We start from the raw sequence: 56,477 nt of genomic DNA, 5'->3' as shown, positions 1-56,477 counted from the left end.
CCCGTCGGGCCAGCTACCGTCGAAGCCCGTGCCGACCGCGATCGCCGGGCGACCCTCGAATGTCGTGACGCCCAGCGCGTAGGGGTAGTGGACCGGGCTGGTGGCGGCCACCGCAAGGACTGCCGGCGGCAGGACAACCAGCAGCCGGACCAGCCGAGCCGTCCGGTGCCGCACCGGCCGCACCCGGGCCCGCGTCCAACTCCACCACGCCAGGCCGAGCGCCGGCAGCGTGAACAGGTCGGTCCAGTCGGCCCGGACCAGCGACGGCCCCGCCAGCGCGGTCCAGGCCGAGGAGGCCAACTCAGCGGCGTACCCACTGGATTTGACCACCGCGAACCCGGCACCCACCGCGACCAGGCCGGCCACGGCGGCGATCCGGGCCGGCATTCGCGGCACCACCAGCGTCAGCAACACCGCGACCAGCGGCGGAGCGAGCACCAGGCCCGCCACGTCACTCAACTTGCCCGTCACCAGGCCCGGAAACGCCGCCTTCCACACGTGGTCGTTGACCACCAACACCACCAGGGCTAGCAGAGTGGCCGGGTGGCAGAGCCACGACAGCGTGGTCGGTGCGCCGTCACGTGCTTTCTCGGACCCCGTCATCCCCTCAGGGTCCGGTCGACCCGTCTCGATCCGGACACGGGCCGGTCAGTGTCCGGTACCGACGGTCAGCCGGCGTCGGAGGAGTGCCCGGGGAACAGGTGTGCGCTCGGATCGATGACCACCGCCGCGTTGTTCACGGCCGTGGCGGCCTCGCCGAAGCCGGTGGCGATCAGGCGTACCTTGCCCGGGTACTCGGTGATGTCGCCGGCCGCGAAGACCCGGGGCAGGTTCGTGGCCATGGCGCTGTCCACCAGGATGTGTCGGCGGTCCAGCCGCAGCCCCCACTCGGCGAGCGGACCCAGGTCGGCGGTGAAACCGAGGGCGGCGACCACCGTGTCCACCGGCAGCGTCTCGGCCGCGCCACCACGCACGGTCACCTCGGCGCCGGTCACCGTGCCGTCCCCGAGCAGCCGGGTGACCTCGGCGTTGACCACCACCCGCACCGGCAGCGACAGCACCCGGGCGACCGTCGACGCGTGCGCCCGGAACTTCTCCCGCCGGTGCACCAGGGTCACCGAACGGGCCAACGGTTGCAGGGCCAACGCCCAGTCGAAGGCGGAGTCGCCGCCACCGACGATCAGCACGTCCCGGTCGGCCAGCTCGGCCGGGTCGGTGACGAAGTAGACGATTCCGGTGCCGGGCGCACCGTCGGCGCAGGGCAACGGCCGTGGGCTGAAGCTGCCCAGCCCGCCGGTGACCACGACCGCGCCGCAGGCGAGCTGGTCGCCGCCGGCCAGGCCGAGCACCGGCCGGCCATCGACGTACGAGAGCTTCTCGGCCCTGGTGCCGAGCAGGTACCGCGGGCCGAACGGGGCCGCCTGGGCGACCAGGTTGGACACCAGGTCGCGGCCCTTGACGGCGGGGAAGCCGGCCACGTCGAGGATCAGCTTCTCCGGGTACATGGCGGTGACCTGACCGCCCGGCTCCGGCAGCGCGTCGATCACCGCCACCGACAACCCGCGAAACCCGGCGTAGTACGCGGCGAAGAGCCCGGCCGGGCCGGCCCCGATCACGGCTACATCGACCTCATGCATGGCGTACCGTCGCTTTCCGCTCACGGATCAACGCTTGCTGATCCAGACGGTAAGCGGGTGGCACCGGTCGGGCAAGCATGTCCCGGCGCGCCGACGAGCAGGTCAGGGCAGGCTGAGGGTGGACCCCGAGTAGTCCGAGCCGTCCACGGTGGGCCGACGGCGGCGGAACAGGATCGCCGCCACCACGCCACCGAGCAACCCGAACAGGTGCCCCTGCCAGGAGATCCGCTCGTCGGTGGGGAGGATGCCGACGAGCTGCCACCCGTAGAGCAGGCCGACCAGCAGGAAGACGGCGAAGTTCCACCAGCTGCGCTCGAAGATGCCCCGGGTCAGCAGGATGCCCAGGTAGCCGAAGATCACCCCGCTGGCGCCGACCACCACCGAGTTGGGCGAGCCGGTGAACCACACGCCGAGCCCGCTGACCAGGATGATGATCAGGGTCGACCAGAGGAACCGCCGGGCACCGGCGGCCAGCACGAAGGTGCCGAGCAGGATCAGCGGGATGCTGTTGCTGTAGAGGTGGTCGAAGCCGTGGTGCAGGAACGGGGAGAAGAAGACCCCGTCAAGGCCGTCGATGCGGTGCGGGATGATGCCGGCCGTGGCATCCAGGCCGAAGTCGAGGCCCTGGTCGAAGGCCTCGATGAAGAAGAGGAACGGGACCACCGCGCACATCGCGACGAAGGCCCGGCCGAGCGCGGCGTAGAACGCCTCGGTGCCGAACCGGTGGGGGTCGCCGCTTGACGGGTGCAGTGTCACCCCCCAACTGCTATCAGCAAAAGCGGCCAACCGCCACTCGCGTCCCGCCCGTACGTCCGGTGTACGGACGACGGCGGGGCGGGTGGTCGCCCACCCGCCCCGCCGTGGAGATCGTCAGTACGTGTTGTTGTTCTGGAAGTACGTCCAGGCACCGCAGGGCGTCTTGTACCTGCCCTTGACGTAGCCCAGCCCCCACTTGATCTGCGTGGCCGGGTTGGTCTGCCAGTCGGCGCCAGCGGAAACCATCTTGCTGCCCGGGTACGCCTGGGGGATGCCGTACGCGCCGGACGAAGAGTTGCGGGCCTTGTGGTTCCAGCCGCTCTCCTTGGTCCAGAGCTTCTCCAGGCAGGGGAACTCGGAGATGCCGAAGCCCGCGTCGATCATCAACGCGCAGCCGATCTTGCGGTTGCCGCTGTACTCGGCGCAGGACGCCGGGATGGGCCCGTCGTACGGCTTGGCGGCCTGGTCGGCGGCCTTCCGCTCGGCCTTGCGGGCGGCTGCGGCGGCCTCGGCCTTACGGGCCCGCTCGGCGGCCTCCTTGGCGGCCTGCGCGGCCCGCAGCTTGGCCTGGTACTCGGCGGCCCGCTGCTTGGCGAACGCGACCTGGTGTGCGGCCTGCCGATCACGCTGGTAGGCGAAATCGGCCCGGTCGACCTCGAGGCTGACCTGCTCGGTCAGGCCCTGTTGCTGAGTTTCGCGGTCTTCGCCCAGGTAGAAGCCACCGGCAACGCCCACGGAGAGCAGCGCGACAGCAGCCGTACGGGCGCCCAACCGGCTCCACAGCCGACTCACGAAGTGGTCCCTTCGTCGGGGGCAAGGACACGGCGCGGCCCAGGCCACGCGGGCCGTCAGCCGTGCCGCGAGCGCCCCGACCGGTCTGCCGGTCGCGCCGACGCACCGACCGTCACCGATGGTCGCCATCTCTGGGCAACCGATCACCAACGATCCCCGTGGTGCGTGGGCGCTCGTTGGACACCATCGCGCACAGTGAGGCTGATGGGAAACCAACACGGCCGTTTGTGATCTGCACCACACTGAAAATGTGGACGAAAGCCTACAAAAGCCCCATCAGAGCGGGATGTCCTCCAGAAGATCGGTCACCATCGCGGCGATCGGCGAACGCTCCGAACGGCTGAGCGTGACATGGGCGAAGAGGGGATGGCCCTTCAGTGCCTCGATGACAGCGGTCACGCCGTCGTGTCGGCCGACCCGCAGATTGTCCCGCTGGGCCACGTCATGGGTGAGCACCACCCGGGAGCCCTGCCCGATCCGGGACAGCACGGTCAACAGCACACCGCGCTCCAGCGACTGCGCCTCGTCCACGATCACGAAGGCGTCGTGCAGGCTGCGCCCTCGGATGTGGGTCAGCGGGAGCACCTCGAGAATGCCCCGCGAGGTGACCTCCTCCAGCACGTTCTCGTGCACCACCGCGCCGAGCGTGTCGAAGACCGCCTGGGCCCACGGCGACATCTTCTCCGACTCCGACCCCGGCAGGTAGCCCAACTCCTGGCCACCCACGGCGTACAGCGGGCGGAACACGATCACCTTCTTGTGCCGACGGCGCTCCATCACCGCCTCCAGCCCGGCGCAGAGCGCCAACGCCGACTTGCCGGTGCCGGCCCGGCCACCCAACGAGACGATCCCGATCGACTCGTCGAGCAGCAGGTCGAGCGCGACCCGCTGCTCCGCCGAGCGGCCGTGCAGGCCGAACGCCTCCCGGTCGCCCCGGACCAACCGGACGGACTTGTCCGGCAGCACCCGGCCGAGCGCGGAGCCGCGCGTCGAGTGCAGCACCAGGCCGGTGTGGCAGGGCAGGCCAGCCGCCTCGTCGACGTCGAGCGTCTCGCCGGCGTACAGCTGACCGATCTGCTCCTCACCCAGCTCCAGCTCGGACATGCCGGTCCAGGTCGGGTCGCTGGCCTGGCCGTGCCGGTACTCGTCGGCGCGCAGACCCACCGAGGCGGCCTTGACCCGCAGCGGCATGTCCTTGCTGACCAGGGTGACGTCCCGTCCCTCGGCGGCGAGGTTGAGCGCCACGGAGAGAATCCGGGCGTCGTTGCTCTCGGTGCGGAACCCGGGCGGCAGCACGCCGTCGTCGGTGTGGTTCAGCTCCACCCGCAGCGTGCCGCCGACGTCGTTGGCGGGCACCGGCCGGTCCAGCCGGCCGTGCCGGATCCGCAGCTCGTCGAGCATGCGCAGCGACTGCCGGGCGAACCAGCCCAGCTCCGGATGGTGCCGCTTGCCCTCCAACTCGGTGATGACCACCAGTGGCAGCACCACCTCGTGCTCGGCGAACCGGTGGAACGCCGCCGGGTCGGACAGCAGCACGGAGGTGTCCAGAACGAACGCCTGCCCGGCTGGTCGCGGCTCCTCGGGGTCGACCGGCACGACGGCCGGCGCACGGCGGCTCCGGGTGGCGCGGCGGGTCGTGGCAGTCGCGGCCGGGGTCTGGTCGGCACCGGCGGTGATACGGCGAGTCGTCACAGGCCTGCTCCGACGGATGGGCACCCGGCCACCCGTGTTCCGCCTCGTCCGGTGCCCGGGGACACGGGGTCGGATGCGGAACCCCGTGTGCGAGGTCGCAGATCCGGGCGGACCGGCTGGCTCGGGAGAACCCCGTGCCATGCCTAGACGCTAGCGGCGGCGGACCGTCCCGGCTAGTGCACGATCGTGGATCTTCGGAGACAGCCCTGTTGACACCCCGCCGACGCCGGACGCGGCCGGGCCGGCAGGGGTATGCGGCGAGCCGGCCGGGATGCATGCCCCCTGCGCGCATCCCGGCCGGCGGAGCCACCGTCACCGGTCTGACGTGACCCCGACGGTGCGTGTCCGCCGCGGACGACGCACCGCGTTCGTGGCGCCGGTCGGCGGGACCGCTCGCGGCGGCCCGCCGGCCGGCTCAACCGGTCCGTCGAACGAGCGTGCCGGTCGGGTGCCGCCCCGTGATCGGGGCGGCCGGCGCGGTGAACGACGAGCCGGTGTAGGTGGTGCCGGGGCGGGCCACGGTGCCGGCGGAACGGACCGCGCCCGCCGAGGAGACCGACAGGGCGGAGGCGATCGCCGCCTGGGCGTCGCGCCGCCGCCGGTTCCAGGCGCCCCGGTCGCCGTCGAAGTAGCCCTGCCGGTAACCGAAGCGGTACCCGATGCGGTAACTCAACTGCCCGTGCAGCCGACCGGCCGCGTAGCTGGTGGCAGCGAGCACCAGGACGAGGAAGACCACGAGGAAGGGGCTCATCGGGCGGCCCCAGCCCGGCCCGGACGCCGGGTCATCGCTCCTCCGGCTCGACCTGGGTCGGGTCGGCGACGAGAAGCCGGTCCAGATCGTCGGTGCTGACCTCCTCGACCAGCTCGACGCTGATCCGGCAGCCGTCCAGCACGACCTCGGCCACGGAGGAGCGGCGGATCTCCCCACCGGCGTCGTAGACCCGGACGCTCAGCTCGGGGCAGCCGAGGTGGGTGCGCCAGGCATTCCACTCGGTGCGGTCGCTGACGCTCAGCGACAGGTATCGACAGCCTCGGGCTAGGTAGAGGCGCCACGGGGCACTCAGCCCCGCAGCCACTCCGTCGGCGATCAGCCCGAAGGCCTGGGCTCGGGTGGCGAGCTCGGTCACCACACCCCCCTGGCACCGGGGGCGTGACGCATGCGAGCACTAATCGTCTCATGCACGTGACACACCGTAGGTTGTCCCATGAGCGTGACAGTATCAGCTTTTCGTCTGTTTACCTCGACCACTATGGGCATCTATTCTGCCCGGGTGACACCCCTCAAGAGTGACTCTGGATCGTTTACCTGGAACCCGAGGCCACCGTCACGTCCGCGTGACAGCAGCGTGCCTGAACACACACAGGCCTCCCCTTGGCCGTACCGTCACGGGGTGACTGAGACGGCCAATGCGCGAAAGATCGCCTTCGCCACCTTCGTCCGGCGTGCCCTCGACGAGGCGCGAGCCACCCGGGCCTGGAGCGGCACCGAGGTGTCCCGACGTACCGGCGTCTCCCGCCAGACCATCAACCGGTGGGTCCGTGGCGACTGGGCCAGCGACCCCGAGGCCGAACGGGTGGTCGCCTTCTGCGAGGGCCTCGGGCTGAACCCCGCCACCGCCTTCGCCGCGCTGGGCTGGGACCGCACCGCCTCCGGCCCGCGGGTCAGCCAGCCCGCCCCGCCGATGGACCCGGACGTGGAGGCTCTGCTGCGTCGCCTGGTCGACCCCGACGTGTCGGACGCGGAGAAGTTCCACATCCGCGAAACCATCAGATATCTCGCATACCGCCCAACGCTGCCGGTCGATGTCCGAAAAAGAGGGAATCAGGCAGGGTAGTTCCTCAGATGGCGAAAGAACGCCTGGTCAGGTTCATTCGTTTCCCTCCGGGGCCGGAACGGGCACGCTAGCGTCCCTATTCGTACTGCTTGGGCTCGTCATCGGCGGGGGACGGGACAAGGCCGAACTCAGCCCTGCGGGACAGAAGGAGGGGTCTGTCCATGACCCTGAAGTGGGTGGCAGTCGTGGTCGCCGCGGTGTCGATGACATTGTGGGCGACCGGCAATGCGGTGACCCTCGCGGTCAACGGCGGGCAGCTTCCGCTGTTCGTCAACCTCCTCGCGCTCGTCAGCGCCGGCACGGCGGTCGTCCTGGCCGTCCTCGCAGAGCTGCACGAGCGCCTGAACGACCGGTTGAGCGCACTCACCGACTTCCTGGTGGCCCGGCTCAACGAGATCGAGAAGCGCACCGGGGATCGCAACACCGGTTTCGTGGAGGGCTACCTGTTGAACCACGGCCAGGAGGCGGCGGTGGTGCCGATCGGCCGGCGCGGACGAGGAGCCGCCGAACGCTGACCGCGCCCCCAGCCGAGCGGGGTGCGCTCGGCCAGGAATAGGCCCGCATCGCCGGGGTACGCTGACGCGCGTGCCACCGTTGAATCTGGGCAACCACCAGCCGAAGACCCCGTTGAACGCCGACCAGGCCTGGCAGGTCACCGCCGGCCGGGCCGCCGGGACGGTGCTCTTCTTCGACTTCGACGGCACACTCGCGCCCGTCGACGATGACCCGACCGCAGTGCGGCCCGCCCCCAAGGCGCTGGCCGCGATCGAGGCGTTGGCCCCGGTGGTCAGGCGAGTCGCAATCGTCTCCGCGAGACCTGTCGAGTTCCTCCGCGACCGCCTCGGCGAGCTCAGCGGTGTGGACCTCTACGGCCTCTACGGGCTGGAGCACAGCCACTCCGGCGGCGAGACGGTCACCGAACCCGCCGCCCTGCCCTGGGTGCCGACCATGGCGGAGCTGGCCGACCTGGCCCGGGCTGAACTGCCGCCCGGCACGCTTGTCGAGTTCAAGCGGCTCTCCGTCGCGCTGCACTGGCGGACCGCTCCGCAACTCGGCCCGACCGTGCAGGAGTGGGGGCAGGCGCAGGCCGACCGGCTGGGGCTGCGGGTGCAGGCCGGGCGGATGGTGCTGGAGCTCAAGCCGCCCGTCGACCGGGACAAGGGCATGGTGATCGGCGAGGTGGTTCAGGAAGCCACCGGCGCCTGGTATTTCGGCGACGACGTCTCGGACATCAAGGCGTTCGCGGCGCTGCGAGCCCGCGCCGCAGCGGACCCGGACTTCTTCGGCGTGTGCGTGGCCGTCGCCAACTCGGAGACCGGTCAGGAGGTGGCCGACGCCGCCGACCTGACCATCGAGTCCCCGGCCGCTCTGGGCGACTTCCTCACCCGGGCGCTGACCTACCTGCCCTGAGCTGCGGCTGGCGCCAGCCGCTCAGACGCCGTAACGACGTTGGCGGGTGGCGTACGAGCGCAGCGCACGCAGGAAGTCGATGTGCCGGAAATCCGGCCAGTTGAGTTCGCAGAAGTAGAACTCCGAGTGTGCGGACTGCCAGAGCATGAAACCGGACAGCCGCTGCTCCCCGCTGGTGCGGATGACCAGGTCGGGGTCGGGTTGGCCGCGGGTGTAGAGATGCTCGGAGATGTGCTCGACGTCCAGTACCTCGGCCAGTTCCTCGAGGGTCCCGCCGGAGGCGGCGTGCTCCAGCAGCAACGAGCGGACCGCGTCGGTGATCTCCCGTCGGCCGCCGTAGCCCACCGCGATGTTGACCTCAGCCCCGTCGCTGCGGTCCCGGGTGCGCTCCTCGGCACCCTTGAGCGCCGCCGCCGTTTGGGCCGGCAACAGGTCCAGAGCACCGACGATGCGCAGCCGCCAGGGATTGCCCTCCTCGGCCAGCTCCACCACCAGGTCTTCGATGATCTGAAGCAGCGGGTCCAGCTCGCTGGCCGGGCGGCGCAGGTTGTCGGTGGCCAGCAGGTAGAGGGTGACGTGCCCGATACCGGCCTGGTCACACCAGCCGAGCACGTGTTTGATCTTTGCCGCGCCGACGCGGTGCCCGTCATTCGGGTCGACGAAGCCCATCTCCCGCGCCCACCGGCGGTTGCCGTCGCACATCACCCCGACGTGCCGTGGCACCGGTTTGCCCGCGAGCTTCGCCGTGAGCCGGCGCTCGTAGACGGAGTAGATAAGGTTCCGCAGCGTCATCACCTAGCAGCGTAGCGACCCGCCGGCCGGCTCACCGCCTCGGAGCCCGATCACCGGGGGACAATTCGATGCCGATCATGCCCAGCGTACGGGCAGTGAGCCGGCCGTCGCCGAGCCCCAACTCGACCACGTCGTCGAACACCCGGTCGTCGCGACGGGCCGCCCGGACCGCCGCGTCGACCACCCGCCGACGCCGAGCCAGCCAGGCCGCCACCGAACTGTGCCGCAGGTGGGTGCCGAGGCGGCGGCGAAGCCCGTCGGCGTACCGGCGGGCGGCACCCTCCGGCTCGCGGGCCGCGGCGGCCCCAGCCAGCGCACCGGAGAGCAGCGCGTAGAAGATGCCCTCACCGGTGAACGGGTTGATCAGCGACAGCGCGTCCCCGGCCAGCAGGGCGCGACCCCGCCCCGGCGCCGGCCGATGCGTGGACAGCGGCAGGTGGTGTGCCCGCAGCGCGGTCACCGTCGACAAATCGGTGCCGGGCAGCAGTGCGACCAGCCGGTCCAGCAGGTACGAGCGGCTCAGCGCCTCGCCGCGCAGCACCTCCCCGTACCCGACGTTCGCCCGCCCGTCGCCGATCGGAAACGACCAGGCGTACGCCGGCCAGCGCGCTTTTGACGTCACGATGAGCTGTTCGGGCGGGCCGGGCAGCGCCGGAGCGTACCCCCGGATGGCCAGTGCCAGGTGCCGGTCCGGGTTGACCGGGTGGCCGAGCGCCCGGCGCACCACCGACCCGGCCCCATCCGCGCCCACCACCACCCGACCGGACAGCTCCCCGTCGAGCACCACCCGATCCGCCCGCGTCTCGACGCGGCGGACAGTGTGCCGACGCAGCTGCGCGCCGGCGGCCACCGCCGCCGCGACCAGCCGGGCGTCGAAAACCTCCCGGGGCACGGTGTACGCCGGCCGGGGCAGCGCCCGGGCCACCGCCCCGCCACCCGGGGCGACCATGCGCAGCGCTGGCAGCGGGGCGTAGCCGTCCACCGCCTCGGTCACCCCAAGCTCGGCAAGTACGTCCACCGCGTGCGCGGCGATCCCGTCACCGCACGCCTTGTCGCGGGGAAAGTCGGCCCGGTCCAGCAGCAGCACACTGGCGCCCGCCCGGCGGGCCGTCAGTGCGGCAGCCGCCCCGGCTGGCCCTGCTCCCACCACCACCACATCGAACTCGTCGCCCACCCGGCCTCCTCCCCTCCACCACCCCACCCACTGTGACCCCCGCCACTCAATTCTCCCCCACCCCACCCACCCCACGGCTATCGCCGTGCGGCAGCGCGCCTGCCCCCACCCCCGCGATCTTGCACTTTGTGTCGCCGCTTCGTACCTTTCACGCCTTTCGCCCGGACCGAAAGTGCAAGATCGGCGCGCGGGAGGGCCGGGCGCAGCTCGCGACGCAGGGGCGCGCGGGGCATGGCGCACGGGGGCGCGACGCGGGCACGGGGCGCGACGCGGGCACGGGACACGGGGCACGGCGCGGACGCGGGGTATGCGGTGCGGGGCGCAGGCGCGCCTGGGCGCAGGGCGCGACTCAGCCGCCGCTCATCCCCGCGATCTTGCACTTTCTGTCGCCGCTTTGCGGCTTTTGCAGCCTTACATACCGACAGAAAGTGCAAGATCGACGGGCAGTGGGCGGCAGAGGGGGCGGCGGACGGGGTGACGGTGGGCAGGATCGGGGGCAGCGGGGGCAGCGGGCGGGGGCGGGGTCAGGGTGGGGCGGGGTCAGGGTGGGGCGGGGTCAGGGTGGGGCGGGGTCAGGGTGGGGGTGGGTTCGGGGCTCGGGCTGCTCGGTGGAGGCCGTAGAGGGTGAGCGCGGCGGCGGCGACCAGCGGGGCGCCATCACGGACCAGGCCGTCGACCCCCAGCAGCCACCAGCACAGCGGCAGGTCCACCGCCAGGACGACCACCGTGACGACGACCAGCAGGCCGCGTGCCCAGTGCTTGCCGCGCATCAGGAAGGCGGTACAGAACAGCACCGCGTAGCTGGCCGAGATGCCCGCGCCGAACCAGAGGAGCACGGCAGGGACGGCGCTCAACCGACCGTCCAGGATGGACCCGCCGGCCGCCAGTGCCGGTACGAGCATCAGTGGGCTGTAGGTGAAGGCCGCCACCCGACTGGTCAACAGCCAGCCGCTCGCCTCTGGCCGGCGTGGTGGGATTTCCCGCCAGGAGATGCCGGCCCGGTCGATGACCAGCCGTGGCCGGTACCGCACGAGGTGCCCGGCCAGTGCCGACGAGCGGTAGAGCAGCCAGACCACCGCCACACAGAGCGCGGCGAGTACGGCGAAACCGAGCAACCCGGGCAGCGGCGGCACCCCCTGCCGGGGCACGATCAGCCGGCCGACAGCGAAGATCGTGGTGACGGCGAGGATCAGCCCGAACGGGCGGGCCACGGTCCGGCCCCGGCGCACGTGCCCGATCAGCAGCAGGAACCCGAACGAGCGCAACATCGCCCAGCCGGTGCGTACGGCCAGACCGAAGCCCTGCTCCGGGGCGTACCACCAGTTGAGCAGCTCGACCACGACGGTGGCCGCCGCCGTCGTCGCCAGCAGGATGGTGAGCACCCGGACGGCGGACGGCCGCCGGACCTCGGTCTCGGCGGCCGTCCTCATGGAATCTGATGATGCCCGTGGCGGGCGATGTTCACACCTACCGTTGTGGCTGCGCGGCGTCCAGACGGGCCCGCAGCGCGTCCAGCTCGGCCCAGAGCACGCCGGGCAGCTTGTCACCGAACTTCTCGAACCACTCGGTGATCAGCGGCAGCTCGTTGCGCCACTCGTCCGGGTCGACCTTGAGCGCGATCCGAACGTCCTCCGGGGTCATGTCCAGGCCCTCGACGTCCAACGCGTCGGGTGCCGGAACCATCCCCACCGGGGTCTCCACCGCGTCGGCAGTCCCCTCGATCCGCTCCACGACCCACTTGAGCACCCGGGAGTTCTCCCCGAAGCCCGGCCAGAGGAACGAGCCGTCCTGGTCCTTGCGGAACCAGTTGACGTAGTAGATCTTCGGCAGCTTGGCCTCGTCGCCGTCGGCGCCCTTGCCCATCTCGATCCAGTGCCGGAAGTAGTCCCCGGCGTTGTAGCCGATGAACGGCAGCATCGCCATCGGGTCCCGCCGGACCACGCCGACCGCGCCGGACGCGGCGGCGGTCGTCTCCGAGGAGAGCGTGGCGCCCATGTAGACGCCGTGCACCCAGTCGCGGGCCTCGGTCACCAGCGGGATGGTGTCCTTGCGGCGACCACCGAAGAGGATCGCGTCGATCGGGACGCCGTTGGGGTCGAAGTACTCGTCGGCGAGGATCGGGCACTGGGTGATCGGGGTGCAGAACCGGCTGTTCGCGTGCGAGGAGAGGCTGTCGCTCTCCGGCGTCCAGTCGTTGCCCTTCCAGTCGATCAGGTGCGCCGGCGGCTCGCCCATGCCCTCCCACCAGACGTCCCCGTCGTCGGTGAGGCCGACGTTGGTGAAGACGGAGTTGCCCCGGTCCAGGGTCCGCATGGCGTTGGCGTTGGTCTTCCAGTCGGTGCCGGGCGCGACGCCGAACAGGCCGTACTCCGGGTTTACCGCGTAGAGCCGGCCGTCCGGGCCGAACCGCATCCAGGCGATGTCGTCGCCGATGGTCTCGACCTTCCAACCGGGGATGGTCGGCTCCACCATGGCCAGGTTGGTCTTGCCGCAGGCCGACGGGAAGGCGCCGGCGATGTGGTGGACCTTGCCCTCCGGCGAGGTGATCTTGAGGATGAGCATGTGCTCGGCGAGCCAGCCCTCGTCGCGCCCCATCACGCTGGCGATACGCAGCGAGTAGCACTTCTTGCCCAGCAGCGAGTTGCCGCCGTAGCCGGAGCCGTACGACCAGATCTCCCGGGTCTCCGGGAAGTGCGAGATGTACTTGGTCTCGTTGCACGGCCACGCCACGTCCTGCTGACCCGGGGCGAGCGGGGCGCCGATCGAGTGCAGCGCGTGCACGAAGTCCGCGTCGTCCCCCATGGCCTCGAGGACCTTCGCGCCCATCCGGGTCATGATCCGCATGGACGCCACCACGTACGGGCTGTCGGTGATCTCGACACCGAACATCGGGCTCTCGGCCTCGACCGGACCCATGACAAACGGGATGACGTACATGGTGCGACCGCGCATCGAGCCGCGGTACAGATCGGTCATCGTGCGCTTCATCTCGGCCGGCGCCATCCAGTTGTTGGTGGGGCCGGCGTCCGCCTCATCGACGGAACAGATGTAGGTGCGCTCCTCGACCCGGGCGACGTCCGTCGGGTCGGTACGCGCGTAGAACGAGTTCGGCTTCTTTTCCGGATTCAGCCGGATCAGCGTGCCGGCCTCGACCAGCTCATCGGTGAGGCGGCGCCATTCCTCGTCGGACCCGTCCACCCACACGACCCGGTCGGGGGTGGTCAGTTCCGCGACCTCACGGACCCAGGCGAGCAGTTTCGGATGGGACGTCGGGGCCTGATCGATACCCCGCACAACAGCCGGAGCAACCATGACACATCTCCTTGTGGTCGACGCTGACCGATCTATGGGATGCACGAGACTCGGCGGCGCCGAATGCGTCGCCTTCGTGGAAACCTGGGATTGGCCTCAGCGTAAACCGGGCAGCCTTCCGAGTCAGTGGGACTGGTTGTGAAGAACTGCACAAGGTGCGGCTTCGCTGCGGTATCACGAGCTGATACCCGCTTTCCTGCGCAGTTTCACGCAAATCTTGTCGTGCACCCCGGCCGACGCGCGTTGCGGTCGGGCCGTGAACCCGCATCGCCGACCGGTTCGGGGATTCCCGTTCCAGGCCGCCTCAGTCCTGCGAATTGGTTACGCTGCGTTCAACGGCACGCACCCGGCGACAGGGCCGCATCAAGCGACGACGGCCGCTCGCGTTGCTACCCCTCCGACTGGTCCGCAGCCGGTAGGCTCGGCCCGTGGCCGCCACGATGACCGGGGAGCAACCGGGTCCCCGGCAGACCAGACCGGGTCTGGTCCGCGCACTGCTCGACCGTTTCGGTCACCTCGTCCGCGAGCTGAGCAAGTTCGCCACGGTCGGCGGGATCGCGTTCCTCATCGACTTCGCGCTGTTCAACTACCTGACGACCGCGCGTGGTGTCGAGCAGGTGACCGCGAAGACGATCTCCACGGTGATCGCGGCGACCTTCGCCTTCGTCGGCAACCGGTTCTGGACCTGGCGGCACCGCCAGCGCAGCAACCCGGCCCGCGAGTACGCGCTGTTCTTCTTCTTCAACGCGGTCGGCCTCGGCATCGCGGTGGCCTGCCTCGCGATCAGCCGCTACGGGCTCGGCAGCATCTGGCCGGCCGTCTTCCAGACACAACTGGCCGACAACCTCGCCAGTTTCGTGGTCGGCACGGGCCTCGGGACGCTGTTCCGATTCTGGTCCTACCGGCGGTTCGTCTTCGTCGAAGCGGGAACTCGGCCCGTTCCGCAGGCGGAGCACGACCGCGACCACGGGGCGTGACCTGCCGCCCACCTCGTCCGGCCGGTGACCGCCGGCTTCACCGACTGCCCTAAGGTGTTTCGCATGCGTCTTGTCCGTCTGCTGCCTGAGCGCTGGCAGAAGTTCATCAACGAGGCGCTCAAATTCGGCATCGTCGGTGGCATCAACACTGTCATCAATTACGCGGTGTTCAATGCCCTTGCACTTACCGTCTTTGCCGACGGTCAGCTGAAGGCGACCGTGATCGCGACCATCGTGGCGACGATCACGTCATATCTGATGAATCGCCATTGGACGTACCGGGATCGCCCGAAATCTGCGCTTCGGCGCGAGTACGTCCTGTTTTTCCTGTTCAACGCGACAGGCCTGCTCATCGAGCTGGGGGTGCTGGCTGCCGCCAAGTACGGCCTCGGCATGAACAGCCTGCTGGCGCTGAATCTGGCCAAGACCGTCGGTGTCCTGCTGGCCACGCTGTTCCGCTTCTGGTCGTACCGGACCTTCGTCTTCCAGCCCATCGCACCGGCCGAGGCCGACGAGAAGACCGCACCTACCTGGCACAGCATCCCGCGCGACGAGTGGGACACGATGGCCGAGATGGACCCGGTCGCCGAACTGGCCGAATCCGTCTCCGAACTGGAAGAGGCGCAGTCCAGTGACCGCCCGGAGGCCGCATCCGGCCCGAACGGCGCCACTCCCACCCAGGGACGGCACACACCGATGACCGCGAGCCTCCCCGCAGACCTGTCCGCGGAACTCGCCGCGGATCTGCACGCCGGCACCCGCCGCGCGCCCCGCCGGTGACCACTCCCCACACCCGCTCCGGCACCGGGGCGCCCGCCGAGCTGTTCTTCGAGGACCTCGTTCCGGGGCTCACCGTCGATCTCGGTGTGGTGACCGTGGACGGCGACGAGATGGTGGCCTTCGCCCGTCGCTTCGACCCGCAGTGGTACCACGTCGACCCGGAGCTGGCCGGGGCGAGCCGGCACGGCGGGATGATCGCCAGCGGCTTCTACACGGTCAGCCTGTTCATGCGGGCGTACGTCGATCACCTGCTGTCCCGCGCGGCGGCCGACGCCTCCCCCGGCCTGGAGGAGCTGCGGTGGCTCGCCCCGGTACGCGCCGGGGACCGTCTCGCCGTCCGGGTGGACGTGATGGGCGCCCGGCCGTCGACGGCCCGCCCGGGGCTCGGCACCGTCAGCCTCACCGGCACCATGCTCCGCCTCGGCCCGGACGACCGGCCGGAGCAGGAGGTGCTGCGGACCCGCTTCCGTGGCTGGTTCGCCCTGCGCCCGGCCGAGGCCGAACGCCCCGAATCCGGACCGGCGCCTGTCGCACGGCCCGAAAACGGACCCCGCGCGGCCGAACAGCCCGGAAACGGACCGGTGCCTGTCGCGCGGTCCGGGGCCGGAACCCACGAGGCCGGCCCGGCGCAGGTCGAAGGCTCCGACGCCGACCGGTCCGGGGCGGACCTGCCCCACTGACCGACCCGCCCCGGCACGATGGCCGGGGCGGTCGGGATCAGCTGGTGGGGTCGCGCAGCGGCTTGCCCTCGCGCATGTCGGCGAGGATGTCGCGCATCTCGCCGTCACCCAGCGAGTGCTTGTCGTGCTGCGCCTCGATCAGCTCGTACAGGGTGGTCTGCACCCGGCTGACCCCGGGCACGTCGACGAGCACCGACTGGCCGCGCTCGCCGGCGGACTCGATGGTGAGCGTGCCGCAACCGACCAGGCGCTCGATGAAGCGCTGGCTCATCGAGTGGTCGTTGACCCGGGTGAGCGGGAGGTCCCGCCGATCGCGGGAGAAGACACCGTGCTGCAACAGCACCCGCTCGTTGGTGAACAGGTAGTGCGTGGTGCGCCAGACCAGGAACGGCCACAGCCCGAGCCAGAGCACCGCGACCAGTGCGATCGCACCGATCACGGCCAGCACGATCGAACCACCACCGCTCTGGGGCAGCCGGAGCACACCGACCACCACCGCGGCGATGGCCAGCACCAGCACCGCGATCGGCCGGATCAACGCCTTCCAGTGCGGGTGCAGGTGCAGCACGACATGCTCGTCCTCGGTGAGCACGTCTTCAGGAAACGCCACGGGAACCTCCAACGCCTTTTACTGACGCGCAGACCGTAAACCCCCCAAGGCCCACCACAACATCCGCCACGCGGCCCACCCCGAGTCTTCGCGATCTTGCAGTTGCTGCCCGGGCGGAACGGGCGAAAGCCGCAGAACGGCGACCGGAACTGCAAGATCGCGGAGGTGGGGGTTAGCGCAGGTGGAGGACGTCGCCGGCGGCCAGGGCGCGGTCGCCGGTCGAGGTGGTTATCAGGAGCTGGCCAGTGGGGTCCACCCCGGTCGCGGTGCCGGTCAACTCGTCGCCGTTGGGGAGCAGGACGCGCACCTCGCGGCCGACCGTGGAGCAGGCCGCCACGTAGGCGTCGCGCAGGCCGCTGGCCACGGCGTCCCCGCCGGAGGATCGCCAGCGGTCGTACCAGTCGGCGAGGGAGCGCAGCAGGGCCCGCAGCAGCGGGTCCCGGTCGGTGGCCGCCGCGCCGGACAGTTGCAGCGAGGTCGCCGGCAATCCGGTCGGGTTCACCGGCAGCTCGTCGGCGCGCAGCGTCACGTTGAGGCCGATGCCGAGCACGATGGCCGGCGGCTGGGCCGGCGAACGCCCCGGCACCGCCTCGGCCAGCACCCCGGCGCACTTCGCGTCATTGATCAGCAGGTCGTTGGGCCACTTCAGGACGGCCTCCAGCTCGGCCAGCCGGGCCACCGCCTCGACCAGCGCGACGCCGGCCAGCAGCGGCAGCCACCCGTACCCCGTGGTGGGCACCGCCGGCCACCCACGCTCCGGCACGGCGTCGCCGGGCCGCAGCAGCACGCTGGTGGCGATCCCGGCCCGCGCCGGGGACTGCCAGATTCGGCCGCGCCGACCGCGCCCGGCGGTCTGCCGCTCGGCGACCACGACCAAGCCCTCCGGCTCGCCGGCCGCCGCTGCCTCGGCCACGTCCGCGTTGGTGGAGCCCGTCTCGGTGCGCAGCTCCAGCCGGGCCCACGGACCGTGCGGGGCGACCAGTGCGCGCCGCAGGCGGGCCGCCGACAGCGGCGGGCGGTCCAGATCGGTGTACGGGGAGCCCGGCATCCCGCCAGCCTACGGCGGTGGCCAACCCGGCAGTGAGGCGTACTGCACAGCCGCAAAGGCCTTAACCATCGTTATATTCCCTGGGTGACTACCGAGACCGGGACCAACATCCACAGCACTGCGGGCAAGCTGGCGGACCTGGAGCGCAGGGTCGACGAGGCGGTGCACGCCGGTTCGGCTCGCGCGGTCGAGAAGCAGCACGCACGCGGTAAGAAGACCGCCCGCGAGCGGATCGAGATGCTGCTCGACGAGGGCTCGTTCGTCGAGCTGGACGAGCTGGCCCGGCACCGGTCCACCGCCTTCGGGCTGGAGAGGAACCGCCCGTACGGCGACGGGGTGGTCACCGGCTACGGCACGGTCGACGGCCGGCAGGTGTGCGTCTTCGCCCAGGACTTCACGGTCTTCGGTGGCTCGCTCGGCGAAGTCTTCGGCGAGAAGATCGTCAAGGTGATGGACCTCGCCATGAAGATCGGCTGCCCGGTGGTCGGCATCAACGACTCCGGTGGGGCGCGCATCCAGGAGGGCGTGGTCTCGCTCGGCCTCTACGGTGAGATCTTCTTCCGCAACGTCCGGGCCTCCGGCGTCATCCCGCAGATCTCGTTGGTGATGGGGCCCTGCGCCGGCGGTGCGGTCTACTCCCCCGCGGTCACCGACTTCACCGTGATGGTCGACCAGACCTCGCACATGTTCATCACCGGCCCGGACGTGATCAAGACGGTGACCGGCGAGGACGTCGGCATGGAGGAGCTGGGTGGGGCTCGCACCCACAACTCGCGCAGCGGCAACGCGCACTACCTCGCCACCGACGAGGAGGACGCGGTCGACTACGTCAAGGCCCTGCTGTCGTACCTGCCGTCGAACAACCTCGACGAGCCGGTGGTCGTCGAGAGCCCCGCCGAGCTGGAGATCAGCGACGAGGACCGCGAGCTGGACACGCTCATCCCGGACTCGGCCAACCAGCCGTACGACATCCAGACGGTGATCGAGCACGTCCTCGACGACGGGGAGTTCCTGGAGGTCCAGCCGCTCTACGCGCAGAACATCGTGGTCGGCTACGGGCGCGTCGAGGGGCGGCCCGTGGGCGTGGTGGCCAACCAGCCGATGCACTTCGCCGGCACCCTGGACATCGCCGCCTCCGAGAAGGCCGCCCGGTTTGTCCGCACCTGCGACGCGTTCAACATCCCGGTGCTGACCTTTGTGGACGTGCCCGGTTTCCTGCCCGGCACCGGCCAGGAGTGGGACGGCATCATCCGCCGGGGCGCCAAGCTCATCTACGCGTACGCCGAGGCGACCGTTCCCAAGGTCACCGTGATCACCCGCAAGGCGTACGGCGGGGCGTACGACGTGATGGGCTCCAAGCACCTCGGCGCGGACCTGAACTTCGCCTGGCCGACCGCGCAGATCGCGGTGATGGGCGCACAGGGCGCGGTGAACATCCTCTACCGCTCGGACCTGGCCGGCGCCGATGACCCGGCGGCCGTCCGGGCCGAGAAGATCGCCGAGTACGAGGACACGCTGGCCAACCCGTACGTGGCCGCCGAGCGCGGGTACATCGACGCGGTGATCCCGCCGCACGAGACGCGCACGCAGATCGTCCGGGCGCTGCGCGTCCTGCGCACCAAGCGCGAGACCCTCCCGCCGAAGAAGCACGGCAACATCCCCCTCTGACCGCGCCCTGGGCCGGCTCGCGGTCAGCAGGAGGGGATGGCGGCGGCGCACATTCGCTGGGCCGCCGCTCGGCCGAGCGCCTCGAATTCCGCGTCGCTGAGGGTCAGGTCGGAGCCGGGCACCAGCACCGTGACCAGGTCACCCACCCGGACCACGAGGGTCATGTCGACCCGTCCGGTGGGCCGGAGCTTGATCCCGGCGGGCGGGCCGAGCGGGGCGTACGGCACGTGTCGCACCAGGATCGAGTCGTCGCCGGCGAAATCGCTCGCCGCCATCTCCCAGGCGTGCGCGATCTCGGCCGACGTCGTCTCGCCGTCGACCACGATGGACCCGGAGTACCGCCACTCGCGGCAGGCGCTCAGCAGGCTTCTCAACTGGGCGAAGAGCTGCCCACTCGCCCCCGGATCGAGCCGGTAGACGTCCTGGCTGAGCTCGGCCCGCACCGGCCCGCCGCCGTCCCTCGTCGGCGACAGGAGGGTCTGCGACCGCGAGTAGCGGGAGTACGCGCGCACCTCCGGCAGGCCGCGGTCGTCACCGCACCTCTGCAGCACCGGGTCCAACCGTACGAGCTCACCGAGGCCGGCATCGCCCAGCTGCACGCCGGTAACGACGGGGACCTCGCTCGGCGTCAGCAGCGACTCCTGCGGGATGTCCGCGGTGGCCATGGTCCCGACTGGTTTCGGCACAGCCGTCTCGGGCGGAGTCGCCGCTCGCTCCGTCAGGGCGTACGCCGGACCGGTCACCGCCGCGAGCACCGCGACCGCCGCCAGCGCGGCCGTACGCCTGCTGCGTCGCCGGGCCCTGGCCCGGATCTCCTGCGGCTCCGGCCACCGCACGTCGCTCAGGTCCCGGTGGACCCGTTCGACGAATGTCGGGTCGTCACGCATCGGTTGCCTCCTCCAGGTCAGAGACGGCGAGCAGACCGGCGAGCGCGGCGCGCCCCCGGGAGAGACGGGCCTTGACCGTGCCCACCGGGGCCTCGGTCTCTCGGGCCACGTCGGCGACGGGCATGCCGACCAGGTAGTACAGGGCGATGGCGGTGCGTTGCTCCTCGGGCAGCCGACGCAGCGCGGCGACCACCTCGACGGTGTCGGTGCCCGGCCCGGGGACGGCTTCGACGGCACCGTGCCGCAGGTACGCGCGGGCGCGACTGCGCAGGCTGCGCCACCGGCTGACCGCGATCCGGCTGGCCACCACCCGCACCCACGCCTCGGGGTCGTCGTATCGACTGACCGTCGACCAGCGCTGCCAGGCCCGGATGTACGCCTCCTGCACGGCGTCCTGCGCCTCGACCCGATCGCCGGTCAGCGCGTAGACGAAACCGAGCAGCCGCTGCCGGCTCCCGCGGTAGAACTCGTCGAACCCGTCGACGTCCGGCACCCGCTACCTCCCCGTGTCGGTCGCAGGGAACACGCGCCGGGACGGTCCCTCGGTTGCCCCGGTAACCCGCTCATCTTGGCCAGGGCCGGCCTCCCTCTGCCCGCCGGGCGGCCCCGCGCCCTTCCGGCGGACGGCGTCAGATGGTCAGGCCGGCGTCGGTGAGGATGGGGCCGGCCAGCAGGAGCGCACCGGCGAGCAGCGCGGCAAGGTTGACCAGGGCGAAGAGGGCCACCCAGAAGAACGCCGGGAACGGGGTCAGCCCGGCGAGCTGGTCGGCGTCGGAGGCGGGCATCCGGCCACGCGAGCGCAGCCGTTGCAGCTCGACCACCGGCCGCAGCCCGCCGAGCAGCAGGAACCACACCCCGGTGTACGCGAACGCGGCCTGTACCTGCGGCGTGGCGTACCACGAGACGGCGAGCACCAGTGCGCCGGTGACCAGCAGCGACACCACCCCGAAGACGTTGCGGATCATGATCAGCATGGCGAGCAGCAGCGCCACCGCGACCCAGAGCAGCAGGGTGATCCGGTTGCCGCCGAGCAGCCAGGCGCCGGCCAGCCCCACCAGCGGTGGGGCGACGTAACCGGCGAGCAGGGTGAGGATCATGCCCGGTCCGGTGGGTCGGCCGGCGGAGAGCGTCAGACCCGAGGTGTCCGAGTGCAACCGGATACCGCGCAACTTACGGCCGGTGAGCAGGGCGACCAGCGCGTGCCCGCCCTCGTGCGCGATGGTGATCGCGTTGCGGGCGATCCGCCACGGCAGCCGGGTGGACACCACCACCAGCGCGACGGCGGCGGTGATCAGCACCAGCAGTGGGGGCGGGTCCGGCTGTGCGCCGAACAGCGTGTCCCACAGGTCGCCCAGCCCGTCGATCGACATCATGGGGCGCGAGCCTACCGGCGGCTTCCGTGTCGCTTCCGAGGCACCGGCTCGTATCCTGTGAGACTGAGCAGGTGAGTTCCGAAGCGGAAGGCGGACGCCGATGAGCGCGGCACCCCTTGAACCACATGTCGGGTTGTGGACCGAGGACGATTACTTTGCCCTCGGGGAGACCGCGGACCGGATCGAGCTGCTCGACGGGAGCCTGATCGTGAGCCCTGCTCCAAGCAAGCGGCACCAGTTGGTGTCGCGCCGTCTGGCCAACCACATCGAGGTCGCAACAGACAACCTCATCGTCTTCGAGGCGGTCAACGTACGACTCGGGGTGGACCGGATCGCCATCCCGGACGTGGTCGTCGCGGACACCGACGACGAGGGCACGGTGGTGGAGGCCGCTGAGGTGGCGCTGGTCTGCGAGATCGTCTCGCCGGGCAACGCCGCCGCGGACCGGCTGGTCAAGATGCAGCTCTACGCCATCGCGCGAATCCCGTGGTACCTGCTGGTCGAGCAGGACGGCGACGGTCACTCGCTGCGGCTGTACCGGCTGGACGGCGAGCACTATGTCGAGGACCAGGTGGCCAAGCCCGGCGAGACGCTGACCCTCGTGGAGCCGTTCCGCTGGCAGCTCGACCCGGCCGCTCTGCGCTGATCCGTCCCACCGCAGTTTCCGGGGGCCACCGACACCCGTCGATGAAAGTTTCTTCTATGGGTCTTGTGATCTAGGGCATTTAACTCCAAAGATGGGCGTCAATAGCCCGTCCTTGGAGGCACCCATGGCCCGTACCAGATCACCGCTGCGCCGCGTGCTCGCGGCCGGCCTCACCGTCCTCGCCACCGCGGCGGCGGCCCTGGTCGCGACCGCCGGACCGGCGGCCGCGGCAACCACGCCCGGCATCGACGTGTCCCGCTACCAGGGCTCCATCAACTGGACAAGCGTCCGCAACGCCGGCATCCAGTTCGCCTTCATCAAGGCGACCGAGGGCACCAGCTACAAGGACCCGAACTTCAACGCGAACTACGTCAACGCGTACAACGCCGGTGTGATCCGCGGCGCGTACCACTTCGCCCGCCCGAACATCTCCGCCGGCTCGACCCAGGCCAACTACCTGGCCTCCAACGGCGGCGCGTGGTCGGCGGACAGCCGCACCCTGCCGGCGGCGCTGGACATCGAGGGCAACCCGTACAGCGGCGGCTACTGCTACGGCCTCAGCACGACCGCGATGCGCAACTGGGTGCAGGACTTCCTGAACACCTACCGCTCCCGCACCGGCCGGTACGCGGTCATCTACACCACCACGAGCTGGTGGAACCAGTGCACCGGCAGTTGGACCGGCCCGTGGGCCAACCACCCGCTGTGGCTGGCCCGCTGGGCGAGCGCACCGGGCACGCTGCCGGCCGGCGCACCGGTGTGGAGCTTCTGGCAGTACACCAGCACCGGCGCCGTCTCCGGGATCAGCGGCAACGTGGACCGCAACTACTGGAACGGGGACCGGAGCCGGCTGATCGCGTTGGCCAACAACACGGCCTGACCCGGCCACCCCGCCTGACTTTCCTGGGGGAGGCGGTTGGCGGCAGCGGGATCGACTGTCACCGTACGGTCGACAATCGGTCCTGCTGCCGCCACCTCGCCGGTACGGGGTCAGGCTCGCCGCCGGCTCATCGCCGGCGCCACCACCGGAGCGTCCTCACGGGCCAGGGCTGGCCGCCGGCTCAACCGCCAGGCGGCCACCCCGCAGACGGCCACGGTCACGACGCTGAGCAGGGCGACGAACGCCGGCATTCCCACGCTGACCAGCAGCAGGACCACATCGCCGAGCGCGACGAGCATCCACAGTGCCAGCCGGGGCCGAGCGTCCCTCCGTCGGTAACCCATGTCGCACCTCCTTCCGTCGTCGGAGGTCAGATACCCCGAACGACGCAAGGTCATGCGAAACCATTTCGCCCTGGCGCGAATCCCGTAGGTCAGTCCTTGCGGTCGGGCACGAAGCCCGTGGCGATCCGGTCGAAGTTCGGCAGGTTGGCCTGCCAGTCCTTCTCCGCGATCTCCCACCGCAGGGCGTAACCCCGGTTGCTGGCCGTCACGAACCCGCGGTTACGGACGTGGATGCGTTGCCCGTCGCGGGTCTCCAGCCACTCCCAGTCCGCGCAGGTCTTCCAGAAGTCGCACCGCTTGATGCCGAGATTCTGATAGTTGTTCACGAGCTTCCGGCGGTCCGGTTCGATGCTCTGCCAGTCCGCGTAGGCGTCCTTCTTCGGCGTCGGCGTCCACTGGACCAGCAGCTCACCCGGCCCGTTGGCCTCCTCGAAGACGACCGTGTTGCCGTCGGGCTGGCTGCGCACCCATCCGTCCGGTATCGGCAGGGCGAAGCCGGTCGGGTCCCTGTGTAGCTTCCAACCCGCCGGCAGCGCGTTCGGGTCGACCGACGGCGTGGCCGACGGCGTCGGACTGGGCGCGCCCGTGGTCGGCGGAGGCACGGCGGGAGCGGACGTCGGCGCCGGCTCGGACGCCGCGGCAGCCCCGGTCGGCTCGGCCTGCGGAGTGTCCTCGTCCTTACCACCGAGCTGCGGCACGATCACCGCGAGACCGATCAGCAGCAGGGCCACCACGGCCCCGATCAGCAGGTTGCGTCGGGTGTTGTTCGGCTTCGTGCCGTCCGGCGGCGGCACCGCCGCCCGCCCCGCCGGACCGGCCGGGGGCATCAGCGACGTCGGCGTCGACGGCTTGCGCTGCTCCGGCGCCACCGGCGGACCGTCCACGACCGTCGGCTCGTCGTCGCCGTTCGTCGTACCGTCACCGGTGTTGTCGCTCGCGGCCGCGAGCTTCGCAGTCGGGTCGGCGTCGGACGCGGCCGGACCGTCGATCGTCGCGGTCGGCTCGGACGGCACCAGGGCGGTCGGGTCGGCGTCCGCACCGGACGCGACGACAGCCGTCGGCGTGGCATCGGCGGCAGGGGTCGCGGCGGCGGGCGGCGCAGCGGCGGCGAGCGGCGGCGGCGGCACCGATCGGTCGGCGGTCTCCTCGGCGGGTCGCGGCACCGGCACGTGCGGCGGGCGCGGCTCGCGCGGACCGTTCGGCCCCGGCCGGCGTACGCCATCCAGCAGCGAGATGCCGCGCGAACGCCGACCACCGGCGCGGCGCAGCATCCGCTCCGCCACCTCGGCGGTGATCCGCTCGTTCGGGTCCTTGCGCAGCAGCCCGTTGAGCACCGGCTTGAGCGGGCCGGCGTTCTTCGGCGGCGGCATCGGCTCGGTGGCCAAGGCAGCCAGCGTGGAGATGGCCGACGGCCGCGCGTACGGCGACTTGCCCTCCACCGCCGCGTACAGCGTCGCGCCCAGCGACCACAGGTCGGCCTCCGGCCCGGCGGTGCCCTCCCGGGCCCGCTCCGGCGAGATGTACGCCGGCGAACCGAGCACCATGCCGGTGCGGGTGACGTTGGGATCGCCCGGGATGGTGGCGAGGCCGAAATCGGTCAACACGACCCGGCCGTCGTCGCCGAGCAGCACGTTGCCGGGCTTGACGTCGCGGTGCATGACGCCCGCCTTGTGGGCCGCGTTGAGCGCACCCAGCACGCCGAGCCCGATCTCGACCGCGCGGGCCGGCGAGACAGGCCCGTCCTCGGCGAGAGTGTCCTGCAACGACTTCGACGCCACGTACTCCATGACGATCCACGGGTCGCCGTCCGTGCGCAGCACGTCGAAGATGCGTACCACGTTGATGTGGTTGAGCCGGGCGATGGCCCGCGCCTCACGCAGCGAACGCTCCCGCATCTCGCGGCGTTCCTCGTCGGTGAGGCCGGGCGGCGGCACCAACTCCTTGATGGCGACGTCCCGGTGCAGCACCTCGTCGCGCGCCTTCCACACCCGGCCCATGCCGCCCTGGCCGAGCGGCGACAGAAGCCGGTATCGGTCAGCGACGAGTTGGGGAAGCGCGTTCGACATCGCTGAGACGGTACCCGGACCCGCCGACGGTCACACCGCCGGCACGCCACTGTGCGCTTCCCGTAACTTCGGGCCGCGTACCCTGGCGGCATGTCTGCCGAAGAGCCGTTGTTCCGGGTCGTCCGCGGCGTGCCAACCGCCGAGGAACTGGCCGCCCTGGTGGGCGCGATCGTCGTCCGATTCCGCCCGGCCTCCGCCCCGGCCCGCGCGACCGCGTCCAACTGGGCACGCAGCGCACGACCGGCCGGCACGACGCTCTCCGCCGGACCCGGCGCGTGGCGCACCGCCGGCCTGCCCCGCTGACCTACCCCCCGGGACAGGGCTGCCAGAGGGGCTTTCAGCCGTTAACCTCACTCAGGGAAACGGTGCCGTGACGGTAGGGAGGATCGATGATCCCCGAGGAGGACCGGCCAGCGCCCTGGCTACGCGAGTACGGCGGCATCGAGGCCGATATCCGACAGCTTCGGGAGTTCGCCGACCGGCTCGCCGCCGAGGTCCAACGCAACTACGCGCCCCACCTGTCGTACATCGCCGACGACATGTCCGCGAAGGTGCCCAACCCCTGCGACGCCTTCGTCGAACTGGTCACCTTTCTGCACGCACACCACGAGACGCAGCAGGCCACCACCGACATGGTGTACGCCGTCCGAGGCGCCACCGGCCACCTCGCCGCCGTCGCCAACCGGGTCGCCACCCAGTACGCCGACACCGACGCCTTCTCCGCCGCCCGCGCGACCGACGTCCAGCGGGCCCTCGCCGACCCCGGCACCGTCCTGCCCGGCGGCCGGACCCCGACCCTGACCGACCCCACCGGCCCCGCCAGCGAGAGGCCGGTGGTCCTACCGTGATCGAACGGGGCGGCGGCCGCACCTCCGGCCACACCAACTGGCAGCTGATGGACGTCAACAGCATGTGGGCGTGCCTGCAGGACCACGACACCACCAACCACTGGAAGCAGGTCGCCGGCTGGCGCAAGGTCTGCGACCTCGCCCAGATCCACCTCGGCCGCCTCCAGGAATACCGTCGCGGCCTCGCCGAAGCCTGGCCACCCGAGACAAGCGCCGCCTCCGGCACCTACCTCGCCCAACTCGACGAGCTGATCGACAAGGTGCGGCACACCCACGACGCCGCCGCCGCGAACTACACCGCGCTGTCCGCCGCAACCCAGGCCATCGGCACCACCCGCGCCCGACTCCGCAAGATCCACGAGGAGTACGCGGCCAAGCTCCAACAGAAGCAGGCGTACGAGGCCACCGCCGCCGATCCCAAGGCGATCATGGGTAATCGGGCCACCGCGCCACCGGTGACCGACGTCGAACTGGAGCGGCTGAACGCACAGGCACGGGCGATGATGTTCAACCTGAGCGGCGAACTCCAACAAGCCCAAGCCACCCTCCAAAAACCCCCACCACCGCCGCCCCGACAATCCGGCAAAGACATCTCGAATTCAGACGCATACGGCACTGCGTCCGCGCCTACCATTCCGCCGATCCTTCCGGTGCCCATTCCGGCAACAACAGCCAAAGGTAATACCCCAGCCAAGCTGGCATCGAGTAGCGCAGGCCCTGCACCAACGCCAACGGCGCCCGGAATCGGCCCCATTCTTGGCGGGACCGGGATCGGCCCCAATCCGCCAAGCACGACTTTGCCGACACCCGTATCGCCACCATCTACGCCGTCCGGGCCGACGCTCGCATATCCACCTCCACCTCCTGCACCCAAAGCGATTCGGGGGCAAGGAGGCTGGACCGGCGCCCTGAACTCCAATAAGCCCGATCAGTTATCTCGATCTGCGTCTGCGGACCCGCTTCGCGGGATGCCACCAGGCGGACTTATCGGAGGCACACCCACACCCCCCCGCACCGACGCGAGCGCCAATTCGCCACGTCGAGTTAATCCGATTGGAGGCGTAATCGGAGGTGGCGGGGCCGGAACGACACCTACCGGCGGGGCCGGGTCCCGCCCCTCAGGAGGAAGAGGCTTTTCCGGCGCACACGGACTGCCTCCGATCGGCGGAGCGCCGGGTCTGGGACAGCCTGGATTGATGGGCGGCACCGGTCGCGCCGGCAGGCGTGACGGACACACAACGGAGCCAAATCGTTGGGATCCGGACAATCCTTGGAGCACCGAGCAGGGGGTTGACCCAATTGTCCGGCCCCCTGAAGACGATGGCCCAATAGACCCGGGTCCAGCCATCGGTATTGGCCGGTGAGCCCGCCAGGAATCCATGCCACCCTGACGATAATCACGTGCATCGCGACGACCTTCGGGTCGAGCATGTCAATTGCGGCCTCGACAACTGTGACGCCCTCCAGCAAAAATCCTAGTTTAATTCGGGCAGATCAGTGGCACTTGGTTTCACTTGAGACCGATAAGGCGCTGGACGTTAGTCGAGGCGACGGCATCATAGTGGCGATACCTGACACCGGCGTCTATCCGCATCCCGACTTGGCGCGAAACCTTCTTCCGGGCACCGACATTATCGGCGGCGGAAGCGGAGATGGCCATGCCGATCAGAATAGCCATGGCACCGGCATGGCAGGGCTCATCGCCGCGCACGGCCAAGGCGGCAATCAGGGAGCCCGAGGGATCGCACCGGAAGCCAAGATCTTGCCGATCATGTCGTCTGGTGTCGACAACCGCAGCAGAGCAGACGACCTGGGAAAGGCAATAGAATATGCAATCTCCTCAGGCGCTGACATCATCAGCATTTCGAGCGCGGGCAGCCCCAGCCCCAGCCTAAGACGTGCGATCACGGCGGCGATATCTGCAAATATTGTTGTGGTGGCCGCTGCGGGCAACCGCCCTGCCGACTCCGAGGTTGGCTATCCAGCAAGTGAGGATGGCGTCCTCGCCGTCGGTGGCGTTGATAGAAGGGGAAATCACGCGGCGGTCGCAGTTGCCGGGCCGGAGATTGATGTGGTTGCGCCAGCCGTCGATATCTACAGCACGAGCATCGATGGCAAATACCGCAAAGGCACCGGCACCTCTGACGCGACGGCGATTGTTGCGGGGGCGGCGGCTTTGATCAGGTCGAAGTATCCCCACCTGCCCGCGCAGGAGGTGGCGCACCGACTCACGGCTACAGCCGTCGACAAGGGTCCGCCCGGGCGGGACGACGAGTACGGCTATGGGGTTATCGACCTCGTCGCGGCCCTGACGGCAGACGTACCCCCGTTGGGGTTTGAATCGGTGAGCGCTCCGGCCGGGGGTGGCGCGAGCACGACGGCCGGTGCTCGGCCGGGCGATGACGATGGGGCGACCGTACGCGGCCTGGCCACTCTCGGCGTGATCGTGGCCGCCGGTGTCGGATGGGCGCTGGTGCTGCGCCGTCGGCGTCGTGGCGACGATCCACCGCCCCGGATCAGTCGCTGACGCAGTGATCGCCTCGGGTTCCTTGATGTCGCGGTGTCCTGGGCTGTGGATGGCCCGACTTCGTTGATCCCGAGTGGACCAACACCGTTCGACGGGCCTGACAGGGGTGATCGACACGAGGTCGGCGATGTGGGGGTGTCGGAGGCCCGGGATAGCGCAATGTCGGCGATATGGAGTTAATCATGGGGGCTGGGCTGCGGAACGGTGGCTGCGGAACAGCGGTGGTGGCTCGGGAGGCGGTAACGTCGGGTGGTGTCTGAATCTCTGCCGCTCCGCCTCGTGCTCGCTTCGGCGAGCCCTGCCCGACGTAAGTCCCTCCAGGCCGCCGGCATCGAGCCGGACGTGCTGGTCAGCGGGGTGGACGAATCGCTGGTGGTGACCGACCGGGCTGAGGATCTGTGCCTGGAGTTGGCTCGACTGAAGGCGCAGGCGGTGTTGACCCGACTGAGCCCTGGCGCCGATCAGCGGGCGCTGGTGATCGGGTGCGACTCGGTGCTCGCGTTCGACGGGGAGATCCTCGGCAAGCCGGCCGATCCGGCGGACGCCACCCGGCGGTGGCAGCGGATGCGAGGGCGTAGCGGCGTCCTGCACAGCGGGCACTGCCTGATCGACGTCGCGGCCGGACGGCGCGCGGAGGCGGTCGCCTCGACGACCGTCCACTTCGCGGACATCACCGACGACGAGATCACCGCGTACGTGGCCAGCGGGGAGCCGCTGGCGGTGGCCGGCGCGTTCACCATCGACGGGTTGGGCGGGCCGTTCGTGGAGCGGATCGAGGGTGACCCGGGGACGGTGGTCGGCCTGTCGATGCCCCTGCTGCGTCGCCTTCTCGCCGAGTTGGGCCTACAGATCACCGACTTGTGGACAAAGGTCGCGCCGGGCGGTCAGACCGTCGAATCGATCGGTACCGTCCGGTCATGACCACCAAGTCGATCCCGCTCACCGACGAGCTGCACACGTACCTGGTCGCGCACGGCGCCCCACCGGACGAGATCATCCGCGACCTGGCCGAGGAGACCCGGTCGGTGCTGCCGGAGCACGCGACCATGCAGGTGGCACCGGAGCAGGCCGCGTTCCTGACCTTCCTGACCCGGCTGCTCGACGTACGGCAGGCGGTCGAGGTCGGCACGTTCACCGGGCTGTCGTCGCTGGCGATCGCCCGCGGGTTGCCCGAGGGTGGCCGGTTGACCTGCTTCGACATCTCCGAGGAGTTCACCGGCATCGCCCGGCGTTACTGGGATCGGGCCGGCGTGCAGGACCGGATCGACCTGCGGATCGGCCCGGCCGGCGACCGGCTGCGGGAGCTGCCGCACGAACGTCACCTGGACTTCGCGTTCATCGACGCGGACAAGACGGGATATCCGGTCTACTGGGCGGAGCTGGTGTCCCGGATGCGGCCGGGCGGTGTGATCGCCGTTGACAATGTGCTGCGCGGCGGCCGGGTTATCGCCCCGCAGGACGCCAACGACCGGGCCATCGCCGCCTTCAACGACGAGGTCCTCGCCGACGCACGGGTGGACCCGGTGATGCTGCCGATCGCGGACGGCCTGACCCTCGCCCGGGTGCACTGAGGGGCGCCACCACGCGGCAATCGGGGTGCCCCGACGACGGAGGGCACCCCGAGAACCGAGCGTCAGCGGACGCTTCGGGCGAACTGGCGGGCCGCCCAGAAGACACCCAGGGCGGCGAGTACGGCGGTGATGGTGAGGCCCTGCCAGACCTTGTCGCTGCCCAGGTCGCCGGCGAACAGCGCGCGGGTGCCGTCGACCGCCCAGGAGAACGGGTTCCAGTCGGCGATGCCCTGGAGCCAACCGGGTGCGAAGGTCAGCGGCAGCAGGATGCCGGAGAGCAGCAGTACGGGCTGCGCGACGGTGTTCATCAGCGGGGCGAGCGCGTCCTCACTCTTGACCTTGAGCGCGACGCCGTACGAGACGGCCGAGGTCATGAGCGCGATCAGGGCGAGCATCAGGTATGCCAGCAGCAGGTCACCGAGGAACACCCGCAGGTCGAACAGGAGCGCCAGCAGGGTGATGATGACCGCCTGCACGAGAAGTGAGACCACGTCGCGTAGCGAACGGCCGAGCAGCAGGGCGAGCCGGCTGATCGGGGTGACCCGGGAGCGTTCGATGACGCCGGCACGCAGCTCGGCGATCAGGCCGAAGCCCTGGAACAGGCCGCCGAAGATGGCCAGCAGCACCAGCAGACCGGGTACGAAGATCTTGTAGGCGGCGGCCTGGGTGGGCGCGTTGAGTGCCGGCTTGAGCAGCGGGGCGAAGAGCAGCAGGTACATGACCGGCTGGAACACGCCGACGAAGACCCAGACCGGGTTGCGTAACAGGAGTTGGGTCTGGCGCTGGAAGATCAGCCACGTGTCACGGGCGAATTTCATGAGTCGTCTCTCCGGTGGTCAGGACTCGCGCAGCGAGCGGCCGGTCTTGGTGAGGAAGACGTCGTCCAGGCTGGGCCGGTGCAGCTCGATCGAGCGCAGCTCCAGCCCGGCGTGGTCGAGTCGGCGCAGCACCTGCGGGATGACGGTGGCGCCCTCGTCGACGTAGAGACGCAGGCCGCCCTCGTCTGCGGTCTCCAGCTTGTTGACGTACGGCTCGCCGTCGAGCGCCTTGGCGGCCTGCGGGGTGGCGGCCAGGTCGAGGCCGACCAGCACCACGTCGCCGGAGATCTCCCGCTTGAGCTCGGCGGGGGTGCCCTCGGCAACGACCTCGCCGTTGTCCATGATCGCGATGCGGTCGCAGAGCGCGTCGGCCTCGTCGAGGTAGTGCGTGGTGATGAAGACGGTCATCCCGTCGCTGCGCAGCCGCCGGATCTCGTCCCACATGTGCGCGCGGCTCTGCGGGTCGAGGCCGGTGGTCGGCTCGTCCAGGAAGACGATCTTCGGCTCGTGGATGATGCCGAGCGCGATCTCCACCCGCCGTCGCTGGCCGCCGGAGTACGTCTTGCACTTGCGGTCGGCGTACTCGGTCAGTTGGAAGGCCGCCAGGGCGCGGGCGGCGCGCTGCTGCGCGTCGGCCTTGCTGATGCCGTACATCCGCGCGTGCAGCACCAGCTCCTCGCGGGCGGTGGACTCGTCCCAGGTGCTGCCACCCTGCGGGACGTAGCCGATCCGGCGGCGCACCTCGGCGGGAGATTTGCGCAGGTCGGCGCCGGCGATGGTGGCGTCGCCGCCGTCGGGCTCGATGAGGGTGGCGAGCATCCGCAGGGTGGTGGTCTTGCCGGCGCCGTTGGGGCCGAGGAAGCCGAAGATCTCGCCCTCGGCGACCTTGAGGTTGACGCCGCGTACGGCGTCCACCGTCTTCGTCTCTCGACCCGCGCGGGAGCGGAACGACTTCCGCAGCCCCCTGGTCTCGATCATCTCTGCTCCTGGTCGTTCGGGCCGGTAGGGCCGGCTGCCGAGTGGGACCACGCCGGACGGCGCACTCCCCCGCTGTGCCGTCTGCAGGCTAACGAGATATAACTCTGGTAGTCAACGTTGATTATGTCGCGTTTGGCTCGGGCCGCTCTTCGCCGTCCGTCCATCCCGACCAACCATCCGCGCTCTCCAGCTCAGCAGGCAGGTACGACACTCCGGACTCGACACGTTCCGCGATCCGCTCGCACCAGCTCAGCTCCGCCTCGGCGCGCTCGGACCAGAGTTCGAGCATCCAACTGACGTGTACCGGCTTGGCGTTGCGGATCCAGTCCGACTCGAGCGAGGCACGCATCGAGGCGGCGTTGGCGCGCAGCAGGTTGGCCCGGTTGCGCAGGGCAGCCGCCGCCTCGGATCGCGGCATCGCGGGCAGGAAGGAGAACGCTGCAGAGAACGGGTCGAGCGGCTCCGAGAGGCCCCACCAGAGGTTGCGGAGCAGCGTCTCGAACTCGTCCTCACCCTTGGCGGTCACCTCGTAGGTCGTACGGGCCGGGCGGCCACCGACCTGCTCGGTCGCAACGGCCCGCAGCAGCTCCTCCTCGGTGAGCTTGCGCAGGGCGTGGTAGATCGAGCCGGGCTGCACGTTCGCCCACTTGTCGGCACCCCAGCTCAGCAGCTCACGGCGCACGTCGTAGCCGTGCACGGGCTGCATCCACCGCACCAGCCCGAGGATCATCATCCGAGTCGCAGACACCGGATAAGCGTAATAGACAAGTTTGATTACGGCGTTGCGGCCACAGTGCGGCATCCCACACTGAGCGACCGTTAGGGTGGGCAGGGTGACCGCTAAACTCCCGGTCAGTAACCTGCCGGGAGGAGTCACAAAGGTGCGCAAGGTACTCATTGCCAACCGCGGCGAGATCGCCGTCCGGGTTGTCCGCGCCTGCCGTGACGCCGGTCTGGGAAGTGTCGCGGTGTACGCGGACTCCGACCGCGACGCCCTGCACGCCACCCTCGCGGACGAGGCGTACGCCCTCGGTGGGGACAGCGCGACCGACACGTACCTGCGCATCGACAAGCTGCTCGACGTCGCCGCCCGGGCCGGCGCCGACGCCGTACACCCGGGTTATGGCTTTCTCAGCGAGAACGCCGACTTCGCCCAGGCGGTCATCGACGCCGGCCTGACCTGGATCGGCCCCACCCCGCAGGCGATCCGCGACCTGGGCGACAAGGTCACCGCCCGGCACATCGCCCAGCGCGCCGGCGCTCCGCTGGTCCCCGGCACGCCGGACCCGGTGGCCAGCCCGGACGAGGTGATGGCGTTCGCCGTCGACCACGGCCTGCCGGTCGCCATCAAGGCCGCCTTCGGTGGCGGCGGGCGCGGGCTCAAGGTGGCCCGCACGATGGAGGAGATCCCCCAGCTCTTCGAGTCGGCCACCCGGGAGGCGGTCGCGGCGTTCGGCCGTGGCGAGTGCTTCGTCGAGCGCTACCTGGACCAGCCGCGGCACGTCGAGGCGCAGGTCCTCGCCGACCAGCACGGCAACGTCATCGTGGTGGGCACGCGGGACTGCTCGTTGCAGCGACGCCACCAGAAGCTGGTCGAGGAGGCGCCCGCGCCGTTCCTCACCGACGCCCAGCGGGCACAGATCCACGACAGCGCCAAGGCGATCTGCCGCGAGGCCGGCTACCACGGTGCCGGCACGGTGGAATACCTGGTCGGCGTGGACGGCACCATCTCCTTCCTGGAGGTCAACACCCGACTCCAGGTCGAGCACCCGGTCACCGAGGAGACCGCCGGCATCGACCTGGTCCGCGAGCAGTTCCGGATCGCCGACGGCGAGAAGCTGCGGATCACCGAGGACCCGGCGCCGCGCGGGCACTCCATCGAGTTCCGGATCAACGGCGAGGATCCGGGCCGCAACTTCCTGCCCGCCCCGGGCACGGTCACCGCGCTGCGGCTGCCCACCGGCCCGGGGGTGCGGGTCGACACCGGCATCTCGGCCGGCGACGTGATCGGCGGCAACTTCGACTCGCTGCTGGCCAAGGTGATCATCACCGGTGAGACGCGCGCCGAGGCGCTGGAGCGCGCCCGCCGCGCGCTGGACGAGATGGTGCTCGACGGCATGGCCACCGCGCTGCCGTTCCACCGGCTCGTGGTGCGAGACGAGGCGTTCACCGCCGAACCGTTCACCGTGCACACCCGGTGGATCGAGACCGAGTTCCACAACACCGTGCCGCCGTTCGCCGCCGCCGCCGGCACCGCCGAGGCGCCAGCCGAACGCGAGACCGTCGTGGTCGAGGTGGGCGGCAAGCGCCTTGAGGTCAGCCTCCCCGCCGGCTTCGGCGGGGGTACGACCGCAGCCGCACCCGCCACCCGCAAGCCGACCCGGCGTGCCGGTGGCGCCAAGGCTGGCGCGGCGATCGGCGGCGACGCGCTCACCTCACCGATGCAGGGCACCATCGTCAAGATCGCGGTTGCCGACGGTGACACCGTGGCTGAGGGTGACCTGGTCGTGGTGCTGGAGGCGATGAAGATGGAGCAGCCGCTGCACGCCCACAAGGCGGGCACGGTCAGCGGGCTCGCCGCCGAGGTCGGCGCGGTCATCACTGCCGGCGCTTCCATCTGCACCATCGCCTGACGGCCCCTTACTGGCGCTTCATCCGCGACGGGCGGGCGCGGCGGGGTGGTTTGCGGCAGCGACGTGGGCGTGGGCGGTCGGGGGCGGGAATGATGGCCGGGTGCGTTTCCTTCACGGCGCGGTTCCCGCGCACGACCTGACCTACACCGACGTCTTCATGGCGCCGGCCCGCTCCGACCTCGGTTCCCGGCTCGACGTCGACCTGTCCACCGGCGACGGCACCGGCACCACCATTCCGCTGGTGGTGTCCAACATGACGGCGGTCGCCGGGCGGCGGATGGCCGAGACGGTGGCCCGGCGGGGCGCGATCACGGTGATCCCACAGGACATCCCGATCGAGGTGGTCGCGAACGTCGTCGCCTGGGTCAAGCAGCGGCACCTGGTCTACGACACGCCGATCACCCTCGGCCCGACCGAGACCGTCGGCGACGCCATCCACCTGCTGCCGAAGCGTTCGCACGGTGCGGTGATCGTGGTCGACGAGGCCGGTCGGCCGGTGGGCGTGGTCACCGAGGCGGACACCGTGGGGGTGGACCGGTTCGCCCAACTGCGGCACGTGATGTCCACCGAGCTGCACACCGTGCCGGCGGACGCGGACCCGCGTACCGGCTTCGACCTGCTCTCCGCCGGCCGGCGTCGGCTCGCGCCCGTGGTGGACGCCGACGGCCGGCTGGTCGGGGTGCTGACCCGCAAGGGCGCGCTGCGCGCGACCCTCTACACACCGGCGGTGGACGACCGGGGTCGGTTGCGCATCGCCGCGGCGGTCGGGATCAACGGGGACGTCACCGGCAAGGCCGCCGCGCTGCTGGAGGCCGGAGTGGACACGCTGGTCGTGGACACCGCGCACGGCCACCAGGCGCGGATGATCTCCGCGCTGCGGGCGGTCCGGAAGCTGGACCCGGGCGTCCCGGTGGCGGCCGGCAACGTGGTCACCGCCGAGGGGGTACGCGACCTGGTCGAGGCGGGCGCCGACATCATCAAGGTCGGCGTCGGGCCGGGTGCCATGTGCACGACGCGGATGATGACCGGTGTGGGCCGCCCACAGTTCTCCGCCGTGCTCGACTGCTCGGTGGCAGCCCGGGAGCTGGGCCGGCACGTCTGGGCCGACGGCGGCGTACGCCACCCGCGCGACGTGGCTCTCGCACTGGCGGCCGGCGCCTCGAACGTGATGATCGGTTCCTGGTTCGCCGGCACCTTCGAGTCGCCCGGTGACCTGTACACCGACGCCGACGGCCGGCGGTACAAGGAGAGCTTCGGGATGGCCTCGGCTCGGGCGGTCAGCGCCCGTACCGCCGACGACAGCCCGTACGACCGGGCCCGCAAGGCGGTGTTCGAGGAGGGCATCTCCTCGGCCCGGATGTACCTGGACCCGGCCCGGCCCGGCGTCGAGGACCTGATCGACGAGATCATCGCCGGGGTCCGCAGCGCCTTCACCTACGCGGGCGCACGGGACCTGACGCAGTTCCACGAGCGGGCCATCGTCGGTGTACAGAGCGCCGCCGGCTTCACCGAAGGAATGCCCCTCCCCACCAGCTGGTAACCCGCCCGCCCCGCCCCCGCCCTCGCCCCCACCCCCGCGTCGATCATGGAGTTGTGGTGCCTCGCAAAAGGGGCACGGCTGGGCGAAACGCCCACCACGACTCCATGATCGACGCTGGGGGGAGAGGGCGGGCGGCGGGCGGCGCGGGCGGCGGGGGTGCGGAGGGCTGTGGGGAAATCGTTTGGAGCCTGACTATCAGGGAGCTAACCTGCTCTCCGTGCAACTCATCACGCTCCAGGACGCGCCGATCGGCCGGCTGCTGGTGGTGGCCGGGCACCTCGTCGGGCAGCGGTGGAACCGCTACCTCGCCGAGGACCACGGCCTCACCCAGGCCGGCATGGTGACGCTGATGACGCTCGCCCGACACGGCGAACTGCCGCACCGGCAGGTGGCCGAGCGGTGCTTCGTCCGCCCTGCCACCCTCACCGGCATCGTGGACACGCTGGCCCGTGACGGACTGGTCGAGCGGCAACGCGACGACAACGACCGACGCAGCGTCCGCCTCGCCATCACCCCCGCCGGGCGGGAGCGGGTGGCCGCGCTCAGTGCCCTGATGCACTCCGGACGGCCGCTCACCTCCATCGACGCCGACCCGGCGAAGGCGCAGGTGATCCGCGAGTTCCTGCTCGAGGTCATCGCCAGCGCGGACGACCCGCCGATGAGCGGACGCCCCACCGAACCAAAGGACTCGGCGTGCTGATCCGACTGTTACGCGGTCAACTGGGCACCTACCGGCGACCGTTGCTGGCGGTGGTGCTGCTCCAGTTCGTGGGCACCATGGCCTCGCTCTACCTGCCCAGCCTCAACGCGGACATCATCGACCAGGGCGTGGCCCGGGGCGACACCGACTACATCGTGCGGACCGGCGGCTGGATGCTGCTGGTCAGCCTGATCCAGATCATCTGCTCGATCGTCGCGGTCTACCTGGGCGCGCGGGTCGCCATGGGCTTCGGCCGTGATGTCCGCGCCAGGCTGTTCGGGCACGTCAACCGCTTCTCCGCCCGCGAGGTGGCCCGGTTCGGCGCGCCGTCGCTGATCACCCGCAACACCAATGACGTGCAACAGGTGCAGATGCTCGTGCTGATGAGCTGCACCATGCTGGTCGCCGCGCCGATCATGAGCGTCGGCGGTGTGGTGATGGCGCTGCGGGAGGATATCGGGCTCTCCTGGCTGATGCTGGTCAGCGTGCCGGTGCTGGCCATCGCGCTCAGCGCGATCATCCGCCGGATGGTGCCGGGCTTCCGGCTCATGCAGACCCGGATCGACACGGTCAACCGGGTGCTGCGCGAACAGATCACCGGCATCCGGGTGGTCCGCGCGTTCGTCCGCGAGCCGTACGAGACGGACCGCTTCGCCGTCGCCAACGCCGACCTGACCGCCACCGCCCTGCGTACCGGCCGGCTGATGGCGATGATCTTCCCGGTGGTCATGCTGGTGCTGAACGTCTCCAGCGTGGCGGTGCTCTGGTTCGGCGCGCAGCGGGTGGACGGCGGCGCGATTCAGATCGGCGCGCTCACTGCCTTCCTCCAGTACCTGATGCAGATCCTGATGGCCGTGATGATGGCGACCTTCATGCTGATGATGGTGCCCCGCGCCGCGGTCTGCGCCGAGCGGATCATCGAGGTGCTGGACACCGACTCGTCGGTGGTCCCCGCCGCCGAGCCGGTCACCGAGTTGCCCACCCGCGCCGAGTTGGAGCTGCGTGGGGTGCGTTTCCAGTACCCGGGCGCCGTCGACCCGGTGCTGCGGGACATCTCCTTCCGGGCCACCCCGGGCACCACCACGGCGATCATCGGCAGCACCGGCGCCGGCAAGACGACCCTGCTGTCACTCATCCCCCGCCTGGTCGACGTCACCGGTGGCGCGGTGCTGGTCGACGGCGTGGACGTACGGGAGATGGCACCGGACGAGCTGTGGCGGCGGATCGGCCTGGTGCCGCAGCGGCCGTACCTGTTCACCGGCACGGTCGCCAGCAACCTGCGCTACGGCAACCCGGACGCCACCGACGAGGAGCTGTGGACGGCCCTGGAGATCGCCCAGGCCCGGGACTTCGTGGCCCAGATGCCCGGCGGCCTGGACGCCCCGATCGCCCAGGGCGGCAGCACGGTCTCCGGTGGGCAGCGGCAACGCCTGGCCATCGCACGGGCGCTGGTCCGCCAGCCGGAGATCTACCTCTTCGACGACTCGTTCTCCGCGCTCGACCTCGGCACCGACGCGCGGTTGCGGACGGCCCTGCGCCCGGTCACCGCGCAGTCCGCGGTGGTGATCGTGGCCCAGCGGGTCTCCACCATCGTCGACGCCGACCAGATCATCGTTCTTGAGGACGGAGGGGTCGTCGGAGTGGGACGACATGCGGAGTTGTTGGAGACCTGTCCGACGTACGCCGAGATCGTGGCCTCCCAGCAGACGGCGGAGGTGACGGCATGAGCGAGCCCGACGAGCGGCGGACCGCGGCCGTACCCACGCAGAAGCCGGCCGGCGACACGCGGACGCCGGCTGCCGGCGGCGACGCGCCGACACCGAAGCGGCTGCCTCCGGGCCGCCCGGCCGGCGGTCCGCCGTGGGCGGGCGCCGGGATGCCCGCCGAGAAGTCGATGAACTTCGGGCCGTCCGCCCGGCGGCTGCTCGGCCGGCTGCGCCCGCACCGGCTGCACCTGACCGCGATCGTCACCCTCGCGGTGGTGAGCGTGGGGTTCAGCGTGGCCGGTCCGAAGATCCTCGGCCACGCCACCGACCTGATCTTCAGTGGGGTGATCGGCCGTCAACTGGAGGCTGGCACCACCACCGAGCAGGCCGTCGCGGCGGCCCGGGCCAGCGGCAACGGCAACTTCGCCGACATGCTGGCCCGGATGGACGTGGTGCCCGGCGTGGGCGTCGACTTCACCGCCCTGAGCCGGGTGCTGCTGCTGGCGCTCGGGCTCTACCTGGCGGCGAGCCTGCTGTCGTGGTGGCAGGGCTGGCTGCTCAACGGTGTGGTGCAGCGCACCGTGCTGCGGCTGCGCGCCGAGGTGGAGGAGAAGCTCAACCGGCTGCCGCTGCCCTACTTCGACCGGCAGCCTCGGGGTGAGCTGCTGAGCCGGGTCACCAACGACATCGACAACATCTCGACCAGCCTCCAGCAGACCCTCAGTCAGCTGCTCACCTCGCTGCTGACCGTGGTCGGCGTGCTGGGCGTGATGTTCTGGATCTCGCCGCTGCTGGCCCTGGTGGCGCTGGTCGCGGTGCCGCTGTCGGTGCTGGTCACCCAGCGCATCGCCAAGCGCTCGCAGAAGCAGTTCATCGCGCAGTGGAAGCACACCGGCGAGCTGAACGGCCAGATCGAGGAGGCGTACACCGGCCATGAGCTGGTGAAGGTCTTCGGCCGGCAGCGCGAGGTGGAGGCCGCGTTCACCGCCAAGAACGAGGAGCTGTTCCGGGCCAGCTTCGGGGCGCAGTTCGTCTCCGGGATCATCATGCCGTCGATGATGTTCATCGGGAACCTCAGCTACGTGGCGATCGCCGTGGTCGGCGGCCTGCGGGTGGCCTCCGGGACGATGAGCCTCGGCGACGTGCAGGCGTTCATCCAGTACTCCCGGCAGTTCACCCAGCCACTCACCCAACTCGCGTCGATGGCCAACCTGCTCCAGTCCGGGGTGGCCTCGGCCGAACGGGTCTTCGCGGTGCTCGACGCCGACGAGCAGAGCCCCGACCCGGTCGAGCCGACCCGGGTCGTCGACCCGCACGGTCGGGTCGAGTTCGAGCACGTCTCCTTCCGGTACGAGGCGGACAAACCGCTGATCGACGACCTGTCCCTGGTCGCCGAGCCGGGGCACACGGTGGCCATCGTCGGCCCGACCGGCGCCGGCAAGACGACGCTGGTCAACCTGATCATGCGGTTCTACGAGTTGGACGCCGGCCGGATCACCCTGGACGGGGTGGACATCACCACGATGCGCCGCGACGACCTGCGCGGTCGGATCGGCATGGTGCTCCAGGACACCTGGCTCTTCGGTGGCACCATCCGGGCCAACATCGCCTACGGGCGGCCGGACGCGACCGAGGAGGAGATCCTCGGCGCGGCTCGGGCCACCTTCGTGGACCGGTTCGTGCGGAGCCTTCCGGACGGCTATGACACGGTCATCGACGAGGAGGGCAACAACGTCAGCGCCGGTGAGAAGCAGCTCATCACCATCGCGCGGGCGTTCCTCGCCGAACCGTCGCTGCTGATCCTCGACGAGGCGACCAGCTCGGTGGACACCCGCACCGAGGTGCTGCTCCAGCGGGCGATGGCGGCGCTGCGCTCGGACCGGACCAGTTTCGTCATCGCGCACCGGCTCTCCACCATCCGCGACGCCGACCTGATCCTGATGATGGAGAACGGTCGCATCGTCGAGCAGGGCACCCACGAGCAACTGCTCGCCGCCAAGGGCGCGTACCACCAGCTCTACCGATCCCAGTTCACCGGCGCGGTGGTCGACGAGGAACCGGCCGCCGCCCAACCCGCGACGGTCTAGCGCATGTCTCGGATTCCCGGGTCAGTCCGGCGGCAGCAGGTCGGTCGTGCGGGCGGCGACCTGCCCGCTGATCAGGGCGAGCGCGGCGGCGGCGGGCATCGGGGCCAGGGCGCGGCCACCGCGCAGGCGCAGCGCGAGGTGCCCGTCGGCCACCTCCCGAGGACCCAGCACCCCGAGGTACGGGACACGGCGGCGAGCCGCGTCCCGTACCCGGGCGCCCAGCGAGCCGGCGGCGTCGACCTCGACCCGCAGCCCGGCGTCGACGGCCCGCCGGGCCAGCTCGGCCGCCGCGCCGGCCTGCCCGTCGTCCACCGGCAGCAGCACCAGCTGGACCGGCGCGTACCAGGCCGGGAAGGCACCCTCGTGCACCTCGATGAGGTACGCGAAGAGCCGCTCCATGCTGCCGACAAGGCTGCGGTGCACCATGACCGGTCGACGCCGGCTGCCGTCGGAGTCGGTGTACGACAGGTCGAACCGCTCCGGCTTGTCGAAGTCGAGTTGGATGGTGGAGATGGTCGACTCCCGGCCGGCCGCGTCCACGATCTGGATGTCGATCTTCGGACCGTAGAAGGCGGCCTCGCCCGGTGCCTCGACGTACTCCACTCCGGCGAGCGCCTCCCGAAGCAGATCCTCGGCGTGGGCCCAACTCGCGTCGTCGCCGACGTACCTGCCGCCCGGCCCGCGCAGCGACAGCCGGAAACCGGCCGGGCGGACGCCGAGCGCGGCGTGCGCGGCGCGGACCAGCCGGAGGATCTCCGCGACCTCCTCGCCGACCTGCTCCGGCGCGCAGAAGGTGTGCGCGTCGTTGAGCGAGATCGCGCGTACCCGGGACAGCCCGCCGAGCACCCCGGAGCGCTCCGAGCGGTACATCCCGCCCAGCTCGGCGATCCGCAGCGGCAACTCCCGGTAGGAGCGGCCCCGGGCGCGGAAGACCAGCGCGTGGTGCGGGCAGAGCGCCGGCCGGAGCACGAACTCGTCGTCGGCGCTCAGCCGCATCGGCGGGAACATGTCGTCGGCGAAGTAGCCGAGATGCCCGGAGAGTTCGAAGAGTTCACGCTTGCCCAGCGGCGGCGAGTAGACGTGCTGGTGACCGGAGCGTCGCTCCAACTCCCGGACGTACTCCTCGACGGCATGCCGGGCGGCGGCGCCGGCGGGCAGCCAGATCGGCAGGCCGGCGCCGGCCAGCGGATCGGAGACGAAGAGGTCCAGCTCGCGGCCGAGCCTGCGGTGGTCGATCATGTCGGGCTCCTGGATCGGGTACGACCCGGAGGCGACCTGGACACCGAACGCCGTACGGCTCTCGGGGGCGGATCGCCCCGGGGCCTGGTCGACGGTGGTTACGTCAGAGCGGCGCGCCGGGGACACCCGGCGTCGTGGTCATCACTACCGCGCTGCGCATGCCGCGACGCTACCCGCCGGGCGGTCGAGGACGCACCCGGATTTGCAGCGGCGAAAGAGGGGGAGGGCCGCCGGCGCGGGACCCGCCGGCGGCCCGGGGCGACCCGAATCGTCAGGAACGGGGGACCCGACGGGCTGGGCCGCGCCGACAACGGTACGCCGACGGACGCCGATCCGCCGACCGCCTCGGGCACCCGTGAAACAGCCTCGGAGCCGTCACCCGGGGGTGGTTCGCCTCGTTGGATCTGGGTGGCCTGTGGTGTCGACGGTCACGACGGGACGGGGCCGTGCACGGTGACGCCGGGCACGACGTCAGGCTCGACACACCCAATCGGCCGCATCCGGCGAGGTGGCAGGCGTGCCCGAACTACTGACTGACGTCGCGTCGCCGACGTGGGCGTACCTCGTACTGCTCGGATTGCTGATCGCGGACGCCTTCGTCCCGGTGATCCCCACCCAGATCGTCATGATCACCAGCGGCGCGCTCACCGTGTACGGCGGCCTCGACCTGCCGATCATCATCGCCGTCGGCGCGCTCGGCGTGTTCGTCGGTGACCTGGCCTGCTACCTGCTCGGCCGCAGCGCTCCGGACCGGCGGGCGCCCCGACATTCCGAGCTGAGCCGGGCGCGCCGAATGGCCAGCCGGGTCACGCAGGGTCTGCGTCAACCCGGGCCGATGGTCATTCTGCTCTGCCGGTTCGTGCCCGGCGGACGCATGGCGGCATGCTTCTCGGCCGGGCGCAGCCGCTACCCGTACCGCCTGTTCGTGCTCTACGAGGCGGTGGCCGCGCTGGGCTGGGCGACCTACGGGGCGCTGGTCGGGCATCTGGGCGGCACGGCACTCACCCAGTCGGCGTGGCGCCTGGCCATCATCGCCGCCGCAGCGGCGGCCGGTTTCGCGGCGGCCGGATGGGCGATGACGCTGGTCAACGCCCGGCACGCCCGCACCGCCGCCGCAGCCGACGTCCCCCTGGACTAAACCCTGCCCCACGACGCACCCGCCGCGATCTTGCACTTTGTGTCCCGACGAATGGGACAAAAAACGCAGAACCGCGACCGAAAGCGCAAGATCGCGGAGGCGATCGCGGGGGTGGAGGCCGACGCCTCTAGGGGTGGTCCCGGGGATCGATTTCGGTGGCCGTCCCGGATCCGGCTGGGGTGCCCGCGGCGACAGGCTGAGGCATGCCTGGAATCCGGAACACCGGTCTGCTGGCCCTCGGGGGGATCGCCCTCGCGGCCCTGCTCGCCGTGATCGGTCATCTTGAGGTCAGCGACGACCTCGACCCGTGGGCGTTGACCATCAGCGACTTCGCCGTCTCCGACCGGGGCGGCGTCATCGACGTCGCCATGGTGGTGCTCGCGCTCGCCAGCGTCGCGGTGCTGTACGGGCTGCGCCGCACCGGCCCACCCCGGCCGGGTTCCGGTCGGACGGCTGAGCTGCTGCTCGGCGCGTGGGTGGCCGGGCTGCTGCTGGCCGCGGTCGTGCCGACGAACGATCCGGGCACCGCCATGACCACCGCCGCCTACCTGCACCGGTACGCCTCGGTCGTCGCCTTCCTCGCGCTGCCGGTCGGCGGTTGGCTGCTCGCCCGCCGACCCGACCTGGCACCGGCGGCGGGCGTCCTGCGTGCCCTGGTCGCGCTCAGCCTGATCCTCGCGGCCGCGATGATCTGGTCCGCCTACCCCGGCGACCGCGTGCTGCTAGGCCTGGTCGAGCGCCTCCTCATTCTCACCGAGGTAGCGGTGCTGACAACGCTGGCGGTCCTCCAAACCCGCCCCTCGGTCGATCATGGAGTTGTGGTGCCGCACAAAAGGGGCGTGCCGGCGTAACTCGGCCACCACAACTCCATGATCGACCCCCGAGCGGGGGTCGGGACTACTCCAGCTCGTGGAGCATTAGCTGGCGGGCTGCTTCGGTTATTGAGCCGGAGAGGCTTGGGTAGATGGTGATGGTCTGAGCCAGTTCGTTGACCGTTAGGTTGTTCTCCACGGCCATGGTGATCGGCAGGATCAGCTCGCTGGCCTTCGGCGCGACCACCACACCGCCGATCACCTGACCGCTGGCGGGCCGGCAGAACAACTTCACGAAGCCGTCGGACAGGTCGTCCATCTTGGCGCGGGCATTGCCGGACAGCGGCAGCATCACCTGCCGGGCCGGCACCTTGCCCGCGTCGACCTCGTCCTGCGAGACACCCACGGTGGCCAGCTCGGGGTCGGTGAAGACGTTCGCCGCGACGGTCCGCAGCCGCAGCGGGCGGACCGCCTCACCGAGGGCGTGCCACATCGCGATCCGGCCCTGCATGGCGGCGACGCTGGCCAGCAGCAGCACGCCGGTGCAGTCACCGGCGGCGTAGATGCCGGGCACGTTGGTCCGGGAAACCCGGTCGACAGTGACGTAGCCACCCCGGCCCAGCTCCACGCCGTACTCGGCCAGGCCCAGGTCGGCGGTGTTCGGGATCGAACCGACCGCGATCAGCGCGTGCGAACCGGTCACCTTACGGCCGTCGGAGAGCTCCACCTCGACCCCGTCGGCGGTACGCCGGACCGTGTCGGCGCGCGAGTTGTTGAGGATGGTCATGCCCCGGTTGCGGAACACCCGCTCGATGGCCGACGCCGCGTCGGCGTCCTCGTGCGGCATCACCCGGTCCCGGCTGGACACCAGGGTGACCTGGACCCCCATCGCCAGGTACGCGCTGGCGAACTCGGCGCCGGTCACACCGGAGCCGACCACGATCAGGTGCTCGGGCAGCTCCGGCAGGTCGTACACCTGGCGCCAGGTCAGGATGCGCTCGCCGTCCGGCACGGCAGTGGGCAACTGGCGGGGCGTCGAGCCGGTGGCGACCAGCACCGTGGACGCGGCGATCGAGTACTCCTCGCTGCCGTCGGCCGGGGTGACGATGATCAGGTGGGTGTGCCCGAGGGCGTCATCGCCGAGCCGGGCGGTGCCGGCCACGAAGGTGACCCCCGCCTTGAGCAGCTTGGCGTGGATGTCGGCGGACTGCGCCAGCGCCAGCCGCTTGACCCGCTCGTGCACCGCCCGCGCGTCGACGGTGACCGCCTCCAAGCCGTCCGAGTGCACCCCGAACTCCTCGGTGTCCCGATAGCCGGTGACCACCCCTGAGCTGGCGATGAACGTTTTCGACGGTACGCAGTCGGACAGCACGCAGGCGCCCCCCGCGCCGTCGGCCTCCACCACGGTGACATCGGCGTCCAGTTGGGCGGCGACCAGCGCCGCCTCGTACCCGGCCGGCCCGCCGCCGATGATCACGATCCGGCTCACAGAGTTCGCCCTTCGTTGATGCTCACAGTGACTTTCTTCTCCCGAACGCATCCGACACGCACAGTCGTATTCTCCCCCACCCGCCAGCCGGGCTATCGTCATCGCCGTGCGTCATCACGCCGCCTACGGCTCAAACCTCGACCCGGCCCGGATGCGGGCCTACTGCCCGCACTCGCCCATGGTGGGCACCGGGTGGCTGGAGGGGTGGCGGCTGACCTTCGCCGGGGAGGACGTCATCGGCTGGGAGGGCGCGGTGAGCACCGTCGTCGAGTCCCCCGGCGACCGGGTGTTCGTGGCGATCTACGACATCCACCCGTACGACGCGGCCCAGCTCGACGAGCTGGAAGGCGTGACCGCCGGGACGTACCGCAAGCTGCACGTCCGGATCTCCACCCTCGACGGCGACGTCACCGCGTGGATCTACGTGTTCGACGGGTACGAGGGCGGCCTGCCGACCTCGTGGTATCTCTCCGAGATCGCGAACGCCGCCGAGAAGGCGGGTGCACCGGACGACTACGTCACCGAGCTGCGATCCCGTCCCACCGGCACCGCCTCGGCCTGACCGGGTCCCCCCGCAGCCTTCCAGCGCCCTTCGCACCCGCACAGTCTGCAACCGTCGCCGGTGCGGCGGTTCGCCGGGCCGGACGGGCGTCGTCAATCACACACCGGCGGCCGGGACCACCCGCTCGTACATGTCGCTCCACCAGGTTTCCCGCATCCCCACCGACCGGTAGAGCGACACCGGGGCGGTCGGGTTGGTGAGGTCCACGCCCAGGCCGGCGGACAACCGGCCCTTCTCGGCGTAGCGGGCGAAGGCGCGGCGCAGCAACGCCGCACCCACCCCGCGCCGACGGTACGCGGGCAGCACCGACAGGCTCCGCACGAAACCCTCCTGCTGGTCGAGCCCCTGGTCCGAGGACTGCAACGCGCCGGCGAGCACCCCGTCCACCTCGGCGACGAACCATTCGTCCCAGGCGGTCACGTCGCCGATCCGGGCCCGCCACCGCTCGTACGACAGCGACTCGTGATCCGGGGTGTCGCCGAAGGCGGTGTCGTGGATCCGGTGGAACTCCCGCAACTCGGCCTCGTCGTCGCGCCGCACCGGCCGTACCGTCACCCCGGCCGGCGGGGACGGCTCGGCGGGCAGGTCGGTCAGCGGGCGGTTCATCCGGACGTACCGCTTGGCGAGGGTGAACCCGGCGCCACGCAGGTCGCGTTCCCAGTCGCGCTCGGGCGCGAAGACCGCGCACCGGACGGTGAGCGCCGGCAGCCCTCGCTCGGCGGCGCGCTCGGCGACCCGGTCCAGTTGCCGGGCCAGCAGCGGCGCGCGGAGGCTGGACGCCCGCTCCGGGTCGACGTAGACCTCCACGAACTCCCGGCCGACCCCGCTCGGATTGTCCACCGTCGCCCAGCCGACCACGGTGCCGTCCGGGTCCGTCGCCAGCCAGGAGTCCCGGGTCGGGTCGAAGTGGGGGGCGGTCAGCGACGCCTCGACATCCTCCGCGTCGAAGTCGGGGTGGCCGATGGCGAAGGTGTCCGCCGCGTGCACGACCGAGAGGATCGCCGGTACGTCGTCAAGGGTGGGCCGGCGCGTGGCCCAGCCAGCGGGAAGCGTCACGGCAGCACATCCTGACAGCCGACCGCCGCCAGCGCCGCCCATTTTCTCCACGAGGAATTGGGCCTTTCCCGGGCAGCGCGGCGATGATGCATGCATAATGAATGCATGGTTGCTCTCCAGATTCGGGACGTGCCGGAGGAAGTACGAGACGCCTTGGCTGCCCAAGCCAAGGCACGCGGGCAGTCGCTGCAGGCCTACTTGCTGGAGTTGGTGGAGACGCAGGCTCGACGTCTGCGCAACACGGCAACCCTTGATCGCTTCGCCGGCCGGTCTGATGGTGCTCGTGCCCTTCCGGGGGAGAGCGCCGCCGAGTTGACAGACCAGCGGGAGCAGCGGGGGCCATACGGAAGCGCCGCATGATTGTCGTGGACGCTTCAGTCCTGGCTGATGCTCTGGTCGACGACGGGCCGGTGGGCGACGCGGCGCGGGCGGAACTGACCGGAGACCCGCACTGGGCAGCGCCAGGGCACCTTCTGGTGGAGGTCATGTCGGTGATCAGAGGCAAGGTCCTCGGTGGGAAGCTCGGCCTGGCCCGCGCTCAAGAGGCTATCGACACTCTGCCTTCATTGGTCATCGACGATGTTGGCGTCTCGAAGCTGCTCGACCGAATGTGGCAGTTGCGGGGCAACGTCACGGCGTACGACGCAGCGTATGTCGCGGCGGCGGAGTTGATGGCCTGCCCGCTTGTGACCGGCGATGGTCGGCTCGCCAAGGCCAGCGGCGTCCGCTGCGAAATCCGACTGCTCGCGCCGTCCTGGTCGTAGCTCTTCGACCACCCACGGCAATCCTGCCCGTTCAGGCGAGGGCCGCGCGGGTGCGGTGCAGCAACTCCACCAGCTCGGCGCCGTCGGCGGGGCCGAGCGCCGCGAACGCGGGCGCGGCCAGCCGGTTCGTCACCGCCTCCGCCCAGAGTCGTCGACGCACCAGCGGACCGATCGGCGGGTACGGCGGCGGCCAGCCGCACGCCACCGCGCCGGCCTCCCCCTCCGGCCCGGCCAGCACCGCCTCCAGCGGGGTCATTCCGGCGGCCCGCACCGCCAGCAGGTACGCGCCGGTGAAGTGCTCGCGGAGCAGGCGCAGCCCGGCGGCGCTCCGGGCTCCCGGGGAGAGGTCCGGCAGCGGCATTGCCCGCCACGCGGCGAAGAGCGGCATCGCGCTGGCGTCGGCGGCGGCCACCGCCAGCTCGACGAGCCCGGCCAGCCGCTCGGCCCCCGGCAGCGCGCCCAAGCGCTCCGTCCCCCACCGGCAGCACTCGGCGAGGCTGGCGGCGGCCACCTCGGCCGGCGGGAGGACCCGGGCGGCGGCGTCCCACCCGTCGGCAACCGCGTCCGGGGCGACGAAACCGATGGCCGCGGCGGCTGTCTCCGCCCGTACGTCGCCGAGCGCACCGGCCCGGCCGCTGATGTAGAACGCCCAGCCGGAAATGCCGAGCAGTCGGGCTCGGCGCAGCGTGGTCGGGCACCTGCTGAACCCGTCGCCGAGATCGAGGACGACGGGCTTGCTGGCGGCGGCGAGCTGCTCCGGCGTCATCCGGACACCAACCTCGGCCTGCCAGCTGCGGCTCTGTCCGGGACGGCCGGTGCCCGGCGGCCGGTCCGCTCGTCGTCGTCCATCGATGGTCAGTCTGCCGCGCCACCGCCCGCGTCCGCATCCCCCTCTTCGGCCGCCAGGGCCTCGACGGCCGCCTCGACCTCACCCGCGCGTCGGCGGGCCACCGTCACCGCCCGCTCGGCCGCGCGCCGCGCCAGCCTGGCCCGGCTGAGGTCCTGCTCGGCGACGGCACGCCGCCGCTCCAACTCGGCCAGCTCGGTCTCGATTCCGTCGAGTACGGCCGCGCCGTCCCGCTCCTGCCCGGTCGCCTCGGTCAACTCGGCCTCGGCCCGCTGCTGGTCGGTGTGGGCGCGGTCCAGCTCCCGGTCCAGTGCGCGACGCCGGCGTGCTCGCTCGGCCCGCGCCACCCGCTGCGCCGCGCGTTCGGCCTGCGCGGCACGCTCCTGGGCCGCGTCGGCGCGGGAGGCCGCGTCGGGGCGTGCGCGCTGGGCCACGGGGCGAGGTTCCGGCTCCGGCTCGTCGTCGTCGGTGACCAGCCGCAGCTGCGGCCGGGGCACCTCGCCGAAGCCGGCGTAGCTGGCCGATCGGAGTAGCCGGCCGGTCCGGACCTGCTCGGCGACCTCGGTGTCGGAGAGCGCCGCGTTGAGGGTCGCCTCCACCTCGGCCAGCGGCAGCCGACCGGCCGGCGGCGCGTCCGGCTCGGCGGCGGCGAGCTTGCGGACCTCGGCGACCAGGGCGCCGACCACCGCCCGACGTTGGGCCGACAGTTCCCGCAGCCGCGGCCCGCGCAGCTCCCGCTGGGCGACGCGCAACGCGTCGGCGAGCTGGACCAGGTCGGCGACCAGTTCGGGACGGTGGATGGCGAGCAGGTTCACCAGCCAGGCGGCCACGGTGGGGCGACGTAGCCGGGCCAGTTGCCGGGCGGTGCCCGGGTCACCGGCCCGCCGGGCCTCGGCCACGGCGGCGTCCCGGGCCGCCACGAACCGGTCCGGTGGGGTGCGGTAGAGCTGCTGCACCAGCTCCGAGGGCGGGCCGGGCATCGGGTCAGACGTCCACCCGGCTACCGGGCTCCAGACGCTGGTAGTCCGTGCCGGACAGCGCCGCGTACTGCCGGTTGAGCACGCTCAGCCCGTTGTCGTTGAGCAGGGCGTCGTGCAGGGCGTACGCGCGGCGCGGGGCGACCGCCCGGATGAAGTCGACGACCTCGGAGAACTTCGACCAGGGGGCGTGGATCGGCGCGAAGAGCGTGTCGATCGGCGTCTCCTCCGGCACCACGAGGGAGTCGCCGGGGTGGTAGACGACGTCGTTGATCAGGTAGCCGAGGTTGTCCACCACCGGGATGTCCGGGTGGATCACCGCGTGCCGCCCGCCGTACGCGCGGACCGCGACCCCGGCGGCGGTGAACGACTCGCCGGGCGTGACGGGGCGCAACGCCTCGGCGGCGTCGCCCAGGGTGCCGGCGAGCGAGGCCGGCCCGTGGATCGGCAGCGGTCGCTGGTCGAGGTGCAGGCGCAGCGCGGCCAGGTCGAGGTGGTCCGGGTGTTCGTGGGTGATCAGCACCGCGTCCGCACCGTCCAACGCCTGCGGGTCGCTGAAGACCCCGGGGTCCACGACGAGCACTCCCCCGTCGTGTTCCACCCGGAGGCAGGAGTGGGCGTACTTGGTGAGCCGCATCGTGACTCCTCGACTATCGAATCGTGATGTCCTCAGCGCAGTCTGCCGGAACCAGCCGGCGGGCGCGCCACGTCCGAGGTATCGCCACACCGGTTGACAACGATGGGAGCGGGGATGGACGGACGGGCAGGATGGCGTCGCGGCGCACTGCTGACGGCGACAGCACTCACGGCGACGCTGGCGTTGGCGGGGTGCGGTGCCGGCGACAGCGGCGCGCGGGACTCGGCGGCCTCGGCACCCGAGCGGGCCGTCGCGGAGGGCGGCGCGGCGGACAAGAACAACAGCGGCACGGACGCGGCGGGGGCGGCCGGGGCCGGTGCTCCGGACCTGCGGGTCGACCAGCGGGCGATCATCTACACCGGAGCGATGCGGGTGCAGGTGGCCGATGTGGACGCGGCGGCCCGCGAGGTCAGTGCCATGGTCACCCAGGCCGGCGGCTTCATCGGCGGTGACGTGCGGCGCAGCGCCGAGGCGGACGCGGTGGCGGAGTTGCAGCTGCGGGTGCCGGCGGCGAAGTTCGCCGGGGTGGTGGAGGCGGTCGCGAAGCTCGGCCGGCAGCAGAGCCGGGAGATCAACACTCAGGACGTCACCGAGGAGACCGTCGACCTGGACGCCCGGATCACCAGTCAGCGGGCACGCGTGGACAGCGCGCGTCGCCTGCTCGCCCAAGCCACCTCCATCGCCGACCTGGTGTCCCTGGAGAACGAGCTGGGTCGTCGGGAGGCGGACCTGGCCTCGCTGGAGGCCAAGAAGCGGCGGCTCGCCGACCTGACCGCTCTCTCCACGATCACCGTGTCGCTGGCCGGGCCGGCGGCGAAGGCCAGCGAGGAGAAGACCGAGACCGGCTTCCTGGTCGGCTTGAAGGGTGGCTGGAAGGCGTTCGTCGCCTCGATGACCATCCTGCTCACCGTGCTGGGGGCGTTGCTGCCCTGGCTGGTGGCGTTCGGCGTTCCGCTGGCGGTGTTGCTGCTGGTGCTGCGCAGGCGGCGGAAGACCCCGGCCCTGACCGCTCCGGTCAGCGCGCCGCCACCAGTGCCCGCAGCGCGGTCTGCACCATGACGCGTACGCCGGCCGGAATGGCCCGCTCGTCCACGTCGAAGGACGCGCGGTGCAGGTCGATGTTGGGGCCGGAACGGCCCACGCCGAGGCGGGCGAGGGCGCCGGGGACGTACTCCAGGTACCAGGAGAAGTCCTCGCCGCCCATGCTCTGCGGTGTCTCGGCCACCCCTTCCGGGCCGAGCGCGGCGGCGGTGGCGGCGGTCAACACCTGGATCGCCCGGGAGTCGTTGCTCACCGGCGGCCGGCCGCGTAGGTATTCCAGATCGACCGTGGCACCGGTCGGGGCGATCACGTCCCGCACCACCTGAGCCACGATCTTGGGAGCCTGCTCCCAGGTGTCACGATCCATCACCCGCAGGGTGCCCGAGGCGCACGCCTCGGAGGGGATGACGTTGTAACGGGTGCCGGCCGACGCGTGGCCGAAGACCAGCAGCAGCCCGCTGTTGGCCGGCACCCGGCGGCTGACCAGGGCGGGCACCTCGGTGATCAGCCGGCCGAGCGCGTCGACCAGGTCGACGGTCAGGTGCGGGCGGGCGGTGTGGCCGCCCGGCCCGGTGAGCCGGACGGTGACGTTGTCGGCGGCCGCGGTGATCGGGCCGACGCGCAGGCCGACCTGGCCCACCGGCAGGTTCGGGTCGCAGTGCAGCGCGAAGATCTGCACCACGTCTTCCAGGCCACCGGCCTCGATGACCTCCAGCGAGCCGCAGGGCAGGATCTCCTCCGCCGGCTGGAAGATGAGCCGGACCCGGCCGTCCAGCTCGCCGAGGTCGGCGAGCTGCGCCAGCAGCATGCCGACGCCGAGCATGATCGTGGTGTGCACGTCGTGGCCGCAGGCGTGGCAGACGCCCTCCACGGTGGAGCGGTACGGCACGTCCTTGGAGTCGTCGAGCGGCAGGGCGTCGATGTCGGCGCGCAGCGCGACGACCGGCCCGTCGGGGCGACCGTTGATGTCGCAGATCACCCCGTTGCCCTTGGGCAGCAGCCGAGGGTGCAGGCCCGCCAGGGAGAGCTCCCGGGCGATCAGGGCGGCCGTCTCGAACTCCGTGCCGGACAGCTCGGGGTGCGAGTGAATGTGACGGCGCGTGGCGATGAGCCCCGGTACCCGTAGGGCGAGGAGGTGGTCCAGGTCGCGGGGCAGCGGCTGGGACCCGGGCGGCGCGTCCGGCCAGGACGACGCCAGCTGGCCGCCGGTGGGCAGCGTCAACGCACTCGTCACGTCGAAATCTCGATTACTGGAGATGGATGGATCATCGGGGACAGCAGACAGCCTAGACCTCCGACGGTGACGCTGCGCAACCTCGTTACGGTGATGATCAGACCGCGCAGCGTCACGTATGCCCTGCTGAGGACGCTCGGAGATGTGCGAGACAGCAGGTAGATCACGGTCGAAGGCCGTCATCCGCCACCTCACCTCCTACAACGCGTAACCAAAACCGGTGGTTGCGAGTCGCGGCACCACTCGCACGCCCTTGCCGCGAATTGTCGCATTAGTCAGGGTGATGAACTGACACTCCGACAATTAGCCGACCACACTCCGCAACGGCCGGATAAGGACGCTCACACGCGATGGTGCACCCTGACCGCACACCATGTGCGTCACGGTGCAGGGTCGGCGTACCCGCGAACCCGGGACGGCACACCCCGGGGTCGTCGGTCAGGAGACGGTCAGAACCGGTCGGTGGGCCGGTACAGCCCCCACACCTCACGCAGCGTCCCGCACACCTCGCCCACCGTGGCCCGTGCCCGCAGCGCATCCTTCATCGGGTAGAGCACGTTGTCCGAGCCCTCGGCGGCTGCCCGCAGCTCGGCGAGGGCACGCGCCACCGCGTCGGCGTCCCGCTCGGCGCGCAACCGGGCCAGCCGGTCGGCCTGCGTCGCCTCGATCGTCGGGTCGACCCGCAGCGGCTCGTACGGCTCCTCCTCGTCCACGGTGAACCGGTTGAGCCCCACCACCACGCGCTCGCTGGAGTCGATCTCCTGGGCGATCCGGTACGCGGACTGCTCGATCTCCCGCTTCTGGAACCCGGCCTCGATCGCGTCCACGGCCGAGCCGTGGTCGGCCACCCGCTCCATCAGCTCGACGGCGGCGGCCTCGATCTCGGCCGTCATCGCCTCCACCACGTACGAGCCGGCGAACGGGTCCACCGTGGCGGTCAGGTCCGTCTCGTACGCCAGCACCTGCTGGGTACGCAGCGCGAGCCGGGCGGCCTTCTCGGTGGGCAGGGCGATCGCCTCGTCGAAGCTGTTGGTGTGCAGCGACTGGGTGCCGCCGAGCACCGCGGCCAGCCCCTGCACCGCCACCCGGACGAGGTTCACCTCCGGCTGCTGGGCGGTGAGCTGCACGCCGGCGGTCTGCGTGTGGAAGCGCAGCATCATCGACTTCGGATCCTTGGCGCCGAAGTCGTCACGCATCAGCCGGGCCCAGATCCGCCGGGCGGCGCGGAACTTCGCCACCTCCTCCAGCAGCGTCGTGCGGGCCACGAAGAAGAACGACAGCCGGGGCGCGAAGTCGTCCACGGCCAGCCCGGCGGCCAGCGCCGCCCGGACGTACTCCACGCCGTTGGCCAGGGTGAACGCGATCTCCTGCGCGGGCGTCGCGCCGGCCTCGGCCATGTGGTAGCCGGAGATGGAGATCGTGTTCCACTTCGGCACCTCCTTGCGGCAGTACGCGAACGTGTCTGCCACCAGGCGCAGCGACGGCTTCGGCGGGTAGATATACGTCCCCCGGGCGATGTACTCCTTGAGGATGTCGTTCTGGATGGTGCCGTTGAGGGCCGTGCCCGGCACGCCGTTCTCCTCGGCGACGAGCTGGTAGAGCAGCAGCAGCACCGAGCCGGGCGCGTTGATCGTCATGGAGGTGGACACCTTGTCCAGCGGGATGTCGGCGAAGAGCAGCCGCATGTCCTCGATGGAGTCGATTGCCACGCCAACCTTGCCGACCTCACCGTGCGCGATCGGGTCGTCCGAGTCGTAGCCCATCTGCGTCGGCAGGTCGAAGGCGACCGAGAGGCCCATCGTGCCGGCCCGCAACAGTTGGTGGTAGCGCGCGTTGGACTCGGTGGCGGTGCCGAAGCCGGCATACTGGCGCATCGTCCACGGACGGGACGTGTACATCGTGGGGTAGACCCCCCGGGTGTACGGGAACTCGCCCGGGGCGCCCAGCCGGGAGTCCAGGTCCTCCGGGAGCTCGGCCGCCGTGTAGACGCCGTTGATCGGAAAACCGGACTCGCTTGACCGCCGCTCACTCATCCCCGGATGGTATGGCGCGTTGGCGTCCGATCGGGTGAGGGATACCGCACACTGTGTCCCGACCGGTCGACGGGAGGTGAACGGTTGGGCACGATCCGTCGACTTCGGTAAACGTCCGCCGCGTCGGCTTTCGCATCGGGCGTCGGAACCAGCAAGATAGGGGGGTTGTGTCCCAGCCCCCCTCGATTTCCCCCGGTGGCTTTTCTGTGACTCAGATCCCGACGTGGAGCGGCGGACAGGTAAGTCCCGCCAGCGGACGAGCGGCGCCCGGCACCACCATCGGTGACCGGTACTCGCTGCGGTCCGCGGTGGGCAACGGCGGCATGGGTACGGTGTGGCGCGCCACAGACACCCTGCTGCGCCGGGACGTGGCGGTGAAGGAGGTGGTCCTTCCCCCAGGGCTGGCCCCCAGCGACCGCGACGCCATGTACGAACGCACCCTGCGCGAGGCCCGCGCCGCCGCCGCCATCCAGCACCCCGCCGTGGTGCAGGTGTACGACGTGGTCACCGAGGCCGGTCGCCCGTGGATCGTGATGGAGCTGCTGGACGCCCGCAGCCTCGCCGACATGGTCATCGAGGACGGGCCGGTGGCGCCCCGCGCCGTCGCCAAGATCGGCATCGCGCTGCTCGGCGCGTTGGAGGTCGCGCACGCGATCGGCGTGCTGCACCGCGACGTCAAGCCGGCAAACGTGCTGATCTGCACCGATGGGCGCTGCGTGCTGACCGACTTCGGTGTCGCCCGGATGCCCACCGACGTGCAGCTCACCACGCCCGGCATGGTGCTCGGCTCGCCGCACTTCATCTCGCCCGAGCGGGCCATGGGCCAGGAGTTCGGCCCGCCGAGCGACCTGTTCTCGCTGGGCGTGACGCTCTACACGGCGGTCGAGGGGCGTCCCCCGTTCGACAAGGGCGACCCGATCGAGACCATGCACGCCGTGGTCGAGGACCCGCCGGCCCCGCCGCAGCGCAGCGGCCCGCTGACCCGGGTGCTGATGGGCCTGCTGGAGAAGGACCCGGCCCGCCGGCTGGACGTGCACACCTCCCGGGCCATGCTCCGCGAGCTGCTCGCCGGCCCGCTGGGCAGCACCGCGACCGCGGTGCACTCGGTCACCGACCCGTACGCCGTGGTGCCGGTGCAGCAGCGCCCGGTGCCCGTCCTCCCGCCGCCCCAGCCGGAGGCGAAGCCGGACAGCCAGATCGGCGGCCCGGCCATGCTCGCGCCGAACGAGTCGCTGACCGACCGACTCGCCGCGTTGCGCCGGGGCGAGCGGCCCGAGCCTGCCGGGGCCCCGGCCGCCGCCGGGCTCGACGAGACCAGCGCCGACGCGCTCGCCGGCCCGCTGCACACGCCCACCGGCGCGATGCCCGCCGGCGGCCGACCCGGCAGCGGCCGCACCTACGGCGGCAGCGCGGACGCCACCCAGCGGGTGGACGCGGGCGCACACCCGGACGCCACCCAGCGGGTCACCTACGGCAGCCGAGCCGATGCGACCCAGCAGGTCCGGTACGGCGGGTCGGAGGCCACCCAGCGCGTCGGTGGCACCTACGGCGGCGGCAACCAGTGGTCGGTGCCCGGCACCGGTCAGCCCTGGACGACGCCGTCCACCGCGGCGAGCGGCGGCGCCCTGGGCAAGGTCCGCGCCACCGGGGGCCAACTGGTCAGCACCATCAAGGGCTGGCCGCGCAAGGTGCAGCTCGCCGCGGCCGGCGGGTTGGCCGTGGTGCTGCTGCTCGGCGTGCTGGCGCTCTCGGGCGGCGACGACCCCGCGCCGACCACCCCCCAGGCGCAGCCCACCCCGTCCGCCGCGGCGGGCCCGGCGGTCGAGATGCAGGAGCACACCGCGCGGGGCATCCAGGTCATGGTGCCCAAGGGCTGGAAGA

The 56,477-nt window shown here is 71.0% G+C and carries 56 protein-coding genes (2 of these 56 cut by a window edge); 27 read left to right on the top strand and 29 right to left on the bottom strand.

The genetic code is table 11. From position 1 onward, the window contains the following. The 7 genes from ABZ780_RS08415 to ABZ780_RS08385 all read right to left on the bottom strand — a co-directional run. Positions 1 to 603 carry the 5' portion of a hypothetical protein gene (locus tag ABZ780_RS08415; RefSeq protein WP_357485230.1) on the bottom strand. It extends 1,008 nt beyond the left edge of the window, so only the first 603 of its 1,611 coding nucleotides appear in the window; its start codon is at positions 601 to 603; its stop codon lies off the left edge, out of view. A 65-nt stretch (positions 604 to 668) separates the two neighbouring features. Then, positions 669 to 1,637, bottom strand: coding sequence for an NAD(P)/FAD-dependent oxidoreductase (locus ABZ780_RS08410; protein WP_357009560.1), 969 nt, complete (start codon positions 1,635 to 1,637; stop codon positions 669 to 671). A gap of 102 nt (positions 1,638 to 1,739) precedes the next feature. Then, complete coding sequence (locus ABZ780_RS08405) at positions 1,740 to 2,393, bottom strand: rhomboid family intramembrane serine protease (protein ID WP_357009039.1); 654 nt, start codon at positions 2,391 to 2,393, stop codon at positions 1,740 to 1,742. A 114-nt stretch (positions 2,394 to 2,507) separates the two neighbouring features. Next, complete coding sequence (locus ABZ780_RS08400) at positions 2,508 to 3,185, bottom strand: lytic transglycosylase domain-containing protein (protein ID WP_357009042.1); 678 nt, start codon at positions 3,183 to 3,185, stop codon at positions 2,508 to 2,510. Between the two features lie 276 nt (positions 3,186 to 3,461). After that, positions 3,462 to 4,877 carry a PhoH family protein gene (locus ABZ780_RS08395; RefSeq protein WP_357485227.1) on the bottom strand — a complete coding sequence of 472 codons (1,416 nt, stop codon included), beginning with the start codon at positions 4,875 to 4,877 and terminating at the stop codon, positions 3,462 to 3,464. A 415-nt stretch (positions 4,878 to 5,292) separates the two neighbouring features. Further along, positions 5,293 to 5,628 carry a hypothetical protein gene (locus ABZ780_RS08390; protein ID WP_357009047.1) on the bottom strand — a complete coding sequence of 112 codons (336 nt, stop codon included), beginning with the start codon at positions 5,626 to 5,628 and terminating at the stop codon, positions 5,293 to 5,295. 31 nt (positions 5,629 to 5,659) lie between these two features. Further along, the gene (locus ABZ780_RS08385; RefSeq protein ID WP_357485225.1) at positions 5,660 to 6,004 is read right to left on the bottom strand and encodes a hypothetical protein; all 345 of its coding nucleotides are present in this window, start codon (positions 6,002 to 6,004) and stop codon (positions 5,660 to 5,662) included. 264 nt (positions 6,005 to 6,268) lie between these two features. On the opposite strand from ABZ780_RS08385, the gene ABZ780_RS08380 reads away from it, so the two are divergent. The 3 genes from ABZ780_RS08380 (at position 6,269) to otsB (ending at position 8,122) form a co-directional block, all read left to right on the top strand. Continuing rightward, the gene (locus ABZ780_RS08380) at positions 6,269 to 6,712 is read left to right on the top strand and encodes a helix-turn-helix transcriptional regulator (RefSeq protein WP_357009053.1); all 444 of its coding nucleotides are present in this window, start codon (positions 6,269 to 6,271) and stop codon (positions 6,710 to 6,712) included. Between the two features lie 161 nt (positions 6,713 to 6,873). Continuing rightward, entirely contained in the window at positions 6,874 to 7,227 is a 354-nt protein-coding gene (locus tag ABZ780_RS08375) for a hypothetical protein (RefSeq protein ID WP_357009055.1), read from the top strand. Between the two features lie 70 nt (positions 7,228 to 7,297). Continuing rightward, the gene (gene otsB, locus ABZ780_RS08370) at positions 7,298 to 8,122 is read left to right on the top strand and encodes a trehalose-phosphatase (protein WP_357009058.1); all 825 of its coding nucleotides are present in this window, start codon (positions 7,298 to 7,300) and stop codon (positions 8,120 to 8,122) included. Between the two features lie 21 nt (positions 8,123 to 8,143). Here the strand turns inward: otsB and ABZ780_RS08365 are convergent, their stop codons facing one another. From ABZ780_RS08365 to ABZ780_RS08350, 4 genes are all read right to left on the bottom strand, one after another. Beyond that, a complete protein-coding gene (locus ABZ780_RS08365; protein WP_357009061.1) occupies positions 8,144 to 8,914 on the bottom strand; it encodes an isoprenyl transferase in 771 nt (256 codons plus the stop codon). A gap of 31 nt (positions 8,915 to 8,945) precedes the next feature. Continuing rightward, complete coding sequence (locus ABZ780_RS08360; RefSeq protein ID WP_357485221.1) at positions 8,946 to 10,088, bottom strand: geranylgeranyl reductase family protein; 1,143 nt, start codon at positions 10,086 to 10,088, stop codon at positions 8,946 to 8,948. Between the two features lie 572 nt (positions 10,089 to 10,660). Continuing rightward, positions 10,661 to 11,518: a hypothetical protein gene (locus ABZ780_RS08355; RefSeq protein ID WP_357485218.1), complete on the bottom strand. Its 858-nt coding sequence runs from the start codon at positions 11,516 to 11,518 to the stop codon at positions 10,661 to 10,663. Between the two features lie 37 nt (positions 11,519 to 11,555). Next, positions 11,556 to 13,400 (bottom strand): phosphoenolpyruvate carboxykinase (GTP), encoded by a 1,845-nt coding sequence (locus tag ABZ780_RS08350; protein ID WP_357485216.1) that lies wholly within the window; start codon positions 13,398 to 13,400, stop codon positions 11,556 to 11,558. Between the two features lie 440 nt (positions 13,401 to 13,840). Between ABZ780_RS08350 and ABZ780_RS08345 the strand changes: the two genes are divergently transcribed. The 3 genes from ABZ780_RS08345 (at position 13,841) to ABZ780_RS08335 (ending at position 15,837) form a co-directional block, all read left to right on the top strand. After that, positions 13,841 to 14,377 carry a GtrA family protein gene (locus tag ABZ780_RS08345; RefSeq protein WP_357009562.1) on the top strand — a complete coding sequence of 179 codons (537 nt, stop codon included), beginning with the start codon at positions 13,841 to 13,843 and terminating at the stop codon, positions 14,375 to 14,377. A 63-nt stretch (positions 14,378 to 14,440) separates the two neighbouring features. Further along, entirely contained in the window at positions 14,441 to 15,157 is a 717-nt protein-coding gene (locus ABZ780_RS08340; protein WP_357485336.1) for a GtrA family protein, read from the top strand. Then, positions 15,154 to 15,837, top strand: a complete 684-nt coding sequence (locus ABZ780_RS08335; protein WP_357485214.1) for a MaoC/PaaZ C-terminal domain-containing protein — start codon at positions 15,154 to 15,156, stop codon at positions 15,835 to 15,837. Before ABZ780_RS08340 ends, ABZ780_RS08335 begins: the two co-directional genes overlap by 4 nt. Positions 15,838 to 15,874: 37 nt before the next feature. On the opposite strand, the gene ABZ780_RS08330 is transcribed toward ABZ780_RS08335, so the two are convergent. Together ABZ780_RS08330 and ABZ780_RS08325 are read right to left on the bottom strand one after the other, a co-directional pair. Beyond that, entirely contained in the window at positions 15,875 to 16,447 is a 573-nt protein-coding gene (locus ABZ780_RS08330; protein WP_357485211.1) for a PH domain-containing protein, read from the bottom strand. Positions 16,448 to 16,619: 172 nt separating this feature from the next. After that, positions 16,620 to 17,495, bottom strand: coding sequence for a biotin--[acetyl-CoA-carboxylase] ligase (locus ABZ780_RS08325; RefSeq protein WP_357009079.1), 876 nt, complete (start codon positions 17,493 to 17,495; stop codon positions 16,620 to 16,622). 84 nt (positions 17,496 to 17,579) lie between these two features. Between ABZ780_RS08325 and ABZ780_RS08320 the strand changes: the two genes are divergently transcribed. Then, entirely contained in the window at positions 17,580 to 19,163 is a 1,584-nt protein-coding gene (locus ABZ780_RS08320) for an acyl-CoA carboxylase subunit beta (RefSeq protein WP_357485209.1), read from the top strand. A 23-nt stretch (positions 19,164 to 19,186) separates the two neighbouring features. Here ABZ780_RS08320 and ABZ780_RS08315 read toward each other — a convergent pair whose 3' ends face one another. The 3 genes from ABZ780_RS08315 to ABZ780_RS08305 form a co-directional block, all read right to left on the bottom strand. Beyond that, positions 19,187 to 20,050: a hypothetical protein gene (locus ABZ780_RS08315; protein ID WP_357485206.1), complete on the bottom strand. Its 864-nt coding sequence runs from the start codon at positions 20,048 to 20,050 to the stop codon at positions 19,187 to 19,189. Next, positions 20,043 to 20,543 (bottom strand): SigE family RNA polymerase sigma factor, encoded by a 501-nt coding sequence (locus tag ABZ780_RS08310; RefSeq protein WP_357009087.1) that lies wholly within the window; start codon positions 20,541 to 20,543, stop codon positions 20,043 to 20,045. The genes ABZ780_RS08315 and ABZ780_RS08310 overlap by 8 nt, the downstream gene beginning before the upstream one ends. A 136-nt stretch (positions 20,544 to 20,679) precedes the next feature. Further along, positions 20,680 to 21,423 carry a M50 family metallopeptidase gene (locus ABZ780_RS08305; protein WP_357485204.1) on the bottom strand — a complete coding sequence of 248 codons (744 nt, stop codon included), beginning with the start codon at positions 21,421 to 21,423 and terminating at the stop codon, positions 20,680 to 20,682. A 100-nt stretch (positions 21,424 to 21,523) separates the two neighbouring features. Between ABZ780_RS08305 and ABZ780_RS08300 the strand changes: the two genes are divergently transcribed. Together ABZ780_RS08300 and ABZ780_RS08295 are read left to right on the top strand one after the other, a co-directional pair. Continuing rightward, positions 21,524 to 22,069, top strand: coding sequence for a Uma2 family endonuclease (locus ABZ780_RS08300; protein ID WP_357485201.1), 546 nt, complete (start codon positions 21,524 to 21,526; stop codon positions 22,067 to 22,069). Positions 22,070 to 22,193: 124 nt separating this feature from the next. After that, positions 22,194 to 22,949, top strand: coding sequence for a GH25 family lysozyme (locus tag ABZ780_RS08295; protein ID WP_357009094.1), 756 nt, complete (start codon positions 22,194 to 22,196; stop codon positions 22,947 to 22,949). 110 nt (positions 22,950 to 23,059) lie between these two features. On the opposite strand, the gene ABZ780_RS08290 is transcribed toward ABZ780_RS08295, so the two are convergent. Both ABZ780_RS08290 and ABZ780_RS08285 read right to left on the bottom strand, forming a co-directional pair. Then, complete coding sequence (locus ABZ780_RS08290) at positions 23,060 to 23,293, bottom strand: hypothetical protein (protein ID WP_357485199.1); 234 nt, start codon at positions 23,291 to 23,293, stop codon at positions 23,060 to 23,062. Positions 23,294 to 23,382: 89 nt separating this feature from the next. Further along, the gene (locus tag ABZ780_RS08285; protein ID WP_357485196.1) at positions 23,383 to 25,359 is read right to left on the bottom strand and encodes a protein kinase; all 1,977 of its coding nucleotides are present in this window, start codon (positions 25,357 to 25,359) and stop codon (positions 23,383 to 23,385) included. A 90-nt stretch (positions 25,360 to 25,449) separates the two neighbouring features. On the opposite strand from ABZ780_RS08285, the gene ABZ780_RS08280 reads away from it, so the two are divergent. The 6 genes from ABZ780_RS08280 to ABZ780_RS08255 all read left to right on the top strand — a co-directional run bounded on the left by ABZ780_RS08280 (position 25,450) and on the right by ABZ780_RS08255 (position 30,305). Further along, positions 25,450 to 25,662, top strand: a complete 213-nt coding sequence (locus tag ABZ780_RS08280; RefSeq protein ID WP_357485194.1) for an acyl-CoA carboxylase subunit epsilon — start codon at positions 25,450 to 25,452, stop codon at positions 25,660 to 25,662. An 86-nt stretch (positions 25,663 to 25,748) separates the two neighbouring features. After that, positions 25,749 to 26,207 carry a hypothetical protein gene (locus ABZ780_RS08275; protein ID WP_357009104.1) on the top strand — a complete coding sequence of 153 codons (459 nt, stop codon included), beginning with the start codon at positions 25,749 to 25,751 and terminating at the stop codon, positions 26,205 to 26,207. After that, positions 26,204 to 27,571: a hypothetical protein gene (locus ABZ780_RS08270; RefSeq protein ID WP_357485191.1), complete on the top strand. Its 1,368-nt coding sequence runs from the start codon at positions 26,204 to 26,206 to the stop codon at positions 27,569 to 27,571. The genes ABZ780_RS08275 and ABZ780_RS08270 overlap by 4 nt, the downstream gene beginning before the upstream one ends. Positions 27,572 to 27,660: 89 nt before the next feature. Continuing rightward, positions 27,661 to 28,734, top strand: coding sequence for a S8 family serine peptidase (locus ABZ780_RS08265; protein WP_357485189.1), 1,074 nt, complete (start codon positions 27,661 to 27,663; stop codon positions 28,732 to 28,734). Positions 28,735 to 28,986: 252 nt separating this feature from the next. Beyond that, complete coding sequence (locus ABZ780_RS08260) at positions 28,987 to 29,655, top strand: Maf family protein (protein ID WP_357485186.1); 669 nt, start codon at positions 28,987 to 28,989, stop codon at positions 29,653 to 29,655. After that, positions 29,652 to 30,305: an O-methyltransferase gene (locus tag ABZ780_RS08255; protein WP_357485184.1), complete on the top strand. Its 654-nt coding sequence runs from the start codon at positions 29,652 to 29,654 to the stop codon at positions 30,303 to 30,305. The genes ABZ780_RS08260 and ABZ780_RS08255 overlap by 4 nt, the downstream gene beginning before the upstream one ends. Positions 30,306 to 30,367: 62 nt before the next feature. Here the strand turns inward: ABZ780_RS08255 and ABZ780_RS08250 are convergent, their stop codons facing one another. From ABZ780_RS08250 to ABZ780_RS08240, 3 genes are all read right to left on the bottom strand, one after another. Next, positions 30,368 to 31,123, bottom strand: a complete 756-nt coding sequence (locus ABZ780_RS08250) for an ABC transporter permease (protein ID WP_357009116.1) — start codon at positions 31,121 to 31,123, stop codon at positions 30,368 to 30,370. Positions 31,124 to 31,141: 18 nt separating this feature from the next. Continuing rightward, entirely contained in the window at positions 31,142 to 32,101 is a 960-nt protein-coding gene (locus ABZ780_RS08245) for an ATP-binding cassette domain-containing protein (RefSeq protein ID WP_357485181.1), read from the bottom strand. Between the two features lie 121 nt (positions 32,102 to 32,222). Further along, positions 32,223 to 32,834: a PadR family transcriptional regulator gene (locus ABZ780_RS08240; protein ID WP_357009567.1), complete on the bottom strand. Its 612-nt coding sequence runs from the start codon at positions 32,832 to 32,834 to the stop codon at positions 32,223 to 32,225. 148 nt (positions 32,835 to 32,982) lie between these two features. Here ABZ780_RS08240 and ABZ780_RS08235 point away from each other — a divergent pair, with 148 nt between their 5' ends. The 5 genes from ABZ780_RS08235 to ABZ780_RS08215 all read left to right on the top strand — a co-directional run bounded on the left by ABZ780_RS08235 (position 32,983) and on the right by ABZ780_RS08215 (position 40,767). Beyond that, entirely contained in the window at positions 32,983 to 34,734 is a 1,752-nt protein-coding gene (locus tag ABZ780_RS08235; protein ID WP_357485179.1) for a biotin carboxylase N-terminal domain-containing protein, read from the top strand. A gap of 100 nt (positions 34,735 to 34,834) precedes the next feature. After that, the gene (locus tag ABZ780_RS08230; RefSeq protein ID WP_357009125.1) at positions 34,835 to 36,274 is read left to right on the top strand and encodes a GuaB1 family IMP dehydrogenase-related protein; all 1,440 of its coding nucleotides are present in this window, start codon (positions 34,835 to 34,837) and stop codon (positions 36,272 to 36,274) included. Positions 36,275 to 36,491: 217 nt separating this feature from the next. Next, on the top strand, positions 36,492 to 36,974 hold the full coding sequence (locus tag ABZ780_RS08225; RefSeq protein WP_357009128.1) for a MarR family transcriptional regulator: 483 nt from the start codon (positions 36,492 to 36,494) through the stop codon (positions 36,972 to 36,974). Continuing rightward, positions 36,968 to 38,701, top strand: a complete 1,734-nt coding sequence (locus tag ABZ780_RS08220) for an ABC transporter ATP-binding protein (RefSeq protein WP_357485176.1) — start codon at positions 36,968 to 36,970, stop codon at positions 38,699 to 38,701. The genes ABZ780_RS08225 and ABZ780_RS08220 overlap by 7 nt, the downstream gene beginning before the upstream one ends. A gap of 149 nt (positions 38,702 to 38,850) precedes the next feature. Beyond that, on the top strand, positions 38,851 to 40,767 hold the full coding sequence (locus ABZ780_RS08215) for an ABC transporter ATP-binding protein (RefSeq protein WP_357485335.1): 1,917 nt from the start codon (positions 38,851 to 38,853) through the stop codon (positions 40,765 to 40,767). A gap of 21 nt (positions 40,768 to 40,788) precedes the next feature. Here ABZ780_RS08215 and thrS read toward each other — a convergent pair whose 3' ends face one another. Further along, a complete protein-coding gene (gene thrS / locus ABZ780_RS08210; RefSeq protein WP_357485174.1) occupies positions 40,789 to 42,006 on the bottom strand; it encodes a threonine--tRNA ligase in 1,218 nt (405 codons plus the stop codon). Positions 42,007 to 42,523: 517 nt separating this feature from the next. Between thrS and ABZ780_RS08205 the strand changes: the two genes are divergently transcribed. Continuing rightward, positions 42,524 to 43,144, top strand: a complete 621-nt coding sequence (locus ABZ780_RS08205; protein WP_357009137.1) for a DedA family protein — start codon at positions 42,524 to 42,526, stop codon at positions 43,142 to 43,144. A gap of 203 nt (positions 43,145 to 43,347) precedes the next feature. Beyond that, a complete protein-coding gene (locus tag ABZ780_RS08200; protein ID WP_357009145.1) occupies positions 43,348 to 43,995 on the top strand; it encodes a DUF998 domain-containing protein in 648 nt (215 codons plus the stop codon). 46 nt (positions 43,996 to 44,041) lie between these two features. Here the strand turns inward: ABZ780_RS08200 and ABZ780_RS08195 are convergent, their stop codons facing one another. Beyond that, positions 44,042 to 45,445 (bottom strand): NAD(P)H-quinone dehydrogenase, encoded by a 1,404-nt coding sequence (locus ABZ780_RS08195; protein WP_357485171.1) that lies wholly within the window; start codon positions 45,443 to 45,445, stop codon positions 44,042 to 44,044. A 106-nt stretch (positions 45,446 to 45,551) separates the two neighbouring features. Between ABZ780_RS08195 and ABZ780_RS08190 the strand changes: the two genes are divergently transcribed. Then, on the top strand, positions 45,552 to 46,007 hold the full coding sequence (locus ABZ780_RS08190; protein ID WP_357009151.1) for a gamma-glutamylcyclotransferase: 456 nt from the start codon (positions 45,552 to 45,554) through the stop codon (positions 46,005 to 46,007). A 96-nt stretch (positions 46,008 to 46,103) separates the two neighbouring features. Here the strand turns inward: ABZ780_RS08190 and ABZ780_RS08185 are convergent, their stop codons facing one another. Next, on the bottom strand, positions 46,104 to 47,063 hold the full coding sequence (locus ABZ780_RS08185) for a GNAT family N-acetyltransferase (protein WP_357485168.1): 960 nt from the start codon (positions 47,061 to 47,063) through the stop codon (positions 46,104 to 46,106). 105 nt (positions 47,064 to 47,168) lie between these two features. Here ABZ780_RS08185 and ABZ780_RS08180 point away from each other — a divergent pair, with 105 nt between their 5' ends. After that, on the top strand, positions 47,169 to 47,423 hold the full coding sequence (locus ABZ780_RS08180; protein ID WP_357009156.1) for a hypothetical protein: 255 nt from the start codon (positions 47,169 to 47,171) through the stop codon (positions 47,421 to 47,423). Further along, positions 47,405 to 47,827: a type II toxin-antitoxin system VapC family toxin gene (locus tag ABZ780_RS08175; RefSeq protein WP_357485333.1), complete on the top strand. Its 423-nt coding sequence runs from the start codon at positions 47,405 to 47,407 to the stop codon at positions 47,825 to 47,827. The genes ABZ780_RS08180 and ABZ780_RS08175 overlap by 19 nt, the downstream gene beginning before the upstream one ends. 31 nt (positions 47,828 to 47,858) lie before the next feature. Here the strand turns inward: ABZ780_RS08175 and ABZ780_RS08170 are convergent, their stop codons facing one another. From ABZ780_RS08170 to ABZ780_RS08160, 3 genes are all read right to left on the bottom strand, one after another. Then, a complete protein-coding gene (locus ABZ780_RS08170) occupies positions 47,859 to 48,593 on the bottom strand; it encodes a hypothetical protein (RefSeq protein ID WP_357009159.1) in 735 nt (244 codons plus the stop codon). An 89-nt stretch (positions 48,594 to 48,682) separates the two neighbouring features. Then, positions 48,683 to 49,654 carry a hypothetical protein gene (locus tag ABZ780_RS08165; protein WP_357485166.1) on the bottom strand — a complete coding sequence of 324 codons (972 nt, stop codon included), beginning with the start codon at positions 49,652 to 49,654 and terminating at the stop codon, positions 48,683 to 48,685. A gap of 4 nt (positions 49,655 to 49,658) precedes the next feature. After that, complete coding sequence (locus ABZ780_RS08160; protein ID WP_357009164.1) at positions 49,659 to 50,288, bottom strand: MBL fold metallo-hydrolase; 630 nt, start codon at positions 50,286 to 50,288, stop codon at positions 49,659 to 49,661. A gap of 93 nt (positions 50,289 to 50,381) precedes the next feature. Here ABZ780_RS08160 and ABZ780_RS08155 point away from each other — a divergent pair, with 93 nt between their 5' ends. Beyond that, positions 50,382 to 51,347: a DUF4349 domain-containing protein gene (locus tag ABZ780_RS08155; protein WP_357485163.1), complete on the top strand. Its 966-nt coding sequence runs from the start codon at positions 50,382 to 50,384 to the stop codon at positions 51,345 to 51,347. Here the strand turns inward: ABZ780_RS08155 and ABZ780_RS08150 are convergent. Beyond that, positions 51,304 to 52,563, bottom strand: coding sequence for an amidohydrolase (locus tag ABZ780_RS08150; protein ID WP_357009170.1), 1,260 nt, complete (start codon positions 52,561 to 52,563; stop codon positions 51,304 to 51,306). The genes ABZ780_RS08155 and ABZ780_RS08150 overlap by 44 nt on opposite strands. Before the next feature lie 449 nt (positions 52,564 to 53,012). Beyond that, entirely contained in the window at positions 53,013 to 54,596 is a 1,584-nt protein-coding gene (locus ABZ780_RS08145; RefSeq protein ID WP_357485160.1) for a methylmalonyl-CoA mutase family protein, read from the bottom strand. Between the two features lie 206 nt (positions 54,597 to 54,802). Here ABZ780_RS08145 and ABZ780_RS08140 point away from each other — a divergent pair, with 206 nt between their 5' ends. Beyond that, a protein-coding gene (locus tag ABZ780_RS08140) for a serine/threonine-protein kinase (RefSeq protein WP_357485158.1) crosses the window boundary here: on the top strand, positions 54,803 to 56,477 show its 5' portion. The gene runs 383 nt beyond the window's last position; the window shows 1,675 of its 2,058 coding nt (coding positions 1-1,675); the start codon lies at positions 54,803 to 54,805; the stop codon falls past the right edge of the window.

The organism is Micromonospora sp. NPDC047467 (assembly GCF_040643095.1).
Classification (GTDB): domain Bacteria; phylum Actinomycetota; class Actinomycetes; order Mycobacteriales; family Micromonosporaceae; genus Micromonospora.
This window is presented reverse-complemented; position numbering and strand designations above follow the sequence as displayed.

What these genes read in the sequence shown, in the direction of transcription:
- ABZ780_RS08410 (WP_357009560.1), bottom strand. Translation starts at nt 1,637, where the DNA reads ATGCATGAGGTCGATGTAGCCGTGATCGGGGCCGGCCCGGCCGGGCTC.
- ABZ780_RS08390 (WP_357009047.1), bottom strand. Translation starts at nt 5,628, where the DNA reads ATGAGCCCCTTCCTCGTGGTCTTCCTCGTCCTGGTGCTCGCTGCCACC.
- ABZ780_RS08375 (WP_357009055.1), top strand. Translation starts at nt 6,874, where the DNA reads ATGACCCTGAAGTGGGTGGCAGTCGTGGTCGCCGCGGTGTCGATGACA.
- ABZ780_RS08365 (WP_357009061.1), bottom strand. Translation starts at nt 8,914, where the DNA reads ATGACGCTGCGGAACCTTATCTACTCCGTCTACGAGCGCCGGCTCACG.
- ABZ780_RS08355 (WP_357485218.1), bottom strand. Translation starts at nt 11,518, where the DNA reads ATGAGGACGGCCGCCGAGACCGAGGTCCGGCGGCCGTCCGCCGTCCGG.
- ABZ780_RS08350 (WP_357485216.1), bottom strand. Translation starts at nt 13,400, where the DNA reads ATGGTTGCTCCGGCTGTTGTGCGGGGTATCGATCAGGCCCCGACGTCC.
- ABZ780_RS08345 (WP_357009562.1), top strand. Translation starts at nt 13,841, where the DNA reads ATGACCGGGGAGCAACCGGGTCCCCGGCAGACCAGACCGGGTCTGGTC.
- ABZ780_RS08340 (WP_357485336.1), top strand. Translation starts at nt 14,441, where the DNA reads ATGCGTCTTGTCCGTCTGCTGCCTGAGCGCTGGCAGAAGTTCATCAAC.
- ABZ780_RS08325 (WP_357009079.1), bottom strand. Translation starts at nt 17,495, where the DNA reads ATGCCGGGCTCCCCGTACACCGATCTGGACCGCCCGCCGCTGTCGGCG.
- ABZ780_RS08315 (WP_357485206.1), bottom strand. Translation starts at nt 20,050, where the DNA reads ATGCGTGACGACCCGACATTCGTCGAACGGGTCCACCGGGACCTGAGC.
- ABZ780_RS08305 (WP_357485204.1), bottom strand. Translation starts at nt 21,423, where the DNA reads ATGATGTCGATCGACGGGCTGGGCGACCTGTGGGACACGCTGTTCGGC.
- ABZ780_RS08300 (WP_357485201.1), top strand. Translation starts at nt 21,524, where the DNA reads ATGAGCGCGGCACCCCTTGAACCACATGTCGGGTTGTGGACCGAGGAC.
- ABZ780_RS08295 (WP_357009094.1), top strand. Translation starts at nt 22,194, where the DNA reads ATGGCCCGTACCAGATCACCGCTGCGCCGCGTGCTCGCGGCCGGCCTC.
- ABZ780_RS08290 (WP_357485199.1), bottom strand. Translation starts at nt 23,293, where the DNA reads ATGGGTTACCGACGGAGGGACGCTCGGCCCCGGCTGGCACTGTGGATG.
- ABZ780_RS08285 (WP_357485196.1), bottom strand. Translation starts at nt 25,359, where the DNA reads ATGTCGAACGCGCTTCCCCAACTCGTCGCTGACCGATACCGGCTTCTG.
- ABZ780_RS08280 (WP_357485194.1), top strand. Translation starts at nt 25,450, where the DNA reads ATGTCTGCCGAAGAGCCGTTGTTCCGGGTCGTCCGCGGCGTGCCAACC.
- ABZ780_RS08275 (WP_357009104.1), top strand. Translation starts at nt 25,749, where the DNA reads ATGATCCCCGAGGAGGACCGGCCAGCGCCCTGGCTACGCGAGTACGGC.
- ABZ780_RS08255 (WP_357485184.1), top strand. Translation starts at nt 29,652, where the DNA reads ATGACCACCAAGTCGATCCCGCTCACCGACGAGCTGCACACGTACCTG.
- ABZ780_RS08250 (WP_357009116.1), bottom strand. Translation starts at nt 31,123, where the DNA reads ATGAAATTCGCCCGTGACACGTGGCTGATCTTCCAGCGCCAGACCCAA.
- ABZ780_RS08245 (WP_357485181.1), bottom strand. Translation starts at nt 32,101, where the DNA reads ATGATCGAGACCAGGGGGCTGCGGAAGTCGTTCCGCTCCCGCGCGGGT.
- ABZ780_RS08240 (WP_357009567.1), bottom strand. Translation starts at nt 32,834, where the DNA reads ATGATGATCCTCGGGCTGGTGCGGTGGATGCAGCCCGTGCACGGCTAC.
- ABZ780_RS08215 (WP_357485335.1), top strand. Translation starts at nt 38,851, where the DNA reads ATGCCCGCCGAGAAGTCGATGAACTTCGGGCCGTCCGCCCGGCGGCTG.
- thrS (WP_357485174.1), bottom strand. Translation starts at nt 42,006, where the DNA reads ATGATCGACCACCGCAGGCTCGGCCGCGAGCTGGACCTCTTCGTCTCC.
- ABZ780_RS08200 (WP_357009145.1), top strand. Translation starts at nt 43,348, where the DNA reads ATGCCTGGAATCCGGAACACCGGTCTGCTGGCCCTCGGGGGGATCGCC.
- ABZ780_RS08180 (WP_357009156.1), top strand. Translation starts at nt 47,169, where the DNA reads ATGGTTGCTCTCCAGATTCGGGACGTGCCGGAGGAAGTACGAGACGCC.
- ABZ780_RS08170 (WP_357009159.1), bottom strand. Translation starts at nt 48,593, where the DNA reads ATGACGCCGGAGCAGCTCGCCGCCGCCAGCAAGCCCGTCGTCCTCGAT.
- ABZ780_RS08165 (WP_357485166.1), bottom strand. Translation starts at nt 49,654, where the DNA reads ATGCCCGGCCCGCCCTCGGAGCTGGTGCAGCAGCTCTACCGCACCCCA.
- ABZ780_RS08160 (WP_357009164.1), bottom strand. Translation starts at nt 50,288, where the DNA reads ATGCGGCTCACCAAGTACGCCCACTCCTGCCTCCGGGTGGAACACGAC.
- ABZ780_RS08145 (WP_357485160.1), bottom strand. Translation starts at nt 54,596, where the DNA reads ATGAGTGAGCGGCGGTCAAGCGAGTCCGGTTTTCCGATCAACGGCGTC.